Source organism: Faecalicatena contorta, assembly GCF_003149105.1.
In the GTDB taxonomy this organism is placed as follows: Bacteria; Bacillota; Clostridia; order Lachnospirales; family Lachnospiraceae; genus Muricomes; species Muricomes contortus_C.
Genome location: NZ_QGDS01000008.1, coordinates 115,343 through 173,013, shown reverse-complemented (window position 1 = coordinate 173,013; position 57,671 = coordinate 115,343). Strand labels below are relative to the sequence as shown.

Sequence of the window (57,671 nt, the reverse complement as noted above, 5' to 3'; positions counted from 1 at the left end):
TAACAAGGCAAGGGGCGAATGGCGGCATCTCCATTATGGAGAATTACAAGGTAGACCGCACTCTTCTGACCAATACAGAAATGCAGGACATTCTGGCTGGACTTCGAAGTTTGGATAGTATCAATGGCACAAATCGTTACGGCCAGCTAATGGAAAAACTAACAGTTGGTTCTTCCGATTTTATGACTGGGAACCAGTCTGTATTGATTGATCTTTCTTCATGGTATAAGGACTCCCTTGCTCCCAAAATTGAGCTGATACGAAGTGCGATTGACAGTGATATGGAACTTCATTTTCTTTATTTTTCTCCAAAGGGAGAGACACAAAGAAACATCGAGCCATACTATCTAATTTTCCGGTGGTCAAGCTGGTATTTATGGGGCTGGTGCAAGACCCGTGAAGACTACCGGCTGTTCAAACTAAATCGCATGGACAAAGTGCATTTATCCGGACACAAATTTAACAAACGAGCTGTCCCCTTTCCGGATTTAAGCAATGAGCGAATTTTTCCAGGTGGTATTAAAGTGAAAGCGCTCTTTGAATCAGATTGTAAATGGCGGCTGGTGGAAGAATTTGGTGTTGAGTGTTTTGAGGAACAATCAGATGGAAAACTCTTATTTCATGCAGATTATACAGATAAAGAAAATCTGATTACGTGGCTCATGACATTCCGCGACCAGGCAGCTCTTTTAGAGCCGGAGGATATTAGGGAAGAAATTCAGTCAGTCCTTAGAAATATGCTAAAGGAGTATGGAGAAATAAACAAGGAATTATCTGTTCCTAAACCTAAGAAAGCGAGAAAAAGACAACATGGCGTTTGATTACAAAAATGAATACAAAGAATTTTATCTGCCCCCGAAGAAGCCTGGGTTGATTGATATACCGGAAATAAATTATATTGCTGTGGGGGGAAAAGGTGACCCAAATGAGCCGGATGGTGAATATAAGGCAGCTATGAATTTGCTGTACGGCATTGCTTTTACTATCAAAATGAGTTACAAAGGAAATCATAAAATGGATGGCTATTTTCCCTATGTAGTTCCACCACTTGAAGGTCTGTGGTGGCAGCGTGATACTGATGGAATTGACTATACACATAAAAAAGACTTTGAATGGGTTTCCATGATTCGGCTGCCTGAATTTGTGACAAAAGATGAATTCGATTGGGCCGTCAGAGAGGCAACAGAGAAAAAGCACTGTGATTTTTCTAAAGTGCAGTTCTTTTCATATAATGAAGGCCTTTGCGTTCAATGTATGCACATCGGAAGTTATGACGATGAGCCTGCAACAATACAAATGATGAATTCCTTTATACAGGAAAACGGATATGCCCCCGACTTATCAAAGACACGCTTCCATCACGAAATTTATCTAAGTGACCCGAGAAGAACCGCAGCAGAAAAACTCCGTACTGTAATCCGCCAGCCAATCAAAGAGGTAATATAATAGAAAACGATGTTTCTTATTATACAAGAAAGAATCTTGCAAGCAAGATTCTCCGCCTGGGTTGGGTTACGATAGCAACACCTTCTTTGCCAACCCAGTGCGATCCCCCGGAGGGTTTTTATGTAATAGGAGAAGCACTTTCCTATTACATAAAAAATGAATCATGGCCACCCGTTTGTGGGCGGCCATGATTCTATTATTATGACATCTGTATCATAACCTTCCCGCTTCTGCGGTACTCCGGTTTCGTAAATACATCTGTAATATTCTCAAGGGGAACAATATTTGTAATAATACTCTCCACATCAATTTTCCCTGATGCAAGGACTTGTATTGCTCTCTCAAAAGTATATGGATTGATAAATGAGGACGTAATGTGCAGTTCCTTTTTAAAGATGTCATCCGGCTTGATTGGGAAGCCCTCTTCCGGAGATGCCAGACCAAAATACATAACTGTGGCGCCTTTTCCGGCAAACCGGATTGCATCCTGCTGAGTATGGATATTTCCAACACATTCAATAACCACGTCTACATTTTTACAATTTGACGCAAGGAATTTCTCCACATCCTCTTCAAGAGGATTGACTGTCAAATCTGCCCCAAGCTTCAAAGCAAGGCTTCTTTTTTCCTCAACAGGCTCTGAAAGGATCACCTTGGAAGCACCTGCATTCTTTGCAAGCTGAAGCATAATGATACCAATCGGTCCGCCGCCCATAACAAGGACTGTATCTCCTGCTTTGATATGGCACAAATCAATTCCATGGAGACAGCAGGACATTGGTTCCGCCATTGCAGCCTCTATGTAGCTCAAATGGCCCGGTACTTTATAAACCTGCTTTTCACGCATAATTACATATTCTGCAAAGCCACCGTCAACTGTGGTTCCAATTCCCATATTATTTGTACAGAAGTGCTGCATTGCATTTTTACAGAAATAACATTCACCGCACATATCGTTAGGATCTGCACTGACCTTATCTCCTGCCTGGAAATCTTTCACCTGGCTTCCTACTTCCTCCACAATACCTGAAAATTCATGTCCCGGTATCAATGGGGGATTTACTTCAAAAGAACCCCCATCTCCATTATAGATGTGGATATCTGTTCCACAGACTCCGCAATATTTTACCTTAATTCTGACTTCATTACTTTCCAGTTTCCTCTCAGGAACTTCTTCTACTCTTAAATCCTGAGGTCCGTGATATACTGCTGCTTTCATAAGCCTTTCCTCCATACTTAATTAAATGTAGTTATTCAGAGGGCAAGCTTGCACAGCCACTTTACAAATATTTCTGCCCTCCTGAATAGTTACCTAAATACTATCCAGAAAATCTTCAATAAAAAGGATTGCCGCACCGGCCGCTGTTGCCTCTATCTTATTTGTACATTGCATAACATAGTCCTGTGCTTTATCCTGAAATGGATTATATTTATTTACCCTGTCACATAAGTCCTGTATATAATCTTCGATATGGGCACCTACATAGCCCCCGATTATAACCATGCCGTCAAAAAGCATCCGTACATTATGTACAGCTATGGCCAGGTTCTTCATATATTCATCCCACAACTGTATCGCCTTTTCATCCCCATTCCGGAGCAATACAAAGAATTCTTCCAGATTGCCATCTGTGTACTGGTCTAAATTCGTAGCCCGGCAAACGGTATCAAAGCATCCATATTTACCGCAATAGCATTGTCTTCCACCTTCCGGGACAACAACCATATGGCCAATTTCTCCGCCTTTATGGGAATCACCTCCATACATAGCGTTGTTGATAATAACTGAACCACCTACACTGTTGCTCAAACTAATATAAAAGGCATTATTCAACTTGCTATTGGTCCATCTCTCCGCATATCCTGTCGCATAAGAGTCCCATACAAGACGGCTTGTATACGGAATATATTTTGCAAACTCCGCTCTTGTTCTCCCTGTAAAGTTCAGCGTCCACCCATAACGCACAGTCTCTCCATCATCTGAAATAACTGCGGGAACAGCGATTCCCACACCAAGAAGATTTTCGTCTGGTATCTGCGCCTGTTCTTTTACCACTTCGACCGCCCTGCCAATTTTTCTCAAATATTCATCATCATCCAGATTAAACCGGCTTTTTTCTTTCACGATTGCTGTTACATGTCCTGATAAGTCTACTGCTACCGCACTGATATGATGATCTGTAATATAAACGCCTATTGCCATTTTTGCATTCTGAATATAAGTATAAGCAGTTGCATTCCGGCCACCCGTATTTTTTATTTTTTCGGATGTATCGATGAGCTTCTGCTCTTTCAAATACTGTAGATTTTGAGTAACTGTCGGAAGGCTCAATTGCAGAGCTACAACAATATCTTGTTTTGAAACTGAAATGTTCGAACGGACATACTGATATATCAATTGTCTGTTTTTCAGTTTAATCTCATTAGGACTTATTTTTTTTTTGCTCATTTAACCACCTGTTTTCCGTCTTGATTATTAAGTGCAGTGATCTTTTTCTTGCCCTCAAGTGTAAAATCACAAACGCCCACCCAAAATCATAGTAATATCAAGTCGATTTTCTGTCAATAGCTTTAGAGTAAAACCCGGAAGAACTCCTCCTTTTCCAGAAGTTATAAAAGGACCAGAAAAACGAAAGTCTCCTGGTCCTGATTAAAGCTATTCTATGTTGTCTGTCTCTTTTTCTGCAGACAATCGAACCCAACTGCAAATGCAAGTACAAGCCCTTTAACAACCATTTGAATATAAGAATTTACATTCATTAATACCATACCGTTTGTCAATGCACCGATAATCAATACACCCGCAGCTACGTTAGATAATTTACCAAATCCACCAGTTACAGATACACCACCTAAAACTACACAGGTGATAACGTCAAATTCATAACCATCACCAGCAGTTGGCTGTCCTGAGTTGGTACGTGACAACATTACGATACCTGCCAGACCTGCGAACAGTCCTGATAATGAATATACCAGGTATTTTACGCGTCCAACACGAATTCCAGACAATTTTGCAGCTTCTTCATTACCACCTACTGCATAGAAATAACGTCCGAAATATGTTTTATTTAAGATGAAACTTCCAACTATAAAACATAAAATCATAATGATAACTGGCACAGGTATTGGTCCTACCCATCCCTGACCGATTACTTTGAAGTCCGTTGTAAATCCATTTACAGGACGTCCGCCGCAGAGGATATATGCAAATCCTTTAAAAATTGTCTGTGTTGCAAAGGTTGCAATCAGAGCCGGCATTCCAATAGAAGATACCATGAAACCATTTATTGTACCGATTAATGTTGCAACTATAAGTGACAGGAGAATAGCCACAAACATGTTCATACCACTGTTTACCATGAAGTATGCACATAAAATATTTATAAAGGTAATGATAGAACCTGTAGCTAGGTCAATTCCTCCCAGCAGAATTACAAATGTCATACCTATGGAAGCAATACCGTACATAGACACCTGACGTGCAATCATAATGAGGTTATTCGGTGTAATAAATGTAGAGTTTGCAATAGTAAATGCAACGAACAATATTACAAACACAACCCAAATTGCCTTATCTCTTAATTGATATACCACTTTATCTTTCATATTAGACTACCCCTCCTTGACCGCTGCTGACGCAAACGCCATAATCTTATCTTGGTCGAACTCATTCTTTGACAATTCACCTGTCATATGGCCTTCTGACAACACGATAATCCTGTCAGACATACCCATCAACTCCTCCATCTCAGAAGAAATCAACAAAATAGTCTTGCCTTCCTTTTCCACCAGGTCATTCATCAGCTTGTAAATTTCATATTTAGCGCCTACATCAATACCTCTGGTCGGTTCATCAAAGATAACCAATTCAGAGTTCGCTGCAAGCCATCTGCCCAAAATTACTTTTTGCTGATTACCACCGCTCAGGTTTTTTACTAATTGATCCAGACTTGGTGTTTTTATTGCCATATCAATCCTTTGTTTCTCGGCAACTTCTCTTTCCTTTTTGGAATCAATTACACTCAGCGTAGAATTTCTTTCATATACTGCCATATTAATGTTATTTTTAATGGACACGCCAAGCAAAGCACCATGACGCTTTCTATCCTCCGGCACTAACGCAATGCCTAAATCTATTGCCTCCCTTGGACTCTTGGGGTTAATTTCCTTTCCATTAAAAATCATTTTTCCAGATTTTTTCTTTGCAGCTCCAAAAATCAGCTGAGCCAGCTCTGTACGGCCTGCTCCAACCAATCCTCCCAATCCGAGAATTTCACCCTTATGTAACCGCAGGTTCATATTCTCATCACCATTTCCAGTAACATTCTGTAATTCTAAAACTACTGTATTACGGTCTACGCAGTCCGTCCTTGGAGGATAGGACTCTGTCAGTTCACGTCCTACCATCAAATGAATCAACTCATCCACGTGACTTTCTTCAGTGATTAATGTTTTTACATACTCGCCGTCACGCAATACTACAATCCGGTCGGACAGACGATATATCTCCTCCAGTCTGTGAGATATATATATAATAGAAATGCCCTCTTTTCTCAAGTGCTCCACTACTTCAAACATACTTTCTACTTCTGCACTTGTCAGGGGCGCCGACGGTTCATCCATAATCAATATTTTTGCATCCTGCTGAATTGCCTTTGCAATTTCAACCATCTGCTGATAACCAACTGTCAAATTTTTCATCAGCGTCTTAGGATTAATATTAATATGCAGACGCTCAAATGCCTTGACAGCTTCTCTTTCCATTGCTGCCTTATCAACAATAATACCTTTTCTAATCGGTCTTCCCAGGAATAAATTTTCTGCCGCTGATAATTCTGCCACATTATTAAACTCCTGATAAATAATGGCTATTCCATTTTCTGCTGCCAGCTGAGGTGACATACTTGAATACTCTTTTCCGTTTACCAAAATCTTCCCGGAGGTGGGGATAACCGCTCCTGAACATGTTTTGATTAGTGTGGATTTTCCGGCACCATTCTCACCAATCAGTGCAAGAATCTCACCTTTTTTCAATTCAAGAGAAACATCTTTCAGCGCAACGACACCAGGGTATTCTTTTCTTATATGCTGTAATTGTAATACATATTCTTCACTCATAATATTCCCCCGTGATTGATAGGAGGCGGCAAAAACCGCCTCCACAACTCTTGTTTTCTTTGACTTTCAAGATAAGTCTTTTTCTTACTCGTAATCTGCCAGGTATTCATCTACGTTATCTGCATTAATTACGATGAATGGTCTGTATACATTGCGGTCTTCGCCTTCAAACTTCTCTCCTGATAAAACTCTGTCATACATTTCTACGCAAGCTGCTGCTGTTCTGCTGTTTGAACCTTCGAATCCAACAGTTGTGTTAGAAGCCTCTACTCCGCTCTTGATTGCTCTCATCTGCTGCTCTGTAGCATCACCAGAGAAGATACCGCAGTCTTCCGGAATTTCATTGTTATACTTTGTAAGTAACGCCTGGTTAGCACCGATATCAGATCCTGCACCGATTGTTACAAATACTTTACAGTTAGGGTGTGCCTGAAGTACTGTTTCCACATTTGTCTGTGCGTCATTTGCTTCAAGTCCTTCAATGCTTGCAACTACTTCATACTTGCCTTCAGCACCTTTTAATCCTTCTAAGATACCATTCTCTCTTTCTAATAAGATAGGTGTCTGAGGATATCCGATTACGCATACTTCAGCTTTGTTGTCTTCTGAATAGTGCTCATTGATAAAGTCAGCTGCTGGTGTAGCAATTGTTTTACCAAGCTCTGTATTGTCAAGAACCCAGTTTACAGTTGTGTTTTCCATCTTATCATCCCAGCACATTACCTTAATACCTGCATCCAATGCTTCTTTACAAACATCTTCGATAGCTGCCGGATCAGATGGGTGAACCATGATCATATCCACGCCTCCTGTAATGAAGTTCTCAAGCTGGCTGATCTGCTCAGCAGAGTTGTCTTTACAGTCAACAAGTGTATACTCCCAACCTTTTTCTTTCAGCATTTTCTCCACTTCACCGAAAACGCCTGCCCAGTAATCGTTTTCCAGAGACTGGATTGAGATACCAATTTTGAAGCTGTCGCCTTTGTCATCGGCAGTGTCTTCTGTTTTGGCATCAGAGCTGGTATCAGACTTTGCATCCTCTTTCGCTCCACATCCTGCCAGCATAGACAATCCAAGTGCTGCTGTCATCAATACTGCTAAAATCCTTTTTTTCATAAACCTTTTTCCTCCTCGTTGGAATAATTTATTTTTACACACTTTTGTGTAAAAAGCTTAGAAACATGTAAACGCTCCGTCTACTACAATGTCAGAGCCAGTTGTAAAGCTGCTTGTATCTCCTGCCAGATATACACATATAGACTGCAATTCTTCAGGCTTTCCAAGTCTTCCCATCGGTGCCATTGCATTCCACTGTTCAATCAGAGGAACAAGATGAGGTGCATTGCTGATTAATTCAGTTCCTATATATCCAGGGCTGATACAGTTTACACGGACACCTTTTTTTGCCCACTCTACTGCGAGGGATTTTGTAAGCATAATTACCCCTGCTTTGGAAGCATTGTATGCACATTGTGGCTGAGGTACATTGACAATGTGGCCTGACATGGATGCTGTGTTAATAATAGATCCGCCTCCATGAGCCAGCATATATTTTCCTGCAGCAGTAGCAGTAAGGAAAACACCTGACAAGTTAATATCTATAACCTTCTTCCACTGTTCAAAAGTCATCTCGTCTGCCGGTGTGTTAATGCAGATTCCTGCATTGCAGAATGCAGCTTCCAGTCCTCCCAGTTCAGACACTACTGTTTCAACCATCGCATCCACCTGCTCCGGATTTGTCACATCCGTCTGGACTGCTATTGTCTTCTGTCCTGTTTTATCAGCAATCTCCTGCGCTGTCTTTTGTGCCTCCGCAATATCTACGTCCACGATAGCCACGTCTGCTCCTGCTTCAGCAAATGCAGTTGCTACGCTTTTACCAATTCCACGCGCGCCTCCAGTCACAAAGATACGCTTTCCATTCAGTCTCATGCTTTCAATAATACTCACTACTTTTCGCTCCTTCCGTTCAAGGCATAACCGGCCGTTCAGCTTGTTACGCTTTTAACAAGTAATTTAGTAAAACCATTTTATAAAATAGCTTTTAATTATATTATAGTGATTCCTCCAAATTGTGCAAGTATTAAAAACAGCCAAATATTATTTTGTTTTTTTGTCTACTTTTAACAAAACTCTTCTCTACTCTGATATTTTTACAACTGCCTTTACAATTCTTTCCTTCTCTTTCACACTCTCATCCATTGCTCTCTGAATATCATCAAAATCAAAAATGTGAGTGGCAATGCCCTTAAGATTCACCTTTCCTTCTGCAACAGCCTCAATTGCCATTGGATAAATATGACGGTATCTGAATACTGTCTTAAAGGTAACTTCCTTGTCCAGGGCAAGGCTCATGGAAAGATTCATTTTGCCGCTCTTGCCATACCCTACAAGTACAATGTTAGAACCTTTTCTCACTACTTCTATTGCCTGGTTCGTTGTAATTTCTGTTCCGGCTGTTTCGATAGCTAAATCAAAACCTTCACCCTCTGTAATCCGTTTCGCCGCTTCAAGGACATCCTCTTCGCGTGCATTAATTACTCCGGTTGCCCCCAGCTCCATGGCTTTCTCCAGACGTTTTTCCATAATATCTACCACATAGACCTTGGATACCCCACATGCTTTTAGTGCCATCATGGATACCAGGCCAATACAGCCCGCACCAAATACTACCGCACACTGACCTGCATGAGCATCCCCCTGCCGTGCGGCATGAAAGCCTACTGCTAAAGGCTCAATCAGCGCACCTTCCAAAGTGCTCATATTCTCAGGAAGTTTAAAGCAAAGTGTTCCCGGATGTGCAACATATTCCTGAAATACACCATCCACCGGAGGTGTTGCAAAGAAAATTACGTCTGAGCAGAGATTATATTTTCCTTCTCTGCAAAATTTGCACTTTCCGCAAGTCTTTCCCGGTTCTAATGCAACCTTATCCCCAGGCTTCAAATGCTTAATTTTCTTTCCTACTTCAACTACTGTGCCTCCCGGCTCATGTCCTAATACAAAGGGAGGTTCTACAACGTAGTCTCCGATTCTTCCCATTTCATAATAATGCATATCGCTTCCGCAAATTCCTACATACTCCAGCTTCACAAGAACTTCTTCGTCCTCTGGAACCGGAATCGGTCTGGTTGTATACCCCATCTCTCCGATTCCATTCATAACTGCAACTTTCATTGTTCCTTCCATATCTTTTCTCCATCCTTTCATATAAATACAGGTATTTAACTTCTTGAGTTTAAATCCCTTTCATAAACTCTTCAATATAAAATATGGCTGCTCCAAGTGCAGAAGCTTCGTTTTGAAATTTGCATACAGATATATAATCTCCAGCCCCTTCAAAAATATTCAGCTCCGCAATCTTCATACCTAAATCACGAAGATACGGCTTCATGCAGCTCCCTACATAACCACCTAAAATGACATCACAGTCAAAGCACATCCTTAGAGAATCTATCCCAATGGACAGATTTTCCAAATATCTGTCCCACACTTCCCGGAACTTTGGATTTCCCCGCTCCAGTTCTTCAAAGAACTTCTCCAACTGCCGCTCCGGCCCTGCCTCCACCAACTCCGTCAGGCGCTGTGCGGAGCAATATGCATCCAGACATCCTTTTTTCCCGCAATAGCAGGTTTTTCCGCCCGGATGTATTGTAACATGCCCGAACTCCCCGCTGTGCCAGTGGTTTCCAATATACATATTTTCAAATACACCTTCCGGATGATAGGAACTCTCCGAAAAATCAGAGGCATTCTGAAATATGATTGCCCCTCCTACTGTATTGCTCAATGACAGATAAACCATGTTTTCCTTCGGGCAGCCTGATATCCATTCCGTAGCAGCCCCTGCACTTGCATCATTAATCAGAATGCAGGGATATGGAATATAGCGCGAAAATTCTTCGCCTGATATGTCATAGAGCCCTAATGCCCGGGAATACGTAATATAGTTTCTCTGCATATCGATAATAGCTGGAACAGAAATTCCAACCCCCATTATCTTTTCCCGGTCTACCTGGGCCTTATCAATAAATTCTTCTAGAACTTTGCCCAGCGTCTGAAAATATGCGTCTTCAAATACAAATTTTTCTCTGAGACGCACATGGGACTTCACAGTCTTCGTAAGGTCTGTAAGAACAATTCCAATATGATTCCGCGTAATATCAATGCCTAATGCATATCTGATGTCTTTCACCGAGGCGAGGGCTTTCGCTTTTCGGCCTCCGGTGGATTTACATTCTCCCACCTCGGAAAGTACCCCTTCTTCACTTAATTCTCTCACAATCTGAAGAACGGTAGGGCCACTCATGTGCAATGCTGCAGATATTTCAGGCATAGATGTTTGCTCTTTACTGTTAATATAACGAAAAACTCTATTTCTATTTGCTTTTTTTACTTCTGAGTTGTTTTTAATCTTTTTCATGTCATAGGAACTTCTCTTCCGCCTCGTTAAATTTTAAACATTATTTTGCACTTTATTAAAATATCTAATTAAGTTTGCGTAATAATAAAATAGCACTTTTGTGCACAACTATCAATACTTTTATTGTTACTTTTTTCAAATCGTCAATTTTCACAATTCTGATTTTAAAATTTCAGTATATTTGCCGACTCATATATGCCATAAGGCGTTGTAATCGTACTGCAAGGCCAGTTTTCAGTACGTGTCAGGGTAATGACACCCTGTTCTTTCAAAATTGTTGTTTCTTCACATTTCGTTCCCAGAATTGTAGGGTTCCATGCATATGCCTGGTTCATGTGCATCACAGAATCCATTCCCGGCAACGCAATCCATTCTCTGCACTGGTATCCGGTAGGCCCGCCCTGGTGATGGGACTTCCATTCATCTTCCCAGCCTGCTTCCCTGTAGAGACTTTTAACCTGTTCAAAGTAGTCTCCATAAGAAAGTCCTTCTTTCATCATTGTCTGCATACAGGCGAAAATATACTGTGTTTTTTCATACCGCTCTTCTATTTCCTTCGGAATATCTCCAAAGTACACCATTCGTGTCATGCTGATATTCAATCCGTACTTTTCTCCTCCCAGCACGACCATAAGGCTTTTTTCAATAGGCTTATCCGTGGGCAGGGGATGCCGGTAGTCTAAAATTCTGGAATCCGAGCCTGCCAGCACACAGTCGGGGCTGATTCCCTTTTGAAAACAGAGTCCTTTCAGCTGTGCCGCAACTTCATTTTCGGTGTCTCCGGGCCTCGCAGTAGAACATACATGCTCTACTATTTTTGCACATTCCCGCCCAACCTGTTTATAACGTACCTTTTCTTCCTCAGATAAAACCATTCTAAGCTCTATCAGCCCTTCCAGCACATTTTCCGTTCCTGCAATTCCGGTATCTGATACGAACCTTCCCCGGGACGCCATCTCCCTGAGTCTTTCTTCTACAGACTCATACCAGGGAACCTCCACTACAGTTCCCTGCAGTGGATTCTGTTCTGCTCCCATGCGGGCTGCATCACTGCTGTCAGCTACGAGGCTGAGTGTTTCCCCGGTGATGACATAGTATGCAACCCCTTCCGGACTGTTTGTTACCACATGATTCTCCGCACCCTGGCTAATCCATGCGTAACTGTCTCTTCTCCCCAGGATTACGCCATCATAGCTCTTCTTTCCCATCCATTCCCTGATTCTTTTCAATGCTTCCATACTGCACCTTCTATTCCATTTCGTGATTAATACAAACCTTTCCTGTTTTTCCAGTTGCAAAAATCTCAAAAGCTTTATCCGTATCTTTCAGTGCAAACCGGTGTGTAATAATATCTGACGGATGAATCTTTTTTCTGTCCAACAGTTCTACCAGCTTTTCCATATTACCCACGGAAGTTACCCATGAGCCGTGAAGCGTCAGGTTTTTATGAAGCAGAAGAGGGCTTGGTTCAAAAGTTACAGTTCCCTGTTCTCCAAGGAAAACAACATTTCCCCACATTCTTGCAGCTTCCAGACACTGATGCCTTCCCACACTGCTTCCTGAACAGTCTACTGCGACCTCCACTCCCTTTCCGCCGGTAAGCTTCATGACTTCCTCAACTGCGTCTTCGCCTCCCTGGATAATTTCATCTGCGCCGACTTTCTTTGCCATTTCCAGACGCTCCTGAGAGATGTCAATTCCAATGACTTTTGCTCCCAACGCTTTGGAAAGCATAACTGCTGCCTGTCCTACAGGTCCAAGACCCATAACCAGTACAATATCTTTGCCTGAAACATTTGCACGCAGGAGGCCCTGGTAAGCCGTTCCAAATCCACAGGCTATCATAGCTCCATCTTCATAGGTCAGAAAATCAGGAAGATGGATACAGGTACTTGCATCTGCCACCATATATTCTCCCAGTGCGCCGTCTCTCTGCCATCCATAAGCTCTGCGCTCAGGCTGCTGACAATTGATAAAGAAACCTTTTCTGCATTCATCACAGTACCCGCAGCCCTGAATATGATAGACTACCACCCGGTCGCCTTCTTTAAAGTCTGCCACACCTTCACCTACAGCCACAACCTGTCCGCTTGGCTCATGTCCTGCAATGACATCATCATATCTGGCCCCTCCGGTCTTATCTGTATGTTCATGATAAATATATTTCAAATCACTTCCGCACAAGCTTGCAGCTTTCATTTTTAAGAGAACCTGTCCAGGACCGGCAGAAGGTACATCATATTCAGAAGCTTCTACTTTTGCGCCTCCAGGCAGTTTCATTCCGAGCATTTTTTTAGGAATTTGATTGTTCATAATTCTTCCTCCTTTAATTTTTATAACAAAAGTATATCATTACAAGACAGCAAACTGAATTTCATATGTTCCTTTTTCATGGACTATTTTGTAATGTGAAAAGATAATCTCCGTTTCTATACTCCTTCGGAGATACTCCCACCATCTTCTTGAAGATCCTCGAAAAGTAGTAGGGGTCTGTGTATCCCAGCTTCACACTGATTTCATAAATATACATATCTGTGGATTCTAAGAGCTTACAAGCCTCCTGCATTTTAAGATGAATAAAAAAATCTACAGGGGAGCGCCCTGTCTGGTCCTTAAAAATAGAATTCAGATAGCTCTTAGAAAGCTGTACCTCCAGGGAAATTTCCTCCAGTGTAAGCTGCCTGACAAGATTTTTATACATGAAGCGGATTACCATTGTTACGTGTTTGTTCTGAACGCTGCTCTCATCCACCTTTTCTCTGTAATATACCTCTGATAAAAGCAGGGACAACACTTGTGATAAATAGATAAAATTGCCCATCGTATAATTCCGCTCCAGAACCCTGAAAATCAGGTTAAAAAAACCTGTCATCCGGTTCTCACTGTACTTCGAATTAATCTGGACCGTCCTGCACTCATCTAAAGGGAAATATCTGGTATTCTCCCCCTTAAAGTGAACCCACAATATACTCCATGGATTATCTTTGTCTGCATAATACCTGTGCCTTCGTCCTCTGGGGATACAAAATGCCTCCGCCTTTTTTACAGGGTAGCTTTTGCCGTCTACATACACAGTGCCTGCCCCTTCAATGCAATAAATCAAAATATACTGGTCGGCACCTTCCTCCCTCTCCTTATAATGCGCTTTTGCCTTAGGAAAAAAACCTACATCTGTCGGATAAAGAGCCTTTACAAGAGGGTGTTCTACGTAATCCGCAAAAGATTCCGTTGGAATAATAATATATCTCTCATCTTTAAAACCGTCAGATTTCCCTGAAAATTCACTCATGTTTCACCTCCTGGAAAACAGCTGAACTGTACAGTCCATTTCTGGGTGTGTCTGAAAACTGCTTGTTCCAAGATGTGCGTCACACTTTGTGGAAGATTTGTTCCAAGTGAAGGCGGCGTAGTGGGCTACGCCAACTGAATTTGGGACAAATATACCGCGAAGTGAGGCGTGCAGATTGGGGCAATGAGTTTTCAGACATATCCTGGGTTCACTATAGCATTTCTGTAGAATATTGTCCATTTTTTTATGATTTATGCCATTTCAACTCATAGCCGGCTGTGTTACTCTAGTGTAAAGAATCTAAATTGTCAGAATTGCGGGAAAATGAAAAGCAAAAGGGACAGTCCCTTTTCAAAAGGGTCAGACCCCTTTAATTATTTCCGCTGAAAGGAGTTACAAAATGCAGAAGAATTGTGTCCGTGTATGGGAAGAAACCATCACACTTCCAACTTACCAGGTTTCCTCTCCGGAGAAAACCCCTCTTTTTCTTGAAAACAGAGCATATCAGGGAAGTACAGGAAAGGTGTATCCTTTCCCCGTTACAGAAAAAATATCCGACCAGAAAGAGGACGTGCCTTACCACGCTGTCTTTCTTGAAAATGATTATCTTTTTATTATGATTCTCCCCGAATTAGGAGGACGTATCCAGCGTGCCTTAGACAAAACAAATCAGTACGATTTTGTCTATTATAATCACGTAATTAAACCTGCTTTAGTAGGTCTTACCGGGCCTTGGATTTCAGGAGGAATTGAATTTAACTGGCCTCAGCATCACCGTCCATCTACCTATTCACCTGTTGATTTTTCTTTCAAAGAAAATGAAGACGGCTCCGCCAGCGTCTATGTCAGCGAAATAGACAAAATGTATGGGACAAAGGGAATGGCTTCCTTTACTCTATACCCGGATAAATCTTATATCGAGATCAAAGGACGTCTTTTTAACCGGACAGACTTGCCTCAGACCTTTCTTTGGTGGGCAAATCCTGCTGTTCCTGTAAATGACCATACTTTTTCTGTTTTCCCGCCTGACGTCCATGCGGTAATGGATCACGGAAAGCGTGCGGTATCCACCTTCCCCATTGCTACGGGAGAATATTATAAGTATGACTATTCCGCAGGAATTGATATTTCCTGCTACCGGAATATTGAAGTTCCTACTTCTTACATGGCAGCTCATTCTGATTATGATTTTATCGGAAATTTCGACGAGAAAAAAGATGCAGGTCTTCTCCATGTAGCAGACCATCATGTCTCTCCCGGTAAAAAACAGTGGACCTGGGGAAACAGTGACTTCGGACAGGCATGGGACCGGAATCTGACCGATGAGGACGGCCCATACATTGAACTGATGACCGGAGTATATACGGATAATCAGCCCGACTTCACCTGGCTGAAGCCCTATGAGGAAAAAACCTTTACCCAGTATTTTATGCCTTACAAGCACGTAGGCCGGGTGAAAAATGCCACAAAAGACACAGCTTTGAATCTGGAGCTTGACAATAACCGCTGTACAATCAAGGTTTATGCCTCAGGAGAATTTCCGCAGGCTGTTATTACAGTGGAAAAAGACGGAAAAGTCCTGTTTTCAGACAATGCAGATTTATCTCCAAGAGAATACTTTGAAGCTTCTTTTGATACGGATATGGCGGAACTTACCGGTTGTACAGCCAAAGTTTCCGACAAAGCCCAGAAGGAACTTGTGGTCTATACTGCAAAAGCTCAGGAACTGCAGCCAGCTCCAGACCCGGCTGTTGCCCTTCCCGCTCCTTCTGAACTGAAATCTACGGAAGAGCTTTATCTGGCGGCTACCCACCTGGAGCAGTACCGTCATGCAACATACCGTCCGGAAGATTATTATCTGGAAGGACTTCGCAGAGACGCCACAGATCTCAGGTTAAATGATGGTTATGGTATGCTTTTATACAAACAGGGACGCTTCGAGGAAAGTATTTCTTACTTTGAAAATGCCATTCAGAAACAGACCTGGAAGAATCCAAATCCGGCTTCCGGTGAAGCTTATTTCCACCTTGGCCTTGCACTTGTTATGTGCGGCAGAGATGAAGAAGCTTTTGACACCTTTTATAAATCAGCCTGGTGTGCCGACACCCAGTCCGGCGCCTTCTATTGGCTGTCCTGCCTTGCTTCCCGCAAAGGACAGTATAAGGAAGCTTTGGAATTCATTGACCAGTCTCTTGTAAGAAATTGGCACAATATGAGAGCACGTACACTGAAAGCAGCTCTGCTTCGGATGCTTTCTCTTGATAATAAAGCATTTATCGAAGAGGGGCTGGCAATAGACCCACTGGATTTTGGACTTCTTTATGAAAAAGGAACCGCTTTTGACAACCGTGAAAACTGGTTAAAACAAATGAGAACTCCCGCCCATAATTACCTTGTTCTGTCTTTGGATTATATGAAAGCAGGGCTTTATGAAGATGCACTGGCAATTTTGGCAGAGTGCAAAGATCCCTCCCCTCTGGCTGCCTATTATCAAGGATATATCTGGGAACTAAAAAAAGAGACTTCCCGGGCAGAAACTTTTTATTTAGAGGGAGAGAAATGTGATTACAGCAGATGTTTCCCAAACCAGCCGGAAGAAATCCTGATTCTGGAAGGAGCTATCCGCACACTTTCAGAGGCTCCAAGAGCACACTACTATCTTGGCTGCCTGCTTTACGACAAGAGACAGTATAAGGCGGCGGCTTCCCACTGGGAACAGGCACTTACACAGGACCCAGAATTTGCTATGGCAAGCCGTAATCTGGCAATCTATTTCTACAATAAAGAGAATGATATCCCGAAAGCTCTTGGATATATGAAAAAAGCCTTTGAGCTGGAATCCACATATTCCCGTTTTCTGCTGGAATATAATCAGCTTCTGGAGAAGGCAAAGGCTCCCAATGAGGAACGGCTCCAGCTTTTATCAGAACATCTGGAACTGGTACAGTCCAGAGATGCACTGTACGTGGAATACATTGCCCTCCTCAACCGGACCGGACAATTTGACCTGGCACTGGAACACCTCTCTTCTCATCAGTTCCATCCGTGGGAAGGCGGCGAAGGAAAGGTTAGCACACAGTACCGGTATGCTTTAATCCACAAAGCAATCCAGCTCATTGAAAAAGCTGATTATGACCAGGCCATTGACCTATTACAGGCCTCCAAGACATATCCCCATAATTTAGGTGAGGGAAAACTGCCCGGAACACAGGATGCTATGGCTGATTATTATATCGGAAAAGCCTTCCTTGGAAAACAGGATACTGCATCAGCAGAACAGTATTTCCACATGGCAATCCAAAGGGAAGAAGCACCTTCAAGCGTACTTTACTATAACGACCAGCCTTCCGACTTTATTTTTTATCAGGCGCTGGCCAAAGAAGAGCTTTCAGACCCTGCCGGGGCAAGGAAATGCTTCCACCAGCTTCTTAGTTTCGGACAGAAGCATATATTTGACAAAGTTGATTTTGATTACTTTGCAGTATCTCTCCCGGAAATTGAAGTCTTCCCGACACATCCGAAAGAGCGGAACCATCTCTACTGTATGTACCTGATGGCTCTTGGGAACCTGGGACTTGCCAATATACCAGAGGCTGTGGCTCTGTTTGAGGAAATTCTGGCAGCAGAACCAGGACATCAGGGTGCCATTGAGCATATGGAATATATCAATGCACACTAAGATTTTACGAAACATTAAACTTTAATTTTATAGTCCAGCCATGCAAATGTCTGGGGACAACTGCAGAAGAAAGCTTGCTTTTGTATGCAGTTATCCCCGGACATTTATTTTGCACTCTGCCAAAGCAGAGACCGTAAGGCGTAATTCTGTTGCCCTATAGCTTTATTTCTCTGCTTCTTTTTTCTGCTATCACACACATCCCATATCCCGATAACAAAGTATTTTTCTCATTATTGAAGATAGAAACTTCCTTAAATGTTCCGTCCTCAAGGAATAAATCTTTTAAAGCACTTCGAAGAGGCTCTTTTCCAGCAATTATGACTTTCATATCTTTTGTGGCAGTTAGTGCGCCGCTGCTCTTTACCGCCCGGATATCCTCTGCCAATACTGTTCCCAGCAGAAAACTGGCACACGCTTCTGGATCATCTGTGATAAACTGATTTACAATCCGTATCAAAAAAGCGGCACGTGACAAACCGGTTTTCCATGTTTTTCTTCCTCCTGCTAAAAGCATTTCACGATTATATGTTTCTGACGCAAACTGCTTCTTTACGGCATCTGCAAGGATACTGTAATTAGTCAGAATTGATATTAGTTCTCCTGCCATCGAGGTCAGGCAGCCTGTCATCTTCCCCTCCTTATTTACCGATACAAATTTGGTGTGAGATCCCGGTAAAACATACAGGACTTCATTTTCCGGATATAAATCCATTAACGCAACTGTTTCTGTCTCTTCTCCCCTCATGATATCCATCATTTCCAGATTATCCATACAGATTTTTTCAGAAAGGTTTTTCATTCCGGGAATAAAACCAATAGGTACAGGGCATATCTCCGGTATAAGAACTTCTTTCACGCCCATTGCGTAATCTTCCAGCCCCGCCGGAGCAGTTAAATGCGGCACCTCGTGAATTCCTAAATTAGATGTCAGCATGCCGCATGCATATATGGAACTTACCTCGTCATATGTAATGCTGCCGTACTGCATTACTTCTTCAATCATGGATTTGACAGCTTTTTTTAGCCTGTCATTCGTGCCTTCCTGTGCAGTGTCTTTTACACCAACTTCAGATTTTACAGCGAACTGAAGCTCCTTTTTTTCGTTCCACAATGCCGCTCTGGTATTTGTTGTTCCTCCGTCTATCGTAATCAGATATTTTTTCAAAATATTCTATCCCTCTATTAAATTCATAATTTATTAGTTTAAATGTTCCGTTCTTTTAATCATTTCATTCTGTGCTTTCTTTCCCATTTCAACAAAAAATGCACTATATCCGGTTACTCTTACACACAGGCTTCTGTATTTGTCAGGCTCCAGCTGTGCTATTTTTAAGATCTCAGCATCAAGTACATTTACCTGGACCTGCATGCCTCCTTTCTGCATATATGTCTTAATAAGCGCACACATTGCTTCAAGTCCTTCCTCTCCGCTTACAGCAGATGGGTGTAACTTTAGATTCAATGGTCCTCCTGTAATCCGGTTGAAGGGTATCTTGCTTAAGGAATTCAGCATTGCCGTAAGGCCTGAGATATCGGTCCCTTCAGCCGGAGACTGATTCTCACTTAACTGTTCCATTGCAAAGCGTCCGTCGGGCGTAGCCCCTACATATTTTCCCATTGTTGTGAAATCACGGTCGGAAGAATAAGTTGGCCACATCTGGTATAAATATTGAGGTCCGTTATACTTATCAATAGCACGGATAAACATATCAGTTACAATCTTTGCATATTTATCAACTTCATCTATGTCATTTCCAAACTTATCCAGCTTTACTTTCCACTTCTGCGCCAGTTGTTCCCTGCCGGAATAGTTATTTCTTAAAAGTCCGGCCAGTTCAGAAAGACTCATTTCGCCATTTTTAAATACAATCTGCTCAACTGCATACATGGCATTGATAATTGTTGAGAGTCCGGAACCCTGTGCCACGATTTTGTGGTATTTTGTTCCTCCTTCTGTCCATGTGACGCCATTCTCTATGGTTCCTTTCAGGAAACAGTCCTCAATTCTAATTTTGCCAAAGGTACAGGTTCTTTCGATTTCCAGGTCCATTTCAAACCCCTTGCGATACTCTCCTATGAGATAATCCAGTTGCTGCTCATATGCATCCAAAAAATCTTCCATGGAATTCATTTCTGCGGCAGCTTTCGTCTTGACTCCATAATATGGACCTGTCATCAAACCAATCATCCTGTCTGACAAACTGAATTCACAGTCCCTTTCATATCCTTTTGGTTTTGGCTCCATTGGATAATCCCCTTGATTCAGTGCCAGTTCAAAAGGTTTCACAAGATTCACCCAAAGCTGTCTTAAGCCTCCCTCGTATGCTGGGATATTCGGGTCATTACATCCCCAGAATCCATATTCATATACTTCCGGCTCTTGTACATTGTTGTATTTTAAAGCAGGAATCATGGTATCATCATTGTAAAATACGAGCGTGGTGTTATCCCGCATTGCCCCGCAGCACAACTTCCAGAACTCTTCTGAAATCCCTTCATGATAACGTACGATGATAAACGGGTTCCGAAGTTTCAAGTCCCAGGCTGCTTCCAGCATCACATGTGAGAGCTCGCACACTGCCGAAGTTTTGTCCCCATTGATTCCACCGAGTGTCAGGTAATTGGGATCATCAAAGGCTACTTCCAATGTCAGTGCTGTTGCATCCAGTTCCGTTGACATATGATCTGTATGTGCCATAATCTCATTATTTCTATAATAGAATTCCTGAAGAAGCTCTCTTGCCATTTCTCTTGTCAGTGTTCCGTCTTTAAGTCCGCCCTCATACAACGGACGAAGGTATTTATCCATCCTGCTGAAGTTTAAAACTCCACATCCGCATACCTTCTGAAGTACCATTACGAGAAGCCATATTTGCTGCAGTGCCTGTTCAAATGTCTTTGCAGGTCCTCTGCTTACCTGGGAAAGGTTTTCTGCCAGGTGGGACATACCGCTCTTTTCTGCTTCTTTGGCATACCTTTCGTAGAACTTAATGATTGCATCATAACAGATAACCGCACCTTCCAAAAAATATTTCTGATTCTCATTGCAGCTTTGAAGGAGGCGCGCTTCTGCTTTTTGTTTCAATGCTTCAAACCCTTCATTGATGATAGCTTCCCAATCCAGGGCAAGATGTCCGAAGCTTGCAAACCAATATGGCCTGCACCGCAGCCATGTCTCTGAGTAGTAAAACAGGACTTTCTTATGACGTTCTTCTGGTGAAATATCCCACCAGCGCTTATAAGCTGCCAGGATTTCTTCCCTCTCTTCCTTTTTGGGCATACGTACCTTCACACTTCCGGCGATTTTCATATCCTTCTCAATTACAACCGAAATATTAGAAAGTATATAATCCAGTGTATGTCCATAACGAATCGAATCCTGCTCATGTTCAAAAAGCTTCTCGCTCTCCAGTATATATCTGATTCTTTCCATAAAGGTTTCATTGGGATCTCTTTTGAACCAGACATCCAGCTTTTTCTCTAAATGTTTTGCAATCATCCTTGTTCCTCCTTCACCTAACTTTTTACAAACTGTTTCAGAATCTTCCGGATATTATCCAGATTACTTTCACCCGGAGGCTCAAAACACTTCATGTCCACTCCGATACTATCCCCCTTGGCAATTCCCATAGAATGATATGGCAGTAATTTTATTTCCTCTATATTCGAATATCCCTTCACAAAGTCTCTTAGCATATATGCATTTTCTTCACTTTCATTGATTCCCTTTATAAGTGGAACTCTGATATGAACCTTTGTGCCGCTCTCAAACAAGCACTTCGCATTCTCCAGTATCAGTTCGTTGGAAACACCTGTGTAACGCTTATGCAAACTTGAATCCATGATTTTCAAATCCAAAAGAACAAGATCCGTAAATGGAAGTACCTTTTCAAAATGTTCCCAGGGTACGTTCCCCGCAGTATCCAGCGCTGTATGTATCCCTTCTTCTTTCGCCCTTCTGAGAAGTTCCCTTACGAAATCCGTCTGCAGCAATGGTTCTCCGCCGGAAACGGTCATTCCCCCATTGGAATTTTTGAAATATTCTATATCTTTCCTGACAATATCAATCACTTCATCAACACTTTTATCTTCTCCCCATATCTGCAATGCGCCATACAGACATTCCCGGGCACACCTTCCGCATACCGTACATGCCTGTTGGTTTACCCTGCGCTTATCCCGGACATAGACTCCGCTTGCACAGACTTGCGCACACATACCACACTCCACACATTTGTCAGGCTGATACCGAATCTGAAGTTCCTTTTTATAAGACTCCGGATTGTGACACCATGCACACCGCAGATTACATCCTTTCATAAATACAGTTGTTCGTATTCCCGGTCCGTCATGTACACTGAACCTCTGTATATTGAAGATTCTTCCTATATTCTTATCCATTATATGTTCCGCCTTTCATACGGCCTTTATAATGTTACTGTACCATTACAGTATTTTATAATAAGGTGTCCTACCATTCTGCTATTGAACCATCCTCATGATGCCATACAGGATTTTTCCATTCATGAGGGCTTTTGTTCTCTTCCATAATTAATTCCTTGTTCATTTCTATACCAAGTCCCGGCTTTGACGGAAACATTGCATATCCATCCACAAATGAATAGACTTCAGGATTCTTAATAAAATCAAGAACTCCATGGCCCTGGTTGTAGTGAATCCCCATGCTCTGCTCCTGAATGAATGCATTATAACTGGTTGCATCAACCTGAAGACACGCACTAAGAGCGATTGGTCCCAGAGGACAATGGGGAGCCAGAGCCACATCATAGGCTTCTGCCATTGCTGCAATTTTCTTCACCTCAGTGATTCCGCCGGCATGGGACAAATCCGGCTGTACAATATCTACACCCCCTGCATTGAGCAGACGTTTAAAGTCATATTTTGAATAAAGACGTTCTCCAGTCGCAATGGGAATATTCGTAATCCGGGCGATTTCTCTGAACTCCTCCATGTTTTCGCAAAGTACCGGCTCTTCAATAAACATAGGATCATATTCTTCTAGCTTCTTTGCCAGAATCTTAGCCATAGGCTTATGAACACGTCCATGGAAATCTATGGCAATGCCAAAGTATTTTCCACATGCTTCTCTTATGGATGCGACCCGTTCCAGTACCGCATCAATCTTGTCATAGCAGTCCACAATCTGAAGCTCTTCCGTTGCATTCATCTTCACCGCGGTAAATCCGGCATCTTTCCGTTCCTTGGCTGCTGCCGCCACGTCACTCGGTCTGTCTCCGCCTATCCATGAATACATCCGCATTTTTTGTCTGCATTTTCCGCCCATAAGTTCATATGCCGGAGCATTGTACCGTTTTCCTTTTATATCCCAAAGTGCCTGATCAATCCCAGCTATAGCACTCATCATAATTGGACCGCCCCGATAAAATCCTGCCCGGTACAGCTTGTTCCATATACCTTCAATATTTTCCGGATTCTCTTCGACCAGATACGGTTTCATCTCTTCCACACATGCCTGGACAGTGGCCGCCTTCCCCTCAATAACAGGTTCTCCCCAGCCCGTATATCCGTCATCGGTTTCAATTTCTACAAACCCCCATCTGGGACGTACCAGATATGTATGAATTCCACTGATTTTCATATTGTTTTTCCTTTCTCCTGTTATTAGCTTTCCGCAAAATATGCTCTGGGATTCTCCGTCATAAGCTGCCCTATCTCCGCTTCTTTGAATCCCCGCTCTCTTAATATGGGAAAAACGTAACGGTGGATATAACGGCTGTTATACTTGGCATCATCCGGATCCTGATAACGTTTTGTTTCCCATTCGAAATTCCCTAAATCTACAAAGCTTACATAATCATGGGAAATCATGAGCTGGTCAATCCACCCCCTGTCACACAATTCCAGCAGTGTATTTATCCGGTCTTCTAAAGGATTCTTTGCATCGTCACCAAAACGATCCAGACCTATATAGCACCCTCTCCGCAGAAGCTCTTCCAAATACGAAATATCATTTGTATCTCCACAATGTCCGATAAGGATTTTTCTCGGGTTCAGCCCTGCTTCTTCAAAAATTTCCATTTGGCTGATTCCGCTTCGGTTCTTGTACCAGCTATGGGTCGCAATGGGCAGTCCGCTCCTTTTAGCTGCTTTTGCATGAGCTTTCAACAAAGTATGGTTCAACTCTGTAACCCCCGGCATATCCGTACCACATTTAATTAATCCAGGTTTGATATCAGTATCCTGAATCCCTTCCTCTATGTCTTTCATCAGCCACTTCACAAAGTTCTCTTCAGACCGAAGAAACATCCACTGGTTCTCTGAATAGAAAAAACCTGTACTTGCTATAATGTGCATTCCTGTACGGTCTGCAACAGCCTTTATTGCATGAATGTCCCGGCCCAGGCATACCGGCGTCTGTTCAACCAGCGTCCGCACACCGGTTTCCTTTGTACGCCTTACATCTTCGGAAGCCCATTCTATGAAAGAATCATAATCAAACCAGTCTTTAAAAGACATCCGCATAGACCAGTTCGCCTGTAGTATATGTTCATGCATTAACGTTGTTCCCAGTTCATCAACATGCAGTAATCCGTTGACACTATTAATCATACAAGGCATTTGTCACCTTCTCCTTTTCATACCGCAATCGTATTCAACCCCGTAATACAGCGGGCCCACTTATGCATTTGCATTTTCTACATACCGGCGTGCAAGTTCCGTAATTTTTTCAAATTCACCAGCCTCTACAAGTGCTTTCTTTGTAAGCAGCCCTCCAACTCCGGCGCCTGCTGCCCCGGCCTTTATAAACATCTGAATATTCTCAGGGGAAACACCTCCTACCGCCATAAAGTCAATATGCTTTAACGGTGCTTTCAGTGCCTTAAGATAAGATGCTCCCAGATTGGCTATCGGAAATAGTTTAATCATGTCCGCACCTGCCTGGTGTGCACTTACCGCCTCCGTTGGTGTCATTGCTCCCGGAAGCGACACAAGACCGGCTTTACGCGTATAACGGATGACTTCGATATTGGTATCCGGTGAAATAATATAGAAAGCACCTGCTTCCTTCGCCAAATCCACCTGCTCCACTGTCATCACTGTTCCGGCTCCCGGTATAACCTCCCCGGCAAAATGGTCACGAATTGCCCTGATTGCTTCTGTTGTCTCTGCGTATGCATCAGGCCGGGACTGGTCAAATGTGACCTCAATCATATTAATTCCCCCGGCATACAGTGCCTGGGCAAGCTTTACACACTGTTTTGGTTCAAAGTCCCGGACAATGGCAATTACCTTCTTATTCCTTATATTTGCAATAATCTTTTCTCTCGTCATACTATTCACTTCCTTCTTTCTCTACTATCCGTGACTGTACAACGTTCGAATTCTTCGTAGATTTCCCTGTTTAACTGTTTGACAGTTTCTTCCTCGATTTTCACGATATGACGGTCATATGTCAGAAGCCCATTCACCTCTTCTTCCACATCACTGACCTGGGTATACACAGTTCCGCTTAGTCCATTTCGAATCCCCCTGATGATATCCGTCTGTATCAATCTTTTGAATCCTGCCGTTAACTCTTCTTTTGTCTTATAAATCCGATACCCATAGACCTTGCTGCAGAAGCTGTGTCCCTCAATCCTCTGTGAATATCCGCCGTACTCCGTAAGTGCTACAACACGGTCTTTCTTAGGTCTTACTTTCAGTTTTCTCCAATAATTATGAATGCTGTACATATCTCCGCCTCCCTGGTCAAACCAGCCGCTGGCCTCGTCAATCAGCCTTGAAGTATCCATCTCTTTGACCTTAGCTGTAACTTTTACTGCATCAAACTGTCCCCATCCCTCATTGAAAGGTACCCATACAGCAATACTTGGAACATTGTACAGATGCATAATCGTCTCTCTGAGTTCTTTGTAGTACTGAACTCTTCCTGACTTCTCCCTACGCGCAAATGCACCGTATTTATTATCTTTTATAAAACGTCCGAAAGGCATCCATAGGTTCGGCATAATACAGATAAATTTCATATGATATCCGCTTCCGCCATTTACCATATCCTGCCACACCAGCATCCCGATTTTATCACAGTGATAGTACCACCTGGCCGGTTCCACCTTAATATGTTTCCGGATCATATTAAATCCCAGCTCTTTCATTTTCACAATATCATAGCGAAGGGCCTCATCCGTCGGTGCCGTATACAGTCCCTCCGGCCAGTAGCCCTGGTCCAGAAGTCCATTGTGGAAATAAGGCTTATTATTCAGCATAAAACGCAAAATTCCATTGTCATCCTTTCCCACAGAGAACTTACGCATGGCAAAATAGGTGCGGACGCTGTCTTCCCCCATTGCGACTTCTGCATGGTATAAATGGGGATTCTCCGGAGACCAGCTCTTAAAGTCCGGTATCCGTATTTCGTGTTTCTCTTCTGCCGGAAAGCAGGCTGAGGCAATTTCCTCCTCCCCGTCAAAGATTCTCACCCGTACATCATGTTTCAGACGCCCGCTGCTGAATACTTTAAAGGCGATTGTACCTTTATCATAATCCGGGTCCAGCTTCAGCCGCTCCACATAACAGTCCGGTACACTTTCCATCCAGACTGTCTGCCAGATTCCGCTCTGAGCGGTATACCACATCCCTTCCCGTTTCAGCTTCTGCTTTCCTTTTGAGAAGTAAGACGAATCCGAATAATCCTTTACGGTAAGTGTCAGTGTGTTCACACCTGCTATAAGATAGTCTGTTACATCAGCTGAAAATGGCAGATAGCCGCCTTCGTGCTTTCCCGCTGTTTTACCATTTACAAACACTTCACAAATCTGATCTACCGCGCCAAAATGAAGCAGTACCCGATTCAACTGAAACCCTTCCGGGAGTTCAATTTCTCTTCTATAATGAAGAAATTCATCTGGCTTTGTCTGCCTGTGTACTCCCGACAGAAATGCTTCCGGTGAGAAAGGTACCAGAATCTTCCCATCGTACTGCTTTGGAGTTTTTTCCACATTATTAATTGCATAATCCCAGTAACCATTCAGATTCAAATAGCTATTCCTTACCATCTGTGGACGCGGATACTCCTGCAACGGTCTGCCTGTATCAAGCGTTTTTCCCCACGTTGTAAACAACTGATGATTCATTCATTTTCCTCCTGTCCTATTACAAATTGGAAAGACTGCTTTCATCCTTTGTGATAATAATCTTAATTGCCTCTTTGCTGCGCACGCGATCAAAGCCTTTCTGCCAATCTTCCAATTTGATATGATGGGAAATCATACCTTTTAGATCTACTTTCCCCAGTTCCAGCAGACGCAGAATATTTTTCCAGGAATTGTAATCATATCCAAAGTGTCCGATAAGAGAGACCCCTCTGTCCGTAAATGGATCCAGTGTCTGGCCATAAGAACGTTTGTCATATCCAATCCGCACAATCCTGCCGCCGGTACGCACAATATGAACTGCTTGTTCCATCACTGCATTAGCACCTGCCGCATCAATGCATACAGCTGCCATATCACCTTTTGTAATTCGTTTTACTTCTTCAAAAACATCCTGTTTATCCGATTTTATAATATGATTTGCACCATATTTCCGGGCAATCTTAATCCGCTCCCCATCCTTCTCACGTCCAACAGCAATAATATTGGCGCATCCTGCTAACTTTGCAATCTGAATTGCAAAAAGACCAAGAGGACCTACTCCGTACACGATGATATCTTCACCAGGAAGAATTCTCCCCTCCTGAATGACAGCCTTATACGCATTGCAGATGGGATCCAGAATCGCTGCCTCGTCAAAGCTTATATTTTCAGGAATTGTAAAAAGTGTATTCGGATTTCTGGAAAGCAGTTCCCCGGATATTTTCACATAATCCGTGAACCCGCCGTCCATTCCGTACCCCATGCCAAGACGATCCGGGCAGCTTAAGAACTGACCGTTGGTGCAGGCATAGCATTTTCCGCAAACGTAACCTGTATTGTCAGAAACAACTCTGTCTCCCACTTTCCAGTCTTTTACATTCTTTCCGACTTTAGAAATCACGCCGGAGAATTCATGCCCCAGAATAACCGGGCAGTTTAAATGATCAGGGTGGTCTCCGTTATCGTAAGCGATATCCGACCCACAGATTCCGGCAGCTTTTATTTCAATAAGAAGATCATCCTCTCCAATCTTTGGAACCGGAACTTCTCTAAGTTCCGTTTCCCCTGGTCCTGTTCCATATTTCACTAGTGCTAACATCCGTCACTCCTCCTGCCCCTCTGCTTATGCAGCTTCTTTCTCTGCTTCATGAACATGCTTTTTGCCTTTTCCAATTTTAATCACCTCTGACTGGACACCAATTGAAATCAGTACAAGAAGCCCCATGATAATATTCTGCCACCATGAGTTCAAGTTTCCTGCATAGTTGAAAATTGTATTAATTGTTGCAATAACCAGGATTCCAAAAAATGTTCCGCTGAATTTCCCTTCTCCTCCTGAAAGCTTAATGCCGCCCAAAGCGCACATGGCAATGGCTGTTGTCTCCCATGTGTCTCCGGCCGTAGGCTGTGCGGTATACAGGCGGTCTGCCAGCAGCATGCCTGCCAGGGCTGCAAAAAATCCACACATTACATAGCAAAGTATCTTAATCTTATCTACTTTCAGCCCCATCATTTTCGCCGCTTCTTCATTTCCTCCGACAGCATAAATACCCATACCAAACTTTGTATTGTGGGCCAAATGCATACAGATTAATGTTGCAATAATCAGAAAGTACACTAAAATATTAATCCCAAAGACTTTCGTGTTCCCCAACGCAATCAGTACATCATTGCTGACAGATACCGGCTTTTTGTTGGTTATTAAAAGTACAATCCCCCGAACGCCAAGCATAGTTGCCAATGTTGCAACCCATGAGGAAATCCTCATTTTTGCTACCATAAGTCCGTTCAGAAGACCGCAGAAGATACCTGCCAGAAGACCTAATATAATGCCGAGAACCGGATTGTCTGCACCATACATTGCCATGATGACTCCTCCAAGGGCTAAAACAGCACCTACAGATAAGTCAATCTGTGCAATCAGTATTACAAACGTCATGCCTAATGCGAGAAATCCACCATCACTGGCTGCTTTACGAAACAAATTTGCCACCGAATCAAATGAAGCAAAACTTCTGTTAGAAAATACGATACTAGAGAAAATAAACAGAATCAAAAATGCTGCAATAGAGCTTTTTGAACTGAACCAACTGTAAATATTTTTTACTTTATTCATTTCGCAACCTCCTTATGCAGCCTTATCACGCTGAATGTATACAGCAAAGATAATAATAATCGCCTTTAATACCTGTGCATATTCATACGTAATATTATTCATATTAACAGTGATTGTAATCAGAAGCATAATAAGAGCTCCGATTACCGTCCCGAATATCTTGGCGCGTCCGCCTGACATGCTTGTTCCTCCTACTGCAACGGCTGCAATGGCATCCAGTTCAGCAAGAAGTCCAAGTGAGTTACCGTCGGCAGCGCCAATTTTCGATGTGGCGAAAATACCTGCAATTGCCGCCAGCACAGCGCTTGAAATATAAACAACTATCAAAGTTTTTGCAGAATTAATTCCTGCCAGCTGGGCGGAACGCGGATTATCACCTACAGCCTGAATGTGCCGGCCAAGAATGGTTTTCTCAAGCACAAACCATACAATTACAACCGCCAGTACAATTGGAATAACCTGGACTGGGATTCCGCCGACTTTTGCACTTCCAAGCATCTTAAAGGCATCAGCATTGTTACCTGAAATATAGATAATCTTCGCATCATTCAGTACCTGAGCCACACCACGGACACCAATCATAAGCGCCAGAGTCACAACCATTGCCTGCACACGTAATTTACCAACCATGAAGCCTGCAATTACACCTGAAATAGAACATACAAGAATTGCCGTTATACAGGCTGCAGCCACGCCATACGGAAGCATCTTTACTGTTACAATTCCAGCAAGCGCCATAACTGCGCCGACAGAAATATCAATCCCTCCCGTAGATATGACCATGGTCATACCCATACCTGTAAGGATAATTGTACATGACTGGATAATAATGTTACGGACTGTACCCATACTAAAGAAATTCGGTGTAATGACTGCATTTAAAACAAGAAAAGCAAGCAGAAGAATTGCCGCACTGTATTTTTTTAAAGCAGCGACTGTATCCACTTTCGTTCTTATCGTATTACTCATTTGCCACACCCCCAATACTCTCTAATTCCCCACCTCCGCTTGCGATAATTTCCATCACCTTATCCTGGCGGATGTCATCTCCCAAAAGTTCTCCGAGTTTGCGGCCCTCACGCATTACAACAACACGGTCACAATTTCGTTCCAGCTCTGCGATTTCAGAAGAGATCATCAGGATACTGATTCCCTGTGAAGCAAGCTCCTGGATAAGTTCTTCTATCTCAGCCTTCGCCCCTACATCTATACCTCGTGTCGGCTCATCCATAATTACAAGTTTGGGATTCATGCAAAGCCATCTTGCAAGCAGAACTTTCTGCTGGTTTCCACCGCTTAAGTTCCTGATCGGCTGATTTTGTGAAGGCGTTTTAATTGCCAGGCGTTTGATATATTCATCTACAACCTGTTTCTGCTTCACAGCAGATACTACTCCCGATTTACTAATCTGCGGAAGAAGTGCTATGGTCATATTTTCACGTACAGAAAGATGAGGGATGATACCTTCAACCTTTCTGTCTTCTGTACAAAATCCCATGCCAAGCTTAATCGCATCTTTTGGATTTTTAAATTTCTGTTCTTTCCCCATCCAGAAGATTTCTCCTTTATCCGGCTGAGTTGCTCCAAACAACACTTTTCCAAGTTCCGTACGCCCGGAACCAAGTAATCCGGCAAGCCCTAAGATTTCTCCCTTTTTTATTGTAATTCCAAGTCCGTTCAAACGTGTACCCTGTTCAATATTCCTCATTTCAACAAAGGTTTCTGTATTCTCAAGGGCATACCCTGTCTTTGTACGTTCAAGCTGTTTTGCCTCTTTTCCAATCATGTGATTAATCAGCTTGAGCTGGTCGATTTCGTCGATGCTTACCTCTCCGGACAGTGCACCGTCTTTTAAAATCGTAACGTGCTCGCAGATTTCAAAGATTTCATCGAGACGATGACTTATAAATATAACAGCAATATTTCTTGCTTTTAATTTTCGAATTATGTCAAACAATACCCTGACTTCTTTTGTATCAAGAGAGGAAGTCGGCTCATCCATAATAACTAATTTTGCATTTACTGAAATTGCCCGGCCAATCGCAACCATCTGCTGGATAGCCGTACCATATGTAGAAAGTGGGACCGTAACATTGATGTGGATTCCCAAGTCCGCCAGCACCTGTCTGCAGCCGTCAGCCATTGCTTTACGGTCAACCAGCCCTGCTTTCGTCCTTGGCTCCCTCCCAAGATACATATTTTCATATACCGTTTGGAATGGTACAAGGTTCAGCTCCTGATAAATCGTGCTGATACCTGCATTCTGCGCTTCCAATGCCGTTCTGGGATTAATCTCTTTCCCGTCAAATATAATTGTTCCTTCGTCTTTCTGATAAATGCCTGTGAGGGCCTTAATCAACGTTGATTTTCCGGCACCGTTCTCTCCCATTAATGCATGAACTTCCCCCTCTGCAACAGAGAAGTCCACACCCTTTAGGGCACGTACTCCGGGGAAATTTTTTACAATCCCCCGCATCTCTAATAACATTTTTTCTCTGGCCATATGCTCTCTCCAATCATAGAAACGACCATTCCATTTTAAATATAGACAGAATGGTCGTTGTACTATTTAGTATCTGCCCTTTGTAACAGCATACCTTTTTTAGCTTTTACTAGAATCCAGCGTCTACACTAGCATTGTCAATTGTATACAATGTATCTTCGTTTGTGTAAGATGCATCGATTTTTTCGCCGCCTGCAAGTCTTGCACAGAGTTCAAATGCCGGCTCACCGAACAATGGTGAACAAGAGCAAGATGCCAGCTGTTCTCCTGCAAGTATAGATTCCATAGCAGCTTTTGGTCCGTCAATACCAACTACATAAATGTCTTTACCGGGTACATAACCGGCAGCTTTGATTGCAGCAATTGCTCCCTGGGCCATATCATCATTATGACAGTATACAGCGTCGATATCATCCCCCTGGGCCTGAAGAATATTAGCCATAACATCCTGAGCTTCATCCATTACATAGTTGGCAACCTGATCCGCAACTACATTCATGTCAGTACCTTCAATTGCATCCATGAAACCTTTCTGACGGTCATTTGTGGATGTAGCACCCTGTGTTCCCTGAAGGATTACGATATTACCCTTTTCCCCGGTAGTTTCCATAATAATCTTTGCACATTGTTCAGCTTCCCAAATAAAGTCAGACATAATCTGGCTTGTATATAACTGGCCCGCTTCTCCGTTTACAGAACGGTCAACAAGAATTACCGGGATATCTTTGTCCATAGCTGCCTGAAGAGCTGCCTGAAGTCCGTCTTCTTCCTGTGGAGCAACAATTAAGTAATCAACACCCTGTGCAACCATATCTTCAATGTCTGATGCCTGTTTTGCGATGTCTGCGGAAGCATCTGTATAAATGAGATTTACACCATATTTGTCAGCTGCTGCCTGCATGGACTCTGTCTCTGCGATTCTCCAGCTGTTTCCGTTATCACACTGAGAAAATCCAATCGTCTTGCCTTTCAGTGTGCTCATGTCAACTTCTCCTGAACTCCCAGGCTCCGCCGCATCTTTGTCTTCGTCTGCCGCTGTCTCTGTCTTGGCATCCTTTTCCGGTGTATCGTCTTTCTTTGTTCCACATGCCGTAACTGCAAGTCCCATTGTAAGTACGAGTATCAGGCTCAAAACTTTTTTCTTCATAATATTTATCCTCCTTGGATTTATTTATTATGGTAAGTATAATGAATTGTCATCCAAAGATGAATTCAATATTTTATAATTTTCTTTCAATTTTTATGAAATGTTATTATTTTATTTTCATGCTCTTTATATGTTTCTCCCTTAACAATGATGATTCTTCCGGAAGGTTGACGGGCTCATTCCACAGACTCCCTTAAAAACAGTACTAAAGTAAGCCGGAGTTGAATATCCACAGGCATGTGCTACTTCATAATTCTTCATATTCGTGTGAAGCAGGTAGTTCTTTGCTTTTTCAATTCTTACCTCTGTCAGATATTCGATAAATGTCTTCCCCGTTTCTTTCTTAAGAATGAGGCTTAAGTAAGACACACTGATATATGCATAATCTGCCACATCCTTCATTGCCAGATCCTCTTCCATGTAATGTGTATCTATATATTCCGAAATCCGCTTCAATACACCCTGCATTTTTGCACCGGATACACTATTGAAATAGTCATGTATCAGCATACAGACTTTTCCGGTTTCCTCAATCATCTCATGGCGCCTGCGTTTTTCAATAATACCGTGATAATATTCCATCGGATCCCCAATAATGTCTTTTGTTTTGCCGCCGACTTCCTCAGGAAGCTTAATCAGTTCAAAAAACAGATTGCTCACAATCATGACAATCTGCATATAAGATACTATATTTTCCTTGGAAAGACTTTGACGAAATTCTTCGAGGCAGCGCTCAATTCCTTGTTTCGTTCCGCTTCTTACCTCAAAAAAGAGCGACTGTGCATCATAATTCATATACTGGATGGTACTGCTTGCTTTGCCGTTCGTGTGCAAAATCTGTGCCCAATTCTCCATAAAGTTTTTTTGGCATATTTCTCGTGCATTTAAGAAGGATTTATACAGCCCGGTCAGTTCTTTTGAAACATTACCAAATGCCAGTTGTAAATGTTCCATATCATCCTGCCTGACATCAAAAAGGATTCTTATGTCTTCTACAATAGCTTTCACTTCCCGGACAGAATCATGTACAACGCAGAATAATCTTTCACAATTGTTGGAACGCAGGATATCCACATGGGTCCCGGCCCCTGCCTCTTTATATCCCTGTATGCGGCTTGTAACCATCTGCTCAAAAGCCCTGTCCATTTCAATGATTTCCAGATAATCACAATCAATGGAGACAATTGGGAAATCCTGCTGTTCCAATATACCCACTGAGTAATATTTCCCTTTGACATGCTCTTCTATCTGTAAGATCAAATCCTCTGTCTCTTCCAGTTTCTGCTTGCGCAGAAGAATCCTTGAAAACAAGTTATGCCGTATTGTTCCCACATCCTGCTGATTCATGTCTTTCAGCTTTATAATCTCTCTTTCTTTTTCCCGCTCCGCCAGCAGAGTTTCTGCTACCGCTTTCATAACTGCATTCAGGTGATCCATATTCACAGGCTTTAGTATGTATTCAGACACTCCGGCTTTTAATGCCCTTCTGGCATATTCAAACTCATCATATCCGCTAATAATGACGATCTTAATCTCCGGATATTTCGATTTAATCTTTTCCGATAATTCTATTCCGTCCATATGAGGCATTTTAATATCTGTTATCACAACGTTCGGATTTACCTTCTCTATGAGCTCCAGCGCCTCAATTCCGTCTTCCGCATCACCCGCTAATTCATACCCCAGCTTTCCCCAGTTCACACATGTCGTCAGGCCATCTCTCAACAAGTCCTCATCTTCAACTATGATAATTTTCAGCAAACTCTCCATCTCCTTTCTTGGGCAGTGTTACATATACCCGTGTTCCTACGTTATATTCACTTTCAAAATGCAAACCATACTCTTCCCCGTAATTTGTCTGAATTCTCTTCTGCACATTAATGACGCCATATGCATTTGGATCAAAATCAATCCCCTGCTCTATCATGCTTTCTATTTTCTGCAGTTTTTCCGGTGTCATACCCATTCCATTGTCTGAGACAGATATGATGAGCTTCTCTTCTGCCGCCCTTATGGTAACCCGGATTACGCCCGGCTCTCCTTTTTCCTTGATGCCGTGATAAAGAGCATTCTCTACAAGCGGCTGCAGAATCATCTTAATAACATAATAGTTTTTTAATTCTTCCGGTACATCCACCTCATAATTCAGCAGCCTGGAATAACGTATTTTTTGTATGACCACATAATTCTCCACATGCTTGAGTTCCTCTTTAAGCGTAATCTCATTGCGCCCGCGGCTCAGACCGATGCGCAGGAAGTTTGTCAATGCTGTAATCATCTCCTCCAGTTTCTCCAAACGGTTCATTCTGGCCATCCACGTAATAGAATCCAGCGTATTATAGAGAAAATGCGGATTAATCTGTGATTGAAGTGCCTTAAACTCCGCCTGGCGCAGTTTCTTCTGATTCTCTTGTTCTTGTTCAATCAATTGGTTAATCTTGTGCACCATATGGTTAAAGCTCCGGGCCAGCTCTCCCACCTCATCTTTTCCCGTATAATCCACGTGTACAGCAAAATCACCCTTTTCCACCTTCTTCATGGTGGTACGGATTTCCCGAATCGGTTTGGAAATCTGATTTGCCCCTATGACAGCAAATATAATTGATATTAATACAAATGCACCAATAACAATAAAAATAGAATTACGCAATACCTCGGCTTTTGTATACATCTCTTCATAAGAAATAAGTCCCATAATCTTCCATCCACTATCCGAAAGTTCTGCTACGGATACAAGATATTTCCCGCCGTTAATCTTAATATCCTTTGTCCATGAATCCGATACAATAGCACTTTCTGCAACAGCCTTGCTGATTGCCTCGGTCTCCTTAAGACTCTCATCCGAACTGGTATAAATAATCTCGTTATTTCCATCCAGAATATAAGTTGTCCCTTCAAATACCAGCCCGCTTTCTTCCATCTGCTTCAACTGCTCTGTTCGTATCTCTGCAACTACAACTCCCAGACTCTTAGTGGACGCACGGTCCTTAATCGGAACAACCACACTGATGGTGGATACGTCCAGGTTATTCACAATATCAGACCCCAAGTGCGGCGGCCTCCAAAGCACTTCCCCTGTTTTCATTACCTTCTTGTACCAGTCTCTTCCCCGAAAAGCATTTTCACGAAGCCCGTATCTCGTAGAGCGATATATAGCTCCATTATCTCCAATAACAAAAATACCATTAATGTCTTCCAAAAGGCGATTTCTGTCATACAGGATATAGTTATATCTGACCCTCTGCTTATACAACTCCTGCTCTGTTTCCGGAAGCGGAGCCCTCAATGTCATCTGTATCTCCGCATCTCTTGCAACCTGCTCCGCCTGTTCAAGTGCATTCGTCAAAATCCGGTCTGTGTCAATATTCACCTGACGTATTGTATTCTTTACAGATTCTGTAGCCGTTTCATGTATGTTATTGATTGATATACGGTAAAAAGCTATCATACTGCTTATCACCAATAGAAAAAGAACTGTAAAGTACGCCAGTAACTTCCCTTGAATTGAATGTTTCCACCCTAAGAATCGTTTTTTCATTTATGCACTCCTTTTCTTAAGACTGCTCACCATTACCATTTCTGTATATTGTACATCCTATCTGCTTCCAATGCGCAGGCTGCTGAAAGCACAAAACGACTGACTAGCAGGAGTTTAGATATCGCCGCACCTTTTGTTACTTCATTATAATAATATGATATTTTCATTGTCAATTATATTTGGATTTTCTTACTGGAATATATTGTAAGCTGCATAGAGTCCGATTATCTGAGCCAATGCTTGGACAATCAAGCAAATCAGCAAATAAAAATAATCGAAAAGATGTTTTTTAAAAGTACTTTATAAAATGTTGTAATTCGTTTTCTTTTCTGTTAACATAAAATAAAAATATTTCGTTTTCAATTTAGAAAGGATGGTAAAAATGACTAAAATAGGCATCCATTTTGGCTACTTTAACAGAGATTGGAACACAGACTTTATCCAGCAGATTGAGCATATCAAACGTTTAGGACTGGACATTCTCGAAGTCGCTCCGGCACCTCTTTTAGCTTTATCTAAAGAAGAAAGGGACCGTATTGCTGAGACTGCAAAAGCGAACCAAATTACACTCACATTTTCTGTTGGATTAAACGCCAGTCAGGACTTGGCTTCAGAAGATGCGTCTATCCGTGAAAATGGAATCCGTTTTACAAAGGATACGTTTCAAATTATGCATGAGATGGGTTCCAACATTTACTCCGGGGTAGATATCGGAGCATGGAACCAAACCTTTACAACCGGAGTAACAGATAAACTTCCTTATCTCAGCCGCAGCGCCGAGTCTATGAAGGAGATTATGAAATCTGCCGAAGAATTGGGAATTACAGTTGGTGTAGAAGTTGTAAACCGTTATGAATCATCTCTGGTAAACACTGCTGCTGAGGCAATGGCTTATGTAGATATGGTTGGCAGCCCTAACTGTAAGATTCTTCTCGATACTTATCACATGAACATTGAGGAAGACAGTTTCAGCGATGCAATCCGCCTTGTAGGGGACAGGCTGGCTCACTTCCATGTAGGAGAAAGCAACAGAAGACCACCATCTCCTCACGGCAGAATGCCATGGGATGAGATTACCGGTGCATTAAAAGATATTAATTACACAGGCGCAATTGTTATGGAACCTTTCATTAAAATGGGAGGCGAAGTAGGACGGGATATCAAAGTATGGAGAGATATCAGCCAGAATGCATCTAATGAGGAAATGGACCAGTTAGTAAGAGATGCTGCGGCTATGCTCCGTGAGAAAATGTCCTGATACATTACTTAATATTGATTCACTCAAATATTCCCCTATTTGTTGAATAGAAAGAACCGGCCAGGTTAAATCTGGCCGGTTCTTTCCGTTTTTAACTTTTAAAATATTCCAATGACTTCCTATTCCAACACCAGGATGTCCGGCAGACTCACAGTATTTTCAGCATCATCTCCGTATTGTCTCTCCGGCCAGTATCCCCCAAGGGATACTACCGTTACCTGATCCTCTATATTCATAACTAACTCAGCTGATTTTGCCCCGGTAACTGTAACATACCACTCATATGCCTGTCCCTCGCTCATCCTTTTCTCCGGATTGAACATTGCGGCTCCGTCGGTAAGCATATATCCAATAGGTCCTCCGTGTAAATGCTTCATCCACTCATCTGCATATCCTTTTTCCTCATATAATTTTTCTTGCAGATTAAGAATATCTGTAAATCGAACTCCCTTTTTACTTGCAGCAATAATCTTTGCCTGGATTTCACAAACATCATCATACTTTTTACGCAGTTCTCCATCAGGCTCTCCTATGGAAATCATTCTTGCAAGATTTGCATGCAGCCCCTTTTTTCTTAAAGCCGGAGAAATGAGCACAGTTTTCTCAATCACTTTATCTGTAGGTGTACAATGCCGGTAGCGTGAGATTCTTTCATCACTTCCGATTAACAATACATCGATATCTATGTCATACTTTACGCATTGTTGTATAAATATCCTTTTTATTTCATTTTCTGTCATCCCACCGCGGATTTTATCTGCTGTATATTTTAGTATACGGTCACAAAGCCTTCCAAAGACTTTATATCTTTCAACCTCCGTTTGTGTCATCGGATATTCCAGGCTGTAGATTCCTTCCAGGTCTGCAACTGCTCCTTCTATCGGAATATCTGATACAATTTTTCCCCCTTCCAGTAATTTGACAGCCTGCTCCTCTTTACTTATGGATTTCCAGTCTAACTCACACGGTTCAAAACCTGCCCCCAGAAGTTGTTCCTGCATAGCTCTGTCAATATCCGCCCGCATGGCAACTGCCCATCTTTTTGTTCTGGTAATCACAAGATAGACAAAACCTGTTTCCGCATTAAGTACGACTCCGCTCTCCTCTCCGCCGGTGAGCCAGAAAAAATTATCTCTTCTGCCAAGAATCATTCCGTCATAATTACTTTTTTCCAGATAGCCGTATATTCTGTTTAACTTCATCTCAAAATCTTTCATTACTCTTCCTCTTGACCACTCCTATTTTCTCAGCTTACTCAGAGCTTTATAGTCCTGCTTTACATGTTCATACAAGCTTTTATATATATCGAAATACTGCATATATATTTCATGATTCTCCGGGATTGGGTCCATTGGCTCCACATACTCTGTTTTTTCTTTCGCAATGCTGTAATCCTTAAAATATCCGGTTGCTACTCCTGCAAGCAATGCGTCTCCATATGGTGCCCCAACCCTGTTTTTTACAAAAACGGTTGGTACGTTCAGGACATCTGTAATAATTCTTCTCCACAGTCTGCTCTTTGCTCCGCCTTCATTCATAACCAGAGGATAATTAATATGAATTCCGCTGTCTTTTAAAATCCGGAAAGAATCATACAGTGCATATGCAACCCCTTCCAGCATTGCCCGGACCAGATGTGCTTTTGTGTGGTACAGGGACAATCCGAATATAACTCCTCTGGCATCATTATCCCATATTGGTGTTCTTTCTCCCATGAGATATGGAAGAACTACCAGCCCTTCGCTTCCCACAGAAATCTTTTCAGCTTCCATATTCAAATAATCATATGCATCAAAATCCGGAAGCAGCTTCTCCATAGCTGTTTCTAAATCACCAAAATTTTCTTTCAGATACCGCAGTGATTGTCCCCCTGTTTGAGTTGTTGTCACAGTAATATAAGTTTTGGTACAATCTGATGTATATCTAATATTAAACATATTTTCAAAGAATTCTTCCTGCTCATGTACAATTCCGATATTTCCGCAAGTTCCAATATTCATCTGAACATCGCCTGCTGCTATGGCCCCGCCCCCAATCCAGCCTGCATTACAGTCCACCTGGCCTCCTGCTACCTCTATTCCCTGTGCAAGTCCGGTTTCACATGCTGCCTGCTCACTTACTTCACCCACAATATCCTCACAACGATAGAAATCTGGCATCAGGTCCATAGAAATACCAAGCTCTTCCATAAGCTTTTCATCAAACTTGTTTTCTCTCAGGTTATATGCCACACCATAGAATGTGCCTGCTGAATGGTGAGCTGTGTGTTTTCCCGTTAGTTTTAATCTGATATATCCGTCTATAGTCAATGCTTTATAAATTTTTTTATAAGCCTCCGGCCGGTTTTCTTTTTCCCATAACAGATTCACAAGAATCGGATGATCTTCAATTCTGTTTCCTGTTAATTCAAAGATTTTTTGAACACCTACATGTTCAACCAGCCATTTTTCCTGTTTGTCTGCTCTTCGATCCATCAAATTATATGCATTGTGTACCGGGTTTCCCTCTCTGTCAACAAGTACTAACGAGGGAAGGGCTGATGATGTCCCTATTCCTCTGATTTCTTTTGGGTCCACCCCTGCCTTTTGAATACACTCTTTTACCATGTCACAGGTAAGGGGCCAGTAATCTGTTGCTTTATGTTCCGAATAATTATCCTGATTTGTCAGAATTGCATACTGACGGTAAGCATAGGCAAGGACATCTGCATGTTCGTCTATAATACAAACTTTACAACCGCCTGTTCCATAATCCAATCCCATAAAATAGTTTCCCATACGTCCTCCATTTAACAATCATTGTTTTCATCCCGTTTTTAATCTTTTATATCCGGACTGATAACAGAATCCGGGTGTTCGCCCTGTATTAATCTATTCACATTCTTCACCTGCTCCTCATTTAAGTATCTTGTATGACCAAGAATTTTAGAAACAATATTTGCTTTTGAGAACATCTCCAAGATTTCCATTTTATAAAACGCATCGAATACATCTATGGTACTTATTGTCAGAGCACCGTGATTTGCCAGTAAGATTGTTTCGCTTTTCGGACTTTCCTTTAAGACTCTTGTAACCTCTCTTGGTACTTCGATTGTAGTCGGTGTTGTATATCTTGTAACTGCAATCCCTTTTAATGCAAACATTACCTCCGGCAGGGCTACTTTATCAAAGGAAACCTCCGACATTGCATATCCAGTTGTCACCGGAGGATGTGCGTGAACTACTGCTTTAATCTCCGGCCTTTGTCTGTATACCGCCAAATGCATTCTAATATCCCTTGCCGGTTTTTGACCGTAAAGTACAGTTCCTTCCATATCTACCTTAGTAATATTCTGTACCTGCATTTTACCCTTACATATCCCCGAAGCTGTGATTAATACTTCATTTTTACCAATACGGATACTGATATTTCCATCTGCCCCTACAAGCAGCCCTTTCTCATACAGCTCTTTGCCTGCCTGTACCATATCCCTTTTATATTGTTCCTGTGTCATCAACATCCTCCACCTCTTTTTTATGCTCTTACAAAGAATGCATCGTCTGCTTTAGTGTTTCATATAGGGATTGATAAAGGAAATACCGATCCTTATAAAGAGACACTATTTCCACTTGCGGATGATATATTTTATCCATTCTTACAATCTGTGCCGCCTGTTTTATATTCTCAAATACTCCTGTGGCTGCTCCTGCCAGCATGGCCGCTCCCAAACAGGCCGCTTCCCTGATTTGAAGTGTTGATACAGGCATTCCCAGAATATTTGCTTTTAATTGTAAGCCTTCCGGCGACTTTGCGCCGCCACCCACACATCTTAATTCTTGAATGATTACATTCCCATCCTTCAGGGTATGGATATTTAATTTCATTTCAAATACCTGCGCCTCAAGAATTGCCTTGGCAATATCATACCTTGTTGTTGTCATGGTAAGACCCAGAAATGCCCCTTTCATATTAAGGTCACAGGTTGGATTTCCACTGCCGTTAAGGTACGGCATCATCAGGACAGGGGAGGGGGCTTCCGGTAATTTTTCAAACAGATAATCGTAAATCTGTTTATGACCGGCTTTTGCTGCTTCTTTATCTTCATAACAGAATTCATCCACAAACCATTTGAGCAGCACCCCTCCTGTATGATTTAATGCAAATGTAAAATACATATCAGGGTCTGTGTGAATGTAACAGGGATAGAAACTTTTATACATTGCCTGCTCTACATGAGGTTTCTGAAATACTGTAGAAATTACCTCTGCAGTGCCATGAGAATCCAATGCCATATTTTCATGCACGATTCCTGCCCCTAAGGCTGCACAGGTCTGGTCATGTCCCCCTGCCACAAGAACGGCCCCGGGATGAATTCCAAGTTCCTCTGCCAGCTGTTTATCAATGACTCCCACGGCCTCCCCTGAAGGAACCGCCCTCCCCAGCTTATCCTGTTGTATATCCAGCCGGGAGAGTATCTCCTGGTCCCACATCTTTGTATGGATATTAAAACCCATAGTCCGGCTTGCCATGGTGTAATCCAGCACGATTTCATCACTTCCCAGCTTTCCCAGGATGAAATCTGCATATGTTACGAACTTAAAGGTCCGCTCATATAATTGAGGCAGGTTATTTTTTACCCATAGTATTTTAATCAGGGAATTCATCGGGTGAGGGCGCATACCTGTCTTCCCAAACAAGTATTCTCCGCCAAGCGTTGTATTGCAATATTCCACTTCTTTTGTTCCCCGATAGTCCATTCCCAATTGTGCATATGCCAGGGCTTCTCTCTTGCTGTTAATTGGGATGACCGCATCACCCTGCACTGATACCGAGATACCTTTTATGTATTTCCCGGCTTCTTGCGCCGCTTCACATATGACCTTCTTTGTGTGCAGCCACAAACTTTCCGCATCCTGCTCCGCGTACCCGGCTTTCGAACACATAATGTCATATTCCTGAAAACCATACCCGGCAGGCTTTCCATCCTCATCAAATACCATTGCTTTCACACCGGTTGTACCCAAATCTATCCCTAATAACATATGTCACCTCTTAACTATTTACTGGAAATAAAAATTTCTCACTTCCTTCTCCTGCTCGCCATCATAAAAATCTGCACGCACTCCCGGAATATAGGTCAATGCTTCTAAGATTACCGGTAATACATCACCATGAATACCTACTGCATGATGAACATAAGGACCTTTTACAATCATAGTTTCTACTTTAGACCAGTTTGGAATTTCCACCCATGCGTATGTTCCAATTGTCTTTGGTCCGTCAATTGTCTTCGCCTTACCCATTAACATTCCATACTCTCCGTTATCCCCATCAAATCGGAGAATTGAAATTTCACCGGGCTTTAATTCTGCAACCACTGACCCCGGACAATGTTCCGGGAATGCGAATGGCCTGTCTAATTTTGCCTTTTCTTTTGCCAGAGAAATCGGCCACGGACCGCAATGCTGTAATAGCTCTCCATTTTCGTTTTCCGGATGGCGTACGGACCAGTCCACAAAGAAGCTGGGAGTTTCTCCCATTCCTGCTGCCTGAACCATAATAGCCGTAATTGCTCCATGAATATCAGTTTCACAGACTACCGGTATTCCTTCCTCCGTAAGTAAAGCATTGGCACAACAAGGCATCACATGAAGCGCCTGCTGCAATGCATCCCAGCATTGGATTGCCACGGCATTACAATGATTTTCTTCTGCAAAATATTTCATGGCAACTTTTAATGCCGCTACTCTCCGTACGGATTCTTCGGGGATACACACTTCCATATTAGCATGAATAAAATCAACGGTATCAGCCACATCCTGATTATCAGATGCTTCCAAATCTTTTACTCTATCTGCAAATTCAACCATTGTGATCGGGAATACCTGAATCCCAAATTTTTCTAACAGCTCGCCTTCATTTACCATCATCGTCCAGAAGTCTGCCGGTCTTGTATCAATCTGAAGAATTCTTGCTTTTCTGAATTCTTTGATTACATTTGCCGCAGCAACAAAGTTTTTCAGCCCTTTTTCAAAGCTTTCGTCCTCCACTCTGCAGTTTGGCATGTAAGTAAAAGGCACCTTCATTCTCCTCAATACTTTTCCTGTTGCAAAAAGTCCGCATTGTGTATCTCTCAGCCGGCTTCCGTCTGCCTCCGGCGCCTCATCCCGGGGCCCCCATAACAATACCGGCACATTTAATGCTCTCGCAACTTTTCCGCAGCTATGCTCGGAACCAAAGTTACAGTGAGGGATAAAAAGTGCATCTACTTTTGCACCTTTGAATTTTTCAATTACTGCATCTACATCTTCCGCACAACGCAGCAAACCTTCCTCATTGATGTCTTCAATATCAATAAATTCAATTTCCAGCCCCTGCATTTTTTCTGCAATCAGCTTTTTATACTTGAGAGCATCCTCTGCACTAAAAATTCTTCTTCTTGTCGGTGCATAACCAACTAACACTTTATTTTCCATATAAGCTTTCCTTTCCTGGCCTTGGCCAAATACATTTTTATCTTAATAACTGATCCTGCATACGTCTTAATTGAAGTAATACCGATGAATTATCAAGTTCCACCATATCGTATGTAATCACCGTATCAACAGGCACATCCATTTTTAATACTGCTCCTTTTGCCAGTCCCACCGGCAGCATATTCCCTTCTTTTGCTATGTATGCATGTTCAATAGATGCCCGGTAACAATATTCTCCAATTGCATCTAATGTTTCTCCCGCCTTCAAATCCTTTTTCGCAACAGTAATACACTCTGAAGTCAGATGGTCCATAGGATGAGCTGTTGATTCACCATACAATACTGCCTGCGCTGCGGTAATGGGAGTCTCTATGGAGCAGAGATGGTATGGTCTGTACAGTAAATAATTAGGACCCTCTCCCATATCTCTTTGTACTAATCCATCAATGATTCTTTTATTATCCGTAGTTACGATAACAAAAACTCCCGGGTTAATGTCACCGATGCCATAGTCTACCACTCCTGTAGTTTCCAGGATCCCTCCTTGTTTCTTCAAAGAGAAAACTTTTGCCAGATCTTTGACATTACAGCTTGGGCCATGCATTCCTCTGACATCTACTTTTAAGCCAGTTGCGTTTGAAACCGCACACATCTCTATCATGGTTTTTGATCCATCCACGAATTCCACCAGCATGCGGGGGTTCATATCCCTTGCCGCGGCTTTTGCCATCCATTCCTCCTGTCCGGGATTTGCATACAAGTCCAGAGGATTGTTCTTCCCCTTTCCTGCTGCCACCACTTCAAATCCTAAGGCTTTGGCAAAGCGATACACTTCTATAATGGACCCCGGCTCATCGCCTGCCGTCAATGAATACACAATTCCTGCCTGCTCACACATTTTTCTTAAGATTGGACCCACCGTAATGTCACACTCTACATTCATCATAACAATGTGCTTTTTATAAAAAATACATTCTGTGGTAACCCTTGCCCCCATTTCAGGAGATCCGGTTGCATCGATTACGCTTTGAATTGGTTTGGCTGCAACTGCCAGCTTATAGTTTGTGGTTGCTACTCTTTTTCCTGCTTCAATGGCAGCCTCTGCTTCCTCCAGCGAATCTGTTACAACAATTTCTTCTTTTGTTTTCGCCTGCTTATATGCATCCACTGCAATATCCGCATTGATATCCACCACAATATCACAAATCATTCCCTTCATTTCAGAGATTTGTGAGACAATGTCTTTGCCCATCTGCCCTGCACCTATAAGGGCCACATGGATTGGTTTTCCTTCCGCTTCAAGCTTTAATAATTTTGTATCAATTTCATACATAATATTTTTCTCCTTCTACATCCATGGATCAACTACAACTTTTATTGCCTGTCCGCTGGTTACCATTTCCATTCCATTTACAATGTTGTCCAGACTTACTTTTCCATTCACATACATTTCTGCATGAATATCCTTGTTATGAATAGCCTGGAGTGCATGATACAATCCTGTACATGGGTAAGAAAAAGCACCTAATATCATGATTTCATCATAATGTATCTTATTGGAATCCAATGTTGTCATCGGATTTGATTTTGGGACCCCGCCATAGATTATGATTCTTCCTCTTTTTCTGACTAACTCTAATGCCTGCTGCTGAGCCGCAGTGTTGGGTACCGCACAGATTACAATATCTGCTCCCGGGCCCACCAGTTCTTTTACTTTATTCGTAGCTTCTTTTGGATCCTTATTACTGAATATGTACTCGAATCCAAATTTCTGTGCCTGCTTCATTCTTCCCCTTGCGAGCATAATGACTTTTCTCGCACCTCTTGCTTTTGCCACTTCCATATGAAGGCATCCTACAGGGCCATCTCCTATTACGATAACGGTATCACCATAAGAAACCTGATTATACTCCTGGCAGGCCAGTACTCCCGAGGACGGCTCTCCGAATGCGGCGTGGTCATAGCTCATGCCCTCTGGAATGTGTTCAATAAATCCCCGCTCCATAACTATCTTTGGAACGGCAATATAACCTGCAAATCCTCCCGGAAAGTGTGTACCCAGCATACGGTGGTTTTCACATAAATTCACCTGTCCTCTTTTACAGTAATAACATTCGCCGCAGCTTACATCTGGTGCAAGAGCAACCCGGTCCCCTGCCTTAAACCGCCTGACACCCGGATCAACTTCCACTACCTCTCCGGCAATCTCATGTCCCATAATCTGATCTTTGATGCCATCCTTTAATCCGTTATAATAATTCCTAATATCTCCTCCGCAAATTCCGCATGCATTTACTTTCACCAGCACCCCTTCACTGGGACACTCAGGTATAGGACGTTCCTCAATCACAATATGCTCTATGTCTTTGAATACCGCGGCTTTCATATATCCTTTTTTCATTCCTCTGTCACCTTACCTAACAAACGGTCACCTACTGCGCCTCCCGGATGAATGATTGCAAACTGTTCTTTTGTGTAATTTGTATATTGCATCAGAGAAATACAGATAGCATCAAAAACTGAAATTACACCCAATGTACTTGCTGTGGCAAGCATATTAAACCGGCATGGTTCCTGATTGATTTTTACTTTAATGCAAATGTCTGCCATTTTCCCAATCTCAGATTCTTCATTTTCTGTAATTGCAATCAATGCTGCTCCCTTTGCTTTACAGGCTGGAATCATATGTACTAATTCTTCTGTCCCGCCGCCTTTACTAACTAAAATAAAAATATCCTCTTTCTGCAGCACCCCCAGCCCTCCATGCACTGCATCCGACGGAGTTAAGAATACTGAAGGACATTCAATACAATTCAAGGAATGTACTCCTTTCCTTGCTGCCATTGCTGAAGTCCCGCATCCGGAAATAACAACCTTTCCGGAGCTGTTGCCAATCAGTGCGACTGCCTCTGCAACCTTTTCCTTGTCCACAGTGGTCAGCAGCGATTCTATGGCTTTTGCCTCCATGGAAATAGTTCTTTCAATCTCCCGGATAATCTCTTTGTTTTTCATGTCTTTACCTCCCCTTTCTATTAAAGTTCCCACAAAAAATGACGTGTGTAAAAAATATTCTTCTCTTTACACACGTCATATTATCATATTCATTTTTTTTAAACTGTACATTTTTTTTATAATATTTTTGTATTTTTTTTAGTCGGAAGTCTTTTCTTTTCTGTACCGGGAAGGCGTCATATGCAAGTGCTTTACAAATACTTCTCTAAAATATCTTGCATCATTATAACCAATTGCTCCTGCTATCTCATTCACTGATAAACTGCTTGTCACTAATAGCTCCTGTGCTTTATCTAATCTTAACCCTGTAATATAATCGATGAATTTAATATTCTTTTCTTTTTTAAACAACTGGCTTAAATAACTTGTGTTAATAAAGAACTTCTTTGCGATTCCCCCCAGGCTTATATCTTTACTGTAATTCTTTTCTATATATTCTATAATTTCTTCAATCAGGGGCTTTCCATAATTTTTTTTACTCTTTGAGAATAGCTGACTGACCTCAATCAACTTATTTTCAAGCCACCCCTCTAACAATTCTATGCTGCTATTGGCACTGATTGCCCCTTCAATCTCTTCAAACATGGCTAACGCTATATCCGTATCTTTCTCATTTTCTTTCAACAGTTTTAAGACTATAAAATAAATATCCAGAGAAATAATTTTTATATTCTCATAATTATTCTTCACGGCTTCTCTGAATATTTCCTGCAGGCATTTTTTTATTTCTGCTTCATTCTGAGTTTTAATAAAACTTTCCAGAAGATCCTTTTTTAATCCTGTAATAATTTGAATATCACTTTTCTTTATTTTAATTTCGGAAAAGTGACATACGGAACTTACACTTGGCAAATTACACTGCATTACACTCTGTACCGACTGTCTGTAACTTTTACAAACATCTTCCACCGCTTCCACCTCATCCCCAATTCCAATATGTAAGGTTAAGCCATAAATATTATCCAGAATTGTAACTAATTTATTTGCTTTTTCAATTAAAAAATATCTCGCAATCGTAGTATCCGTATTTAAAATCAGGACAAATTGATTATCATATTTAAAGTGGGTGAAGGAACGGCCTTCACAATTTGCAAATACTTCGTCTATTACATTACAGACAGCATATTGAAGGATTTCCAGTCCGGACACATTTTTAAATTCAGGAATCTCTTTAATGTTGCCTGCAATAATCGTCATTACAACATATTTCTTTTGCTTAAAAACAATTTCCATTTCCTTCAGGTCCGCCAACAGTTCCGTCGTATCAATTTCCGCATCCGCACTTACCAGCTCTGTAAGATATCTGTTTTTCTTATAAGTTGTCCCTTCATAAGCCTTAGTCTTAATTCTGGACTCTATTGCCCGGTTTTCTTTATTTTTATCTAAATCACCTAATAATTCCTGTATCTGTTTTTTAAATTCTTCATTATCAATTGGTTTTAATAAATAATCGTTCACTCCAAGAGTAATTGCTGTGCGGGCATATTCAAAATTTTTAAATCCGCTTATCACAATGAACTTTAAGAACTGATTGTATTCTTTTGCTTTCGCAATAAACTCTAAACCATTCATCATCGGCATCTTAATATCCACCAGAACAATATCCACCTGATTATTTTGTATAAAATGTAAGGCTTCAATTGCATTTTCCTGAGCCGGTGCTACTTCCAGCTCCGGGAAAAATCTGTTGATTTTTTTACAAATACCGTTTCGGATAATTTCCTCATCATCAATCACTAATACTCTATACATTTTCTTCCTCTCTCCTACATTGTTTTTACAGGCAGGTTCAGTTCCACAAGCGTTCCCACGCCCTCTTTGCTGCCTATTTTAATCCCGTACTCCTCTCCAAAATATAATTTAATTCTTGCATTCGTATTCTCCAGCCCTATGCTGCTATGAGTTCCCTCATAGCTTACTTTGTGGACAATATCATTTCTGGAGTAATTTTCCAATCTATTATTTAATTGTTCCAAACGCTCTCCGGGAATGCCATCGCCATCATCTTCCACCTGTATGACAAGCGTTTCGTCCTTCTGGTACGCCCTGACAACTACATGACATTTTCCAATGGAATTTTCAATTCCATGAACAACCGCATTTTCAACTAATGGTTGTATGAGAAGCTTTACAATCAACAGCTCACCGCACGCTTCCTCAATTTCATAGAATATGTCTATCCTTTTACCAAACCTCAATTTCTGAATAATCATATAATTCTTTATATGGCTTATTTCCTCTTTCAGAGAAACATATTCCTGGCCTCTGTTAATGGAGTATCTGTACATTTTAGACAATGCCTGACAGGCATCGCTGATACTGTCCGCACCTTCTGCTTCAGCCATCATATCAATGGTCTGCAGAGTATTATAAAGGAAATGAGGATTAATCTGTGCCTGCAAGGCATTAAGCTCGGCCTCCTTTTGATAGATTTCAGACTGGTATACGTTGTCAATCAGCTGTTTTGTTTTCTTAACCATTTTATCAAAAGAGCTGGAAAGCTGCCCTATTTCATCCTGTGTACCTGTATCAGCATCAATATCAAAATCCCCTTTTCCTACCTGTCTCATCTTCTTTTGCAGCTGTGTAATCGGTTCAGTCATTGACCTTTTAACAGTAAAAGCAAGGTATAGCGATACAATAATACACAGTAAAGTAGTTGCTATAATTACAATTCTCAAATTCCTTATATCAGAAAGAAGAGCTGCTGCTTCCAGTTCATAAATTACACTCCATTTTGTTATTTCCGATGTACTAAAGGCTACAAATTTGTTCTCCTTTTCAGATTCCAGATACCCGCTTTTCTGCATCAGGGCATCACTGATATAATCACTTCGGAATTGTGTTCCGATATACCGGGAATCTGGGTGATAAACAATGGTTTTATTGTCGTCAACAATCACCACCTTCTGCCCCTTATTGTTATTCATATCCTGGAGCAGATTTCCCAATGTATTGCAGCTTAAATCTACAATAATGCAGCCCACTTCTTTTCTGTTATTTTCATCATATATTTTTTTCACAATAGAAAACAGCTTCTTTTCGGCTCCTTCCTGAATAACAGCAGCCCTGTCATATGTGGAGAGGATCAAGGTATTGGTCCCACTGCGTTTCATAAGTGCGAACCACTGAGTTCTGGTAAAGTCATATTCTTTTCTAAGACTCAGATAATTTTTATCTGATGTGTAAACCATTCCATTATAAGAGCATATGTATATATTTTCTACTGCAAAGGAAGTAACAAATGCCATATCTATAAGGTTATTCATATATTGTTCATCCTCATAATAAGAGGCTGTGGTTGCCTTCTTTTCTTGGGCTAATATCTCCTTTAACTTCCTGTCTGATGTTACCTGCATGGCAAGATTCATCGTGTTGTTAATTTCATTATCAATATTATCAATCATTTGCCGGGTGGTTTCCTGTGTAGACTTCATGACCTTATTTTTTAAAGAATAACTTCCCAGATAGGCACTGAAAGCACTTAACACCACTTCCGGTAAAATGATGACAATCAGGAAGATTACAATGAGTTTATTTCCAAACTTTAAATTCCGATACGCATTTTGTATTTTTCCCATTACCCCTCATCCTTATTTTTGATATTTCTTGCATATTATATGCCTTTATTATATTATTAAATGGTCAACATTACTATCTTTCTTTTGTTTAAAGAGAGGTCTTTTATGCAAAATACTAAAAATTACCAGAAGTTTGGTGTATTGATTTTATCTCTTATCACCCTTCTTATATTTATAAATATTGTATACACTGCATTGATATCTATTCAAAAGACAAATATGCCGGTATCAGAAAGTAAGACCATATCCATTTTAACATGGAAGCCGATACCCACTATAATCATAGACGGATTTCACAAACAATACCCTGGCTATTATCTTAATATAGAGCGTTATCCCAAAACAAATTATATTTCTTTCTTAAATTCCAAACTGCAGACAGATGCCTCTGTTGATCTGGTAGAGATACCTGTGGAATTCTATAAAGACTATATAAACTCTGATTTCTTAACTCCTGTTACAGATATTTCCATGTTGTCCCGATTTTGGAATGAACCTGTTGATTTTCTGAAATCAGTCTCAGGTACAAAAGAAATATATGGCATCCCCTACCAAAGTGATTTTCAGGAATTTTGGTATAATCAGGCCATTTTTGAGAAATATGATTTAGATCCGCCAAACAATATTCCAAACTTCTATAAGGCATGTGAAGTATTATCCCAGGCCAATATTCCACCACTGGCAATAGGTTTAAGTGATTGCCGCACAGCGCAGAACTTCTTATCTGCTTTGATTTCTGAACCAGCACTAAAGGGGACTTCCGCGGATGAAAAAACATCCATTATTAATGCGTATCAGATGCTCCATAAGAATTATTTAAATGACACCCTTTTTTCTATGAGCAATGAGCAGGCCTTTGCTGCCTTTTTGGATTCTTCCTATGCCATGGCTTTTACATCGGAGGATGTAACTTCACAATTATCTGATTCTATTATGCAGAAAATAGATATTCAGGTAACAGGAATTTATATTCAGAATGAAGACCAGACATATGTCATGGGTTCCCCTGTAGATTCTGTACTCTGTATCAGCAGCCATTCCTCTAATCAGGATATGTGCTTGGAATTTCTGGATTACTATACACGGTATGATACTGTCAAATCCTATATTGATGAAACCAAATCTACTACCAATATACAGGAATATACCATTAATTCCTCCATTTCAAAGGAATGGGAGCAAATGCGTCTGAGTATCCCCTATCCAGGCTGGAATAATTACCATGTTTCTTCCTTTCATTCTGATAATGGAAAGGAAACTTTAGCTCAAAAGTTATTGTGCAATATCATAACACCTGATGAGTACATTCAACAAATTCAATCCGGAGGAGGCAGGAATGAAGCAATTAGATAAAAATAAAATGTTACTGTATCTGCTGATATTAAGTTTCATAGTTATAGTGTTCCAATTCTATCTCCTGATTAAACCGGATATCAGTTCCACTCAGACCAAAGGTTCTAAGGAAGAATATATCTGGGTTTCTACTATGACCGGAGACCCTATGTTTACCGAAAATGATATTCCTGCATTCCGAAAATTCGGAGAAGAAAAAAATGTCACTACAACAATCATGGGGCCCAAGGAATATGATATCACCGGACAGATTGAGGCTCTGGAAGAAGCCATTGCCAAAAAACCGGCGGGCATACTGGTCCTGGGAATGGAACAAAGTCTTGCTCCTACAATTAATAAAGCCATTCAAAAAGGAATTCCTGTAATCACTGTGGATTCGGATGTACAATCCTCTTCCCGAATCGCATTCGTAGGTTCCAACTGGTACGATATTGGCGTTGCACAGGCAGAATCCATGGTAAAGCTAATTGGAGGGCAGGGTAAAATCGCTATAATGGGAATCGGAGGCGCCGATACGACAGAGGCCGCCTTCGCCGGTTACTACAGTGTTATTGAAAATTATCCTGACATTACGATTGTAGGAGAATACGATGATATGGCCAACTCAGATGAATCAGCCCGCATTACTGCCCAGGTACTGGAAACCTATCCCGACATTGCAGGTTTCTCAGGCTTTAATAGTAACAGTGCTTGTGGTATTGCCCAGGGGATACGGGATAATGCTCCTGAAAAAGATATCAAAGTCACCGCAATGGATATTGAACCGGCTAATTTAAAATTAGTTGACAGCGAAGAAGTCGATGTTATTATCGGGCAAAAACGTTCTCTCTTCACTTATTACGGAGGCAATTTTCTCTATGACATCAATCATTCTTCACTGAAGATCAAAGACCTGGCTGAAGATATTACAGACGTCATTCCCGAAAAAACATACACTGGGTTAATAAAGGTAGACCGTTCCAATCTGCATACTTACTTTCCGGGTTTAAAATAATATAAGATGGAGATGCTGCAAAATTCTTTTCTCTTAGGAAGCATATATTAAATTGGGGGATTGCAAATACTACAATCCCCCAATCTGGTATCCGGCTTCAAGATATTTGCATTTTGCAGCATCCTTCTTTATCCTTATACAAGGCTGACTCAGCAACACAAAACTTTATTGCAGCCCTTTATTTTCATTTCTAATGTTTCTTTTTTCTGCCTTTGCAATGTATTTACTTCTTATACTATCAAGGAATACTGCCAGGAAGATAATTCCTGCAGATATTAGCGGCTGTTTATACAAGTCAATCTGCATGAATACAAGACCTGCCTGAATCATCTGAATCATAACCGCCCCCAGCACCACTCCCGGAAATATCTTACCCACACCCCCGGCAAGGCTTACTCCGCCCAGTACCGCGGCTGCAATTGCATTGAACTCTTCCCCTTTCCCGAATGCGGCATTGACAATCCCAATCTGTGCCACAGATATAATTCCTCCAATACCCGCAAACAGGGCTGACATTACATAACATGTAAACAGAACTTTCTTCGTATGAATTCCTGCTTTTCTTGCTTCCTCCACATCATTTCCTACGGCATAAATCTGTCTGCCAAGCTTTGTTTTCCCTAAAAACAAGACTCCAAATAAAATAATTATGGCAAAAATAATAATCGGCATGGGGATGCCCAATACTGACTGTGAGCCCATTGAGGTTATAACCTTGGGCAGCTTTACAGATTCAGACTTCGTCATCAGCAGTCCAACTGCTTTTACAAATACCATCATGCCCAGAGTTGTAATAAATGGTAATATATCCAATATAACAATGAGGAAAGCATTTATCACACCAACCAGAACCGCCATCCCAAGTCCTATGATGATTGCCAAAACGGTAGGCACCTGTAATTTCTGAACCGCCAATCCGGTAACGGCTGCCGACAGATACATTACAGATCCTATGGATAAATCAATTCCTCCCGTTAATAATACAAACATAATGCCAATTGCAATGATTCCAACATAGGAGGAGGATACCAGAATATTCTTAAAGGAATCCATACTGATGAATTTAGGCGAAAAAATGCCAAATATTAAGAAGATTGCAATAAATAATATAATCGGAATATTCCTTAAAACAATCATTTTTATACTCTTATTCCCAATCATTTATCTTACCTCCTTTTCTGCCTTATCTTCAACTGTCTGGTTAAATGCCGCTTTCAGAATATTTTCTTTGTCGAACTCTTCTCTTGCAAGTTCCCCATGAATTTCTCCGTTTCCCATAACCAATATTTTGTCACAAATCCCCATTAATTCTTCAAGCTCAGAAGATATTACCCATACAGCTTTTTCATCCGTTGCCAGCTGATTAATGATATTGTATACTTCATATTTTGCGCCTACGTCAATTCCTCTTGTTGGCTCATCCACAATAAAAACTTCCGGGTCAGTGAGCAGCCACTTTCCGATAACCACCTTCTGCTGGTTCCCGCCGCTCATGCTTTTTGCCGGATTATTCTCAATAGGCGGGCATTTCACCTTTAGTTTATTTACAATGGCCTCCGCTTTATTTTTAACACATTCATCATTGACGATCTTGAGTTTTCCTTTTGCACTGGAGGGTACAGAAACCAATGATAAATTATCTAAAATAGAAAACTCCATCAATAATCCTTCTTCCCGCCTGTTTTCTGTCACAAATGCTATTTTATGTTCAATCGCTTTCTGAGGGTTATGTTTTTCTACCTTTTCCCCGTTAATGATTATTTCCCCGGCTTCATAGGGGTCCAATCCATATATAATCCTTGCCAGTTCGCTTCGCCCTGACCCCATTAACCCAAACATTCCCACGACTTCGCCCTTATGTATGTCCATATTAATATTATGTACAATTCCACTCTGAGACAGACCCTTTACACTTAGTGCAGTCTCTTTTGACGGTTTATTCGTCTTAGTGGGATATAATTGGCTGATTTCCCTGCCAATCATGGATTGAATCATTCTGTCAATTGTGTAATTTTCTTTTTTATCCTCATCCGTGATACAGCCGTCACGCAAAACAATAATTTGGTCTGACAGCCTTTCTACATCTGCTAAGATATGAGAGATATAAATAATGGATTTTCCTTCTTCCCTTAACTTGTCAATAATCCCAAACAATTTCTCTGTCTCCTTATTAGTCAAAGAAGTCGTTGGTTCATCAAAAATCAAAATCTGGGGATCAGAGGATAGTGCCTTCGCAATTTCCACCAGCTGGCGTTCTCCAGGTGATAATTTTTCAACAATCGTATCCGGTGAAACGTGAAGGTCCACTGCTTCCAAAGCCTTCTTCACCCTTCTGCTCATTTCACTTTTTTTGATAAGAGGCAGAATCCCTATTCTGGGAAATGAATCGATAAACACATTGTCATTGATGCTAAGATTGGTAAACAAATTCAGCTCCTGATGTATAAATGCAATGCCAGCCTTTTTTGCATCAGATGGCTGCGCGGGCCTGTATAGTTCTCCGTTTATATACAGTTCACCGCTGTCTGCCGGTAATATTCCTCCTACAATATTCATCATGGTCGACTTTCCGGCACCATTTTCTCCAATTAAACTCAGCAATTCACCTTTTTTTAACCCCCACGTGACATCTTTTAATGCCGGAATCCCGAAAAAGCTTTTCGCTATGTGCCGTAATTCTAATACATATTCACTCATATTAAACACCTGCCCCATTCACAATCGACATTCTAGTCATTAATTTTGTTCTGATTACATCAAGGAATGCTGCCGCTAAAATAACAAGTCCTTTCACAATATTGATTGTGAAGTATGACAAATTAAACAGATTTAATGTATTAAACAGCAGCGTAAAGAAAAATACACCAAACAAAGTCCATATTACCTTTCCTTTTCCGCCGGATAAACTTGTTCCTCCGATAATCGCGGCGCCAACAATATCCATCATAATATCTTCACCTAATGTAGGTCTTCCCATCCCCAGTCTTGCAGAATAAATTGCCGAACCTGCTGCCGCGCAAAACCCGCTCATTGCATAACAAAATAAGGTTACTTTTTTCGTAGGAACCCCGGAAACAACACTTGCGACTTCATTTTCCCCGCTTGCATATATCCATTTTCCAAGCACCATTTTTGCCAGGATAAAATGCGCCCCCAGTGCTATTAAAACCACAAAAATAGCCGCATAGGGTATGAATCCCAGAGATTTTGTCCCAAATGCTGAAAAGCTTTCCGGTAATCCCATGATATTTCTTGACTGTGTAAGGTAGATTGCAAAGGACAGCAAAAACATCTGTGTTACTAACGTAACCATGAATGGAGGCATTTTGAATCTTGCAACAAAGAATCCATTAAATAATCCAATCAGCGTCCCTATTATTAGCATCACCAATATACTGACAGGCACTGATGCCGCGCTGCCCGCAAGGGGACCTCCATTTTCATTAATCAGCCATCCCCAAAGCGGCGTTCCTTCAAAAATTGCAGGGTCAAAGGAATTGCTCATTAAAGCTGTGCCTATTACACTGGTTACTCCTATGATTGACACCTGAGATAAATCAATTCCACCAAGGAGCAGTACAAAAGTCTGCCCAATTGCAATAACCAGCAGCGGCCATAGATTTGATAATAAATTTAATAAATTGCTTTGCGAAATAATTCTAGGTGCAAAGGGAATCACACAGACAAAGTAAATCAAACTCATAATCAATATAAAATATTCAGATAAGAATATCCGCTGTATCACCTGCTTTGCCGGCTTTTTTTGTCTATATGTTTCAGATTTTAATGCACTCATAACATAACCTCCATTAATGCTGAGAGCCACCGCAAAACAGAACATTTATACTGAATATTGCTTTAAGCATATATACAATATCAGATGAGAAAAGTCTATTTTACGGCAGCTCCTGGCTTTTATTGTTCTCTTAAAATATTTCCCCACATGTCCATTCTTTTTTCTTTAAGATTGCCTTGTGTAAGCGCAAACCCTGGATCTTCACGAATTTCATCCGGCTGTGTTTCGCCTGCTTCAATTGCATCTAAGATCCCGCTGATTGCCAGATCAGCCTCATTATATACATCCTGAACTCCCGTTCCTTCAATGATACCTTCATCAATCAATTCTCCGGCAGTTGCGTCTCCGTCAAGGCCTCCCATGATTACATGTCCTTCTTCACCAACCTTTACCCATTTTCCCAGTGGTTCAAGTACAGATTGAATTGTCGGGAACAGGAAGTCAGACGATGTAAATAAGAAATCAACATCTGGATTTGCCTGTACCGCACTCTGCAGATTTGCAAGGGCTGTTGCCGCATCCCATTCTGTGGGAACTTCAATTACCTTATTAAAGAGTTCCGGTTTCTTTTCAATTGCGGCATAAAATCCTTCTTTACGTGCAATCGCATTAGGATCTCCAAGATCCCCTACCATAATAAGCGGGGTCAGCTTTTTGCCTGTTTTATCAAATTTCTTTTGTGCTTCCTCAACCATATAGTCCACACACGCTTCTGCAACCGTCGCATTATCACAGACTACGGTAATATTTGCACCTTCATCACTTGTTGGCGGCCTGTTAAAGATAACAATCGGAATATCAGCATTATTTGCTTCCTTTGTAACTGCAACTGCTGTATCACCAT

Annotated in this window: 46 protein-coding genes (2 of these 46 running past the window's edge); 6 read left to right on the top strand and 40 right to left on the bottom strand. The window is 41.6% G+C overall.

Features of this window, described 5'->3' with window-relative positions:
* Both A8805_RS14240 and A8805_RS14235 read left to right on the top strand, forming a co-directional pair.
* On the top strand, window positions 1-821 hold the 3' portion of the coding sequence (locus A8805_RS14240; protein ID WP_109712279.1) for a helix-turn-helix transcriptional regulator. Its footprint begins 148 nt before the window's first position; 821 of the gene's 969 nt are visible here — the last part of the coding sequence; its start codon lies beyond the left edge, outside the window; its stop codon occupies window positions 819-821.
* A complete protein-coding gene (locus tag A8805_RS14235; RefSeq protein WP_109712277.1) occupies window positions 811-1,446 on the top strand; it encodes a GyrI-like domain-containing protein in 636 nt (211 codons plus the stop codon). Before A8805_RS14240 ends, A8805_RS14235 begins: the two co-directional genes overlap by 11 nt.
* A 199-nt stretch (window positions 1,447-1,645) precedes the next feature.
* On the opposite strand, the gene A8805_RS14230 is transcribed toward A8805_RS14235, so the two are convergent.
* From A8805_RS14230 to A8805_RS23140, 12 genes are all read right to left on the bottom strand, one after another.
* Window positions 1,646-2,665, bottom strand: a complete 1,020-nt coding sequence (locus tag A8805_RS14230; protein WP_109712275.1) for a zinc-dependent alcohol dehydrogenase family protein — start codon at window positions 2,663-2,665, stop codon at window positions 1,646-1,648.
* Between the two features lie 93 nt (window positions 2,666-2,758).
* Entirely contained in the window at window positions 2,759-3,895 is a 1,137-nt protein-coding gene (locus A8805_RS14225) for an ROK family protein (RefSeq protein WP_242992408.1), read from the bottom strand.
* Window positions 3,896-4,107: 212 nt separating this feature from the next.
* Window positions 4,108-5,055: an ABC transporter permease gene (locus A8805_RS14220; RefSeq protein WP_109712273.1), complete on the bottom strand. Its 948-nt coding sequence runs from the start codon at window positions 5,053-5,055 to the stop codon at window positions 4,108-4,110.
* A 6-nt stretch (window positions 5,056-5,061) separates the two neighbouring features.
* The gene (locus A8805_RS14215) at window positions 5,062-6,567 is read right to left on the bottom strand and encodes a sugar ABC transporter ATP-binding protein (protein ID WP_109712271.1); all 1,506 of its coding nucleotides are present in this window, start codon (window positions 6,565-6,567) and stop codon (window positions 5,062-5,064) included.
* Between the two features lie 84 nt (window positions 6,568-6,651).
* A complete protein-coding gene (locus A8805_RS14210) occupies window positions 6,652-7,683 on the bottom strand; it encodes a sugar ABC transporter substrate-binding protein (RefSeq protein ID WP_109712269.1) in 1,032 nt (343 codons plus the stop codon).
* A gap of 57 nt (window positions 7,684-7,740) precedes the next feature.
* Window positions 7,741-8,517, bottom strand: a complete 777-nt coding sequence (locus A8805_RS14205; RefSeq protein ID WP_109712267.1) for an SDR family oxidoreductase — start codon at window positions 8,515-8,517, stop codon at window positions 7,741-7,743.
* Window positions 8,518-8,706: 189 nt separating this feature from the next.
* On the bottom strand, window positions 8,707-9,756 hold the full coding sequence (locus A8805_RS14200; RefSeq protein ID WP_109712265.1) for an NAD(P)-dependent alcohol dehydrogenase: 1,050 nt from the start codon (window positions 9,754-9,756) through the stop codon (window positions 8,707-8,709).
* 49 nt (window positions 9,757-9,805) lie between these two features.
* Window positions 9,806-10,990 carry an ROK family transcriptional regulator gene (locus A8805_RS14195; protein ID WP_109712263.1) on the bottom strand — a complete coding sequence of 395 codons (1,185 nt, stop codon included), beginning with the start codon at window positions 10,988-10,990 and terminating at the stop codon, window positions 9,806-9,808.
* 164 nt (window positions 10,991-11,154) lie between these two features.
* The gene (locus tag A8805_RS14190) at window positions 11,155-12,228 is read right to left on the bottom strand and encodes a M24 family metallopeptidase (RefSeq protein ID WP_109712261.1); all 1,074 of its coding nucleotides are present in this window, start codon (window positions 12,226-12,228) and stop codon (window positions 11,155-11,157) included.
* A 10-nt stretch (window positions 12,229-12,238) separates the two neighbouring features.
* Window positions 12,239-13,303, bottom strand: a complete 1,065-nt coding sequence (locus A8805_RS14185; RefSeq protein WP_109712259.1) for a zinc-dependent alcohol dehydrogenase family protein — start codon at window positions 13,301-13,303, stop codon at window positions 12,239-12,241.
* Between the two features lie 76 nt (window positions 13,304-13,379).
* A complete protein-coding gene (locus A8805_RS14180) occupies window positions 13,380-14,279 on the bottom strand; it encodes an AraC family transcriptional regulator (RefSeq protein WP_109712257.1) in 900 nt (299 codons plus the stop codon).
* Between the two features lie 3 nt (window positions 14,280-14,282).
* Window positions 14,283-14,519 (bottom strand): DUF6783 domain-containing protein, encoded by a 237-nt coding sequence (locus tag A8805_RS23140; RefSeq protein ID WP_420319472.1) that lies wholly within the window; start codon window positions 14,517-14,519, stop codon window positions 14,283-14,285.
* Window positions 14,520-14,679: 160 nt separating this feature from the next.
* Between A8805_RS23140 and A8805_RS14175 the strand changes: the two genes are divergently transcribed.
* Window positions 14,680-17,958, top strand: coding sequence for a DUF5107 domain-containing protein (locus A8805_RS14175; protein ID WP_109712255.1), 3,279 nt, complete (start codon window positions 14,680-14,682; stop codon window positions 17,956-17,958).
* Between the two features lie 154 nt (window positions 17,959-18,112).
* Here the strand turns inward: A8805_RS14175 and A8805_RS14170 are convergent, their stop codons facing one another.
* From A8805_RS14170 to A8805_RS14105, 14 genes are all read right to left on the bottom strand, one after another.
* Window positions 18,113-19,123 (bottom strand): 2-dehydro-3-deoxygalactonokinase, encoded by a 1,011-nt coding sequence (locus tag A8805_RS14170; protein WP_109712253.1) that lies wholly within the window; start codon window positions 19,121-19,123, stop codon window positions 18,113-18,115.
* 33 nt (window positions 19,124-19,156) lie between these two features.
* Window positions 19,157-21,457 (bottom strand): pyruvate formate lyase family protein, encoded by a 2,301-nt coding sequence (locus A8805_RS14165; RefSeq protein ID WP_109712251.1) that lies wholly within the window; start codon window positions 21,455-21,457, stop codon window positions 19,157-19,159.
* Window positions 21,458-21,474: 17 nt separating this feature from the next.
* Entirely contained in the window at window positions 21,475-22,359 is an 885-nt protein-coding gene (locus A8805_RS14160; protein WP_109712249.1) for a glycyl-radical enzyme activating protein, read from the bottom strand.
* Window positions 22,360-22,429: 70 nt separating this feature from the next.
* The gene (gene dgoD / locus A8805_RS14155; RefSeq protein ID WP_109712247.1) at window positions 22,430-23,578 is read right to left on the bottom strand and encodes a galactonate dehydratase; all 1,149 of its coding nucleotides are present in this window, start codon (window positions 23,576-23,578) and stop codon (window positions 22,430-22,432) included.
* Window positions 23,579-23,601: 23 nt separating this feature from the next.
* Window positions 23,602-24,558 (bottom strand): phosphotriesterase family protein, encoded by a 957-nt coding sequence (locus A8805_RS14150; protein WP_109712245.1) that lies wholly within the window; start codon window positions 24,556-24,558, stop codon window positions 23,602-23,604.
* A gap of 60 nt (window positions 24,559-24,618) precedes the next feature.
* Window positions 24,619-25,272 (bottom strand): bifunctional 4-hydroxy-2-oxoglutarate aldolase/2-dehydro-3-deoxy-phosphogluconate aldolase, encoded by a 654-nt coding sequence (locus A8805_RS14145; protein ID WP_109712243.1) that lies wholly within the window; start codon window positions 25,270-25,272, stop codon window positions 24,619-24,621.
* Between the two features lie 5 nt (window positions 25,273-25,277).
* Window positions 25,278-27,074, bottom strand: coding sequence for a glycoside hydrolase family 2 protein (locus A8805_RS14140; RefSeq protein ID WP_109712241.1), 1,797 nt, complete (start codon window positions 27,072-27,074; stop codon window positions 25,278-25,280).
* A 19-nt stretch (window positions 27,075-27,093) separates the two neighbouring features.
* Window positions 27,094-28,173 (bottom strand): zinc-binding dehydrogenase, encoded by a 1,080-nt coding sequence (locus A8805_RS14135; protein WP_109712239.1) that lies wholly within the window; start codon window positions 28,171-28,173, stop codon window positions 27,094-27,096.
* A gap of 24 nt (window positions 28,174-28,197) precedes the next feature.
* Window positions 28,198-29,190, bottom strand: a complete 993-nt coding sequence (locus A8805_RS14130) for an ABC transporter permease (protein ID WP_109712237.1) — start codon at window positions 29,188-29,190, stop codon at window positions 28,198-28,200.
* Window positions 29,191-29,202: 12 nt separating this feature from the next.
* Entirely contained in the window at window positions 29,203-30,159 is a 957-nt protein-coding gene (locus A8805_RS14125) for an ABC transporter permease (RefSeq protein ID WP_109712235.1), read from the bottom strand.
* Complete coding sequence (locus tag A8805_RS14120; protein ID WP_109712233.1) at window positions 30,152-31,693, bottom strand: sugar ABC transporter ATP-binding protein; 1,542 nt, start codon at window positions 31,691-31,693, stop codon at window positions 30,152-30,154. The genes A8805_RS14125 and A8805_RS14120 overlap by 8 nt, the downstream gene beginning before the upstream one ends.
* 109 nt (window positions 31,694-31,802) lie before the next feature.
* Window positions 31,803-32,840: an ABC transporter substrate-binding protein gene (locus A8805_RS14115; protein WP_109712231.1), complete on the bottom strand. Its 1,038-nt coding sequence runs from the start codon at window positions 32,838-32,840 to the stop codon at window positions 31,803-31,805.
* Between the two features lie 141 nt (window positions 32,841-32,981).
* The gene (locus tag A8805_RS14110) at window positions 32,982-34,601 is read right to left on the bottom strand and encodes a response regulator (RefSeq protein WP_181392850.1); all 1,620 of its coding nucleotides are present in this window, start codon (window positions 34,599-34,601) and stop codon (window positions 32,982-32,984) included.
* Window positions 34,579-36,378 (bottom strand): cache domain-containing sensor histidine kinase, encoded by a 1,800-nt coding sequence (locus tag A8805_RS14105; protein WP_109712227.1) that lies wholly within the window; start codon window positions 36,376-36,378, stop codon window positions 34,579-34,581. Before A8805_RS14105 ends, A8805_RS14110 begins: the two co-directional genes overlap by 23 nt.
* A 382-nt stretch (window positions 36,379-36,760) precedes the next feature.
* Here A8805_RS14105 and A8805_RS14100 point away from each other — a divergent pair, with 382 nt between their 5' ends.
* Window positions 36,761-37,636, top strand: coding sequence for a sugar phosphate isomerase/epimerase family protein (locus A8805_RS14100; RefSeq protein ID WP_181392849.1), 876 nt, complete (start codon window positions 36,761-36,763; stop codon window positions 37,634-37,636).
* Window positions 37,637-37,755: 119 nt separating this feature from the next.
* Here A8805_RS14100 and A8805_RS14095 read toward each other — a convergent pair whose 3' ends face one another.
* The 10 genes from A8805_RS14095 to A8805_RS14050 form a co-directional block, all read right to left on the bottom strand.
* Window positions 37,756-38,853: a M24 family metallopeptidase gene (locus tag A8805_RS14095; protein WP_109712223.1), complete on the bottom strand. Its 1,098-nt coding sequence runs from the start codon at window positions 38,851-38,853 to the stop codon at window positions 37,756-37,758.
* Window positions 38,854-38,874: 21 nt separating this feature from the next.
* Complete coding sequence (locus A8805_RS14090) at window positions 38,875-40,413, bottom strand: FGGY-family carbohydrate kinase (RefSeq protein ID WP_109712221.1); 1,539 nt, start codon at window positions 40,411-40,413, stop codon at window positions 38,875-38,877.
* A gap of 38 nt (window positions 40,414-40,451) precedes the next feature.
* Window positions 40,452-41,129, bottom strand: coding sequence for a class II aldolase/adducin family protein (locus tag A8805_RS14085; RefSeq protein WP_181392848.1), 678 nt, complete (start codon window positions 41,127-41,129; stop codon window positions 40,452-40,454).
* Window positions 41,130-41,157: 28 nt separating this feature from the next.
* Window positions 41,158-42,657 (bottom strand): FGGY-family carbohydrate kinase, encoded by a 1,500-nt coding sequence (locus tag A8805_RS14080; RefSeq protein ID WP_109712217.1) that lies wholly within the window; start codon window positions 42,655-42,657, stop codon window positions 41,158-41,160.
* An 18-nt stretch (window positions 42,658-42,675) separates the two neighbouring features.
* Window positions 42,676-44,091 (bottom strand): L-fucose/L-arabinose isomerase family protein, encoded by a 1,416-nt coding sequence (locus A8805_RS14075; RefSeq protein ID WP_109712215.1) that lies wholly within the window; start codon window positions 44,089-44,091, stop codon window positions 42,676-42,678.
* Between the two features lie 37 nt (window positions 44,092-44,128).
* A complete protein-coding gene (locus A8805_RS14070; protein ID WP_109712213.1) occupies window positions 44,129-45,424 on the bottom strand; it encodes an NAD(P)H-dependent oxidoreductase in 1,296 nt (431 codons plus the stop codon).
* Between the two features lie 15 nt (window positions 45,425-45,439).
* Window positions 45,440-46,492 carry an alcohol dehydrogenase catalytic domain-containing protein gene (locus tag A8805_RS14065; protein ID WP_109712211.1) on the bottom strand — a complete coding sequence of 351 codons (1,053 nt, stop codon included), beginning with the start codon at window positions 46,490-46,492 and terminating at the stop codon, window positions 45,440-45,442.
* The gene (locus A8805_RS14060) at window positions 46,489-47,103 is read right to left on the bottom strand and encodes a KpsF/GutQ family sugar-phosphate isomerase (RefSeq protein ID WP_109712209.1); all 615 of its coding nucleotides are present in this window, start codon (window positions 47,101-47,103) and stop codon (window positions 46,489-46,491) included. The genes A8805_RS14065 and A8805_RS14060 overlap by 4 nt, the downstream gene beginning before the upstream one ends.
* Before the next feature lie 138 nt (window positions 47,104-47,241).
* The gene (locus A8805_RS14055; protein ID WP_109712207.1) at window positions 47,242-48,855 is read right to left on the bottom strand and encodes a response regulator; all 1,614 of its coding nucleotides are present in this window, start codon (window positions 48,853-48,855) and stop codon (window positions 47,242-47,244) included.
* A gap of 14 nt (window positions 48,856-48,869) precedes the next feature.
* Complete coding sequence (locus A8805_RS14050; protein WP_109712205.1) at window positions 48,870-50,684, bottom strand: sensor histidine kinase; 1,815 nt, start codon at window positions 50,682-50,684, stop codon at window positions 48,870-48,872.
* A 105-nt stretch (window positions 50,685-50,789) separates the two neighbouring features.
* Here A8805_RS14050 and A8805_RS14045 point away from each other — a divergent pair, with 105 nt between their 5' ends.
* Both A8805_RS14045 and A8805_RS14040 read left to right on the top strand, forming a co-directional pair.
* Window positions 50,790-52,037, top strand: coding sequence for an ABC transporter substrate-binding protein (locus tag A8805_RS14045; protein WP_181392847.1), 1,248 nt, complete (start codon window positions 50,790-50,792; stop codon window positions 52,035-52,037).
* Window positions 52,021-53,031: a substrate-binding domain-containing protein gene (locus A8805_RS14040; RefSeq protein WP_181392846.1), complete on the top strand. Its 1,011-nt coding sequence runs from the start codon at window positions 52,021-52,023 to the stop codon at window positions 53,029-53,031. Before A8805_RS14045 ends, A8805_RS14040 begins: the two co-directional genes overlap by 17 nt.
* A 165-nt stretch (window positions 53,032-53,196) precedes the next feature.
* Here the strand turns inward: A8805_RS14040 and A8805_RS14035 are convergent, their stop codons facing one another.
* The 4 genes from A8805_RS14035 to A8805_RS14020 all read right to left on the bottom strand — a co-directional run.
* The gene (locus A8805_RS14035; protein WP_109712199.1) at window positions 53,197-54,192 is read right to left on the bottom strand and encodes an ABC transporter permease; all 996 of its coding nucleotides are present in this window, start codon (window positions 54,190-54,192) and stop codon (window positions 53,197-53,199) included.
* A complete protein-coding gene (locus tag A8805_RS14030) occupies window positions 54,193-55,728 on the bottom strand; it encodes a sugar ABC transporter ATP-binding protein (RefSeq protein WP_242992406.1) in 1,536 nt (511 codons plus the stop codon).
* Window position 55,729: 1 nt separating this feature from the next.
* Window positions 55,730-56,827 carry an ABC transporter permease gene (locus A8805_RS14025; protein WP_181392845.1) on the bottom strand — a complete coding sequence of 366 codons (1,098 nt, stop codon included), beginning with the start codon at window positions 56,825-56,827 and terminating at the stop codon, window positions 55,730-55,732.
* A 119-nt stretch (window positions 56,828-56,946) separates the two neighbouring features.
* A protein-coding gene (locus A8805_RS14020) for a sugar ABC transporter substrate-binding protein (RefSeq protein WP_242992404.1) crosses the window boundary here: on the bottom strand, window positions 56,947-57,671 show its 3' portion. It continues 322 nt past the right edge of the window; only the last 725 of its 1,047 coding nucleotides appear in the window; its start codon lies off the right edge, out of view; the stop codon is at window positions 56,947-56,949.

What these genes read in the sequence shown, in the direction of transcription:
- A8805_RS14165 (WP_109712251.1), bottom strand. Translation starts at nt 21,457, where the DNA reads ATGATTGCAAAACATTTAGAGAAAAAGCTGGATGTCTGGTTCAAAAGA.
- A8805_RS14140 (WP_109712241.1), bottom strand. Translation starts at nt 27,074, where the DNA reads ATGAATCATCAGTTGTTTACAACGTGGGGAAAAACGCTTGATACAGGC.
- A8805_RS14160 (WP_109712249.1), bottom strand. Translation starts at nt 22,359, where the DNA reads ATGGATAAGAATATAGGAAGAATCTTCAATATACAGAGGTTCAGTGTA.
- A8805_RS14050 (WP_109712205.1), bottom strand. Translation starts at nt 50,684, where the DNA reads ATGGGAAAAATACAAAATGCGTATCGGAATTTAAAGTTTGGAAATAAA.
- A8805_RS14060 (WP_109712209.1), bottom strand. Translation starts at nt 47,103, where the DNA reads ATGAAAAACAAAGAGATTATCCGGGAGATTGAAAGAACTATTTCCATG.
- A8805_RS14200 (WP_109712265.1), bottom strand. Translation starts at nt 9,756, where the DNA reads ATGGAAGGAACAATGAAAGTTGCAGTTATGAATGGAATCGGAGAGATG.
- A8805_RS14185 (WP_109712259.1), bottom strand. Translation starts at nt 13,303, where the DNA reads ATGAACAATCAAATTCCTAAAAAAATGCTCGGAATGAAACTGCCTGGA.
- A8805_RS14030 (WP_242992406.1), bottom strand. Translation starts at nt 55,728, where the DNA reads ATGAGTGAATATGTATTAGAATTACGGCACATAGCGAAAAGCTTTTTC.
- A8805_RS14210 (WP_109712269.1), bottom strand. Translation starts at nt 7,683, where the DNA reads ATGAAAAAAAGGATTTTAGCAGTATTGATGACAGCAGCACTTGGATTG.
- A8805_RS14035 (WP_109712199.1), bottom strand. Translation starts at nt 54,192, where the DNA reads ATGATTGGGAATAAGAGTATAAAAATGATTGTTTTAAGGAATATTCCG.
- A8805_RS14190 (WP_109712261.1), bottom strand. Translation starts at nt 12,228, where the DNA reads ATGGAAGCATTGAAAAGAATCAGGGAATGGATGGGAAAGAAGAGCTAT.
- A8805_RS14080 (WP_109712217.1), bottom strand. Translation starts at nt 42,657, where the DNA reads ATGTTATTAGGGATAGATTTGGGTACAACCGGTGTGAAAGCAATGGTA.
- A8805_RS14105 (WP_109712227.1), bottom strand. Translation starts at nt 36,378, where the DNA reads ATGAAAAAACGATTCTTAGGGTGGAAACATTCAATTCAAGGGAAGTTA.
- A8805_RS14145 (WP_109712243.1), bottom strand. Translation starts at nt 25,272, where the DNA reads ATGACGAGAGAAAAGATTATTGCAAATATAAGGAATAAGAAGGTAATT.
- A8805_RS14070 (WP_109712213.1), bottom strand. Translation starts at nt 45,424, where the DNA reads ATGTATGAAATTGATACAAAATTATTAAAGCTTGAAGCGGAAGGAAAA.
- A8805_RS14055 (WP_109712207.1), bottom strand. Translation starts at nt 48,855, where the DNA reads ATGTATAGAGTATTAGTGATTGATGATGAGGAAATTATCCGAAACGGT.
- A8805_RS14195 (WP_109712263.1), bottom strand. Translation starts at nt 10,990, where the DNA reads ATGAAAAAGATTAAAAACAACTCAGAAGTAAAAAAAGCAAATAGAAAT.
- A8805_RS14120 (WP_109712233.1), bottom strand. Translation starts at nt 31,693, where the DNA reads ATGGCCAGAGAAAAAATGTTATTAGAGATGCGGGGGATTGTAAAAAAT.
- A8805_RS14085 (WP_181392848.1), bottom strand. Translation starts at nt 41,129, where the DNA reads ATGACACAGGAACAATATAAAAGGGATATGGTACAGGCAGGCAAAGAG.
- A8805_RS14075 (WP_109712215.1), bottom strand. Translation starts at nt 44,091, where the DNA reads ATGGAAAATAAAGTGTTAGTTGGTTATGCACCGACAAGAAGAAGAATT.
- A8805_RS14230 (WP_109712275.1), bottom strand. Translation starts at nt 2,665, where the DNA reads ATGAAAGCAGCAGTATATCACGGACCTCAGGATTTAAGAGTAGAAGAA.
- A8805_RS14090 (WP_109712221.1), bottom strand. Translation starts at nt 40,413, where the DNA reads ATGGGAAACTATTTTATGGGATTGGATTATGGAACAGGCGGTTGTAAA.
- A8805_RS14125 (WP_109712235.1), bottom strand. Translation starts at nt 30,159, where the DNA reads ATGAGTAATACGATAAGAACGAAAGTGGATACAGTCGCTGCTTTAAAA.
- A8805_RS14215 (WP_109712271.1), bottom strand. Translation starts at nt 6,567, where the DNA reads ATGAGTGAAGAATATGTATTACAATTACAGCATATAAGAAAAGAATAC.
- A8805_RS14130 (WP_109712237.1), bottom strand. Translation starts at nt 29,190, where the DNA reads ATGAATAAAGTAAAAAATATTTACAGTTGGTTCAGTTCAAAAAGCTCT.
- A8805_RS14135 (WP_109712239.1), bottom strand. Translation starts at nt 28,173, where the DNA reads ATGTTAGCACTAGTGAAATATGGAACAGGACCAGGGGAAACGGAACTT.
- A8805_RS14150 (WP_109712245.1), bottom strand. Translation starts at nt 24,558, where the DNA reads ATGCCTTGTATGATTAATAGTGTCAACGGATTACTGCATGTTGATGAA.
- A8805_RS14115 (WP_109712231.1), bottom strand. Translation starts at nt 32,840, where the DNA reads ATGAAGAAAAAAGTTTTGAGCCTGATACTCGTACTTACAATGGGACTT.
- A8805_RS14045 (WP_181392847.1), top strand. Translation starts at nt 50,790, where the DNA reads ATGCAAAATACTAAAAATTACCAGAAGTTTGGTGTATTGATTTTATCT.
- A8805_RS14025 (WP_181392845.1), bottom strand. Translation starts at nt 56,827, where the DNA reads ATGAGTGCATTAAAATCTGAAACATATAGACAAAAAAAGCCGGCAAAG.
- A8805_RS14100 (WP_181392849.1), top strand. Translation starts at nt 36,761, where the DNA reads ATGACTAAAATAGGCATCCATTTTGGCTACTTTAACAGAGATTGGAAC.
- A8805_RS14065 (WP_109712211.1), bottom strand. Translation starts at nt 46,492, where the DNA reads ATGAAAAAAGGATATATGAAAGCCGCGGTATTCAAAGACATAGAGCAT.
- A8805_RS14095 (WP_109712223.1), bottom strand. Translation starts at nt 38,853, where the DNA reads ATGAAAGATTTTGAGATGAAGTTAAACAGAATATACGGCTATCTGGAA.
- A8805_RS14180 (WP_109712257.1), bottom strand. Translation starts at nt 14,279, where the DNA reads ATGAGTGAATTTTCAGGGAAATCTGACGGTTTTAAAGATGAGAGATAT.
- dgoD (WP_109712247.1), bottom strand. Translation starts at nt 23,578, where the DNA reads ATGAAAATCAGTGGAATTCATACATATCTGGTACGTCCCAGATGGGGG.
- A8805_RS14220 (WP_109712273.1), bottom strand. Translation starts at nt 5,055, where the DNA reads ATGAAAGATAAAGTGGTATATCAATTAAGAGATAAGGCAATTTGGGTT.
- A8805_RS14235 (WP_109712277.1), top strand. Translation starts at nt 811, where the DNA reads ATGGCGTTTGATTACAAAAATGAATACAAAGAATTTTATCTGCCCCCG.
- A8805_RS14175 (WP_109712255.1), top strand. Translation starts at nt 14,680, where the DNA reads ATGCAGAAGAATTGTGTCCGTGTATGGGAAGAAACCATCACACTTCCA.
- A8805_RS14040 (WP_181392846.1), top strand. Translation starts at nt 52,021, where the DNA reads ATGAAGCAATTAGATAAAAATAAAATGTTACTGTATCTGCTGATATTA.
- A8805_RS14225 (WP_242992408.1), bottom strand. Translation starts at nt 3,895, where the DNA reads ATGAGCAAAAAAAAAATAAGTCCTAATGAGATTAAACTGAAAAACAGA.
- A8805_RS23140 (WP_420319472.1), bottom strand. Translation starts at nt 14,519, where the DNA reads ATGGACAATATTCTACAGAAATGCTATAGTGAACCCAGGATATGTCTG.